Genomic DNA, 55893 nt, shown 5'->3' on the forward strand with positions numbered 1-55893 from the left:
GCCCCACAGCCAGCCGCCGGCCCCGCCCGCACCGCCCGCGCCGGCATTCCCGGTCGACGAGCTGCCGCCGGCCCCGCCGGCACCCCCGGCGCCCAACAGCCCGGCCGCGCCGCCGGCCCCGCCGTTTTGGCCCGTGCCGGGCGCGCCGGAACCACCGGCGCCGCCGTCGCCCAGCAACCATCCGCCGGGTGCGCCCGGCGCACCGCTCCCCGGGGTCCCGTTGGCGCCGTTGCCGATCAGCGGGCGCCCGGTGAAGGTCTGAAACGGCGCGTTGATCGCGTTGAGCAGTTGCTGCTCCACCGCCTGCAAGGGCGAGGCGTTGGCGGCCTCGGTGACGGCGTACTGGGCGGCGCTGCCGGTGAGGGCGCGCACGAATTGCTCGTGAAACGCCGCCGTCTGCGCGCTGATCGCCTGATAGACCTCGGCATGTCCGGAAAGCAGCACCGCGATCGCCGCGGACACCTCGTCCTCGGCGGCGGGCAGCAATGCCGTAGTGGGAAGTGCCGCAGTCACATTCGCCGCGTTGAGCCGCGAGCCGATCCCGGCCAGATCCGTTGCCGCCGCCGCCACGAATTCCGGTACCGCGTTCACAAACGACATCCGACACCTCCGACAGGCCCCGGCATCCCGGGCGGCTTCGATTTCGACGCGCGCGATAAAACGCTAGAAAGCTAAACATGTCGAGTTTTCGGGATCAAGACTTTTCAGGCGTTTCGGATTAATCGTTATAAAGATCGTTCGGCGTCCTTTTGATCGGCCCCATTCGGGCGATCCGGCCGCGTCAGGTCGTTGGCGGATTCATGACGAAAAGCGTTAGCCAGGGGGCGCCGGTAGGGACGCACAAGCGGACGCCGCTAGTCAGGGGGCCTGCGTACGCGGCTCCATCCGGGCGCCCCGCGACCCCGGCGTCGGAAGGCGTGATGCGGCCGCTCGATGAATTGCAATCAGGGTTTCGCTATGGGCGCGTCAATTATGAATACATTTTTGTTTGACCCGAAAGCATTAATCGAAGCCGCCACCCAATTCGGCCAGCACCAGCCGCAGCACAAGTACCGCACCGGCCTTGTCTAGTGGATCGTTGCCATTGCCGCATTTGGGGGATTGCACGCACGACGGGCATCCGCTCGGGCATTCGCACGCCTGGATCGCCGCGGCCGTCGCGCCCAGCCAGGTGCGGGCCCGGCGGAAGCCGCGCTCGGCGAATCCCGCCCCGCCCGGGTAGCCGTCGTACACGAAGACGGTCGGCAGCCCGTCGGGACCGATCGCGGTGGACAGGCCGCCGATGTCACCGCGGTCGCAGCTGGCCACCAGCGGCAGCAGGCCGATCGCCGCGTGCTCGGCGGCGTGCAGCGACCCGGGGACGCGAGGGGCATCAATGCCGTTGCGCAGCAAGGTATCCGGCGCGATCGTATACATGGCGGACGTGGTGGGCAGCACGTGCTCGGGCATGTCGAGCTCAATGAAGTCGATCACCTCCCCGGACAACCGGCGACGCAGGTAGCCGACCACCCGATGGGTGACCCGGACCGGCACCAAACCCAGGTTGACCGGCCCGAAGGTCGACCGCTCGCCGCTGCCGGTGACCACGATGTCGGTGAGTTCGCGCGCGAACGTCGCATACCCGGGATCCTCGGCGTGCACGAAGGCGATCGCGTCCTCGGTGTCCAGGGAGTCGACGACGTAGGTCTCGCCCTGATGCAGGTACACCGCCCCGGGATGCACCGTGGCCGGGGCCCGATCCACGCCGGTGCTACCCAGCAACCGCCCGGTGTCGGCATCGACGATGACGATCTGGCCGCCGGCCGAGCCGCGGATATCCACCGCCCCGTGTGGTTGTATCCCAGCGGCGGGGAAGTACTTTGCGTTGCGCCGCCGCAGCAGGCCGTCGTCGATCAGGCCCTGGGCCACCTCGATGGCACCGAAATCCCGGATCTCGGTTTCGTCCAGCGGCATTTCGGTTGCGGCGCAAAGGAGTTGGGGCCCCAGGATGTAGGGGTTGGCGGGATCGATGACGACCCGCTCGACCGGCTTGTCCAGCAGCGCGGCCGGGTGGTGGACCAGGTAGGTGTCCAGCGGGTCGTCGCGGGCGATCAGCACGACCAGCGCGCCCTGGCCCCGTCGGCCCGACCGCCCGGCCTGCTGCCAGAACGAGGCGACCGTCCCCGGAAATCCGGCGAGCACCACCGCGTCCAGTCCGGCGATGTCGACGCCGAGCTCCAGCGCGTTCGTGGTGGCCAGTCCGCGCAGCCGCCCCTCGGCCAGGGCGCGCTCCAGCGCGGTGCGATCCTCGGCGAGATAGCCGGCCCGATACGACGCGACCTTCGACGACAGGTCCGGGGCGACGTCCTCGAGCCGCGCCCGCGCGCCCAGCGCGGTCAATTCGGCGGCGCGGCGCGATCGGACGAACGTCAGCGTCTGCGCGCCCTCGGCGATCAGATCGGCCATCACCCGCGCCGCCTCGGCGCCGGCCGATCGGCGCACCGGCGCACCGTTCTCGCCGGTCAGGTCGGCCCGCAACGCGGGCTCCCACAACGCCACGGTCCGCGCGCCCTGCGGCGAACCGTCCTCGGTGACCTCCGCGACCGGGCGGCCGATGAGCTCGGCGGCCGTCGCGCCCGGCGAATCGGTGGTCGCGCTGGCGAACACCACGGTCGGGTTAGCGGAGTAGCGCTCGCACAGCCGCAACAGCCGGCGCAGGACCATCGCCACATTCGAACCGAAAACCCCGCGGTAGTAATGACATTCGTCGACAATCACGAAGCGGAGGCCGCGCAACAGCACGGCCCAGCGGGCATGGTTGCGCAGGATCGACAGATGGATCATGTCCGGGTTGGAAAACAGCCACCGCGAGCGTTCGCGCGCGAAGCGTCGCACCTCGGCGGGGCTGTCGCCGTCGTAGGCGGTGGGCGCGACGTCACGCAGCCGGGGAACGGCCGCGGTCAGCGCGTGCGCGGTGCGCAACTGGTCGTGGCCCAGCGCCTTGGTCGGCGACAGGTAGAGCACCCGGGCCCGCGGGTCCGTCGCCAGCGCGTTGAGGACGGGAAGCTGATAGGCCAACGACTTGCCCGACGCGGTGCCGGTGCTGATCACCACGTGGCGTCCGGCGTGGGCCAGTTCGGCGGCCTGGAACTGGTGCGACCACGGCGCCTCGACGCCCCGCTCGGCGAACGCGCGTACGACGTCGGGCTCGGCCCACTCCGGCCAGCCGTGCGGCCGGCCGGTGCGCGCGGGCAGCTCGGCGACGTGGCGCAGCGGACGCTCACCCGCCGCCGTTCCGGCGAGCGCGACGGCCAGCAGGTCGGCGCCGAAACTCGCCACGTGGCACCCTCCAAGGATCCGGCTGGGACTCCGACTAACGATCCGTCTGAGACGCAAGTCTGTCGCGGACGCGATGAACATGGTTGACTGATTGCGGTCGCAGCTTCTGTGTTCGTGTAAAACTTTCGCAGGAACAACGTTGCGACCGCGGTTCCTGCGAGGTTAATCGGTCGGGTGAAGTTCCGGCGACTACGCGAGGCATGGCGGTCGCAGCTGGCCCGGGGCATCGAAAGGCGGTGCCCCGCACCCATAAGAAAAGGAAAGATCGAGAGATGCCACAGGGAACTGTGAAGTGGTTCAACGCGGAGAAGGGCTTCGGGTTCATTGCGCCCGAAGACGGTTCCGCAGATGTTTTTGTCCACTACACGGAGATCCAGGGTTCGGGCTTCCGCACCCTTGAGGAAAACCAGAAGGTCGAGTTCGAGATCGGCCACAGCCCTAAGGGCCCCCAGGCCACCGGAGTCCGCTCCGTCTGAGACGAGCAGCTTCTCCGAGGAAACCCCCCGCGCAACTCCGCCCAGCGGAACTCGCCGGGGGGTTTTCGCTTTCCGTTTAGAGCGCCTGAAGGCGTGGACGGCCGACCTGGCCTACTGTCGTTGGCGTGAGCCAGCTTTCCTTCTTCACAGCGGAGTCGGTGCCGCCCGCGGTCGCCGATCTCTCGGGGGTGCTGGCGTGCTCCGGTCAGATCGTCGTGGTCGGCGCCCCGTCCAAAAGCGAGGTGCAGGGCGCGCGGCTCTCGGTCGTCGTGGACCAGCCGTGGCGGGCCAGTGCGCTGGCCGACATGATCCGCGAGGCGGGCCTGGCGCCCGAGATCGGCCGCACCGACGAGGACACCCCATTGGTGCGGACGGCCGTGACCCCCGCGTTGGTCACGCTGGCCGCCGAATGGACCCGCGGCGCGGTCAAGACGGTGCCCCCGCGGTGGCTGCCCGGGCCGCGGGAGCTGCGGGCCTGGACGCTGGCTGCCGGCAACCCGGAGGGCGAGCACTATCTGCTCGGGCTGGATCCGCACGCGCCGGACACCCATTCCCCGCTTGCGTCGGCGCTGATGCGCGTCGGGATCGCACCCACCCTGATCGGCACGCGCGGCGGCCGGCCGGCGCTGCGTATCAGCGGCCGTCGGCGGCTATCGCGCCTGGTAGAGAACGTGGGGGAACCGCCGGACACCGCCGAGGCGTTGCCGTTGTGGCCGCGGGTCTAGCCGGGCATTAGAAGCCGTTTTTGGGCAAGCCGGTTTGCGCAGGCCCGCCCGAGGGTGCGAAATTGTCAGGTGCCCTGCAAGCGAAGGAACGCTGGCGTCCCTGATTTCACCGGAATTTCGGACGTTGGCCTGTCATTCTTCCTGCAGGGCGGTCTCGCAAGGGGGGCCGAGATAAGAGATGGAGCGTAAGCGCAGTTGGCTGACCCGAAGCTAAAGGACCGCGTCAGCGGCGGAAATGGGATCCGTAGGCGGCTCGTCATCGTCGAGTCGCCGACGAAGGCGCGCAAACTGGCCGGCTACCTGGGTTCCAGCTACATCGTCGAATCCTCCCGAGGCCACATCCGCGACCTGCCCCGCGCGGCGGCCGACGTGCCGGCCAAGTTCAAGTCCGAGCCGTGGGCCAGGCTCGGAGTCAACGTCGACGCCGACTTCGAGCCGCTTTACATAATCAGCCCGGAGAAGAAGAGCACGGTCAGCGAGCTGAAGGGCCTGCTCAAGGACGTCGACGAGCTCTACCTGGCCACGGATGGTGACCGCGAGGGCGAGGCCATCGCCTGGCACCTGCTGGAAACCCTCAAGCCGAACATCCCGGTCAAGCGGATGGTCTTTCACGAGATCACCGAACCGGCGATCCTCGAGGCCGCCGAAAACCCCCGCGACCTGGACATCGATCTGGTCGACGCCCAGGAGACGCGCCGCATCCTGGACCGGCTGTATGGCTACGAGGTCAGCCCGGTGCTGTGGAAGAAGGTCGCGCCCAAGCTGTCGGCCGGCCGCGTGCAGTCGGTGGCCACCCGCATCATCGTGCAGCGCGAGCGCGACCGCATGGCGTTCCGCAGCGCGTCGTACTGGGACATCGTCGCCCAGCTGGACGCCAGCGTCTCCGACCCGCAGGCCCAGCCGCCGACCTTCACCGCGCGGCTATCCGGCGTGGACGGCCTGCGCGTCGCCACCGGCCGCGACTTCGACTCGCTGGGCCAGCTCCGCAAGGCCGATGAGGTCGTGATCCTGGACGAGGCCGCCGCGACGGAGCTGGCCACCGGGTTGCGGGGCGCGCAGCTGTCGGTGACCTCGGTCGAGGAGAAGCCCTACACGCGCCGCCCGTACGCGCCGTTCATGACGTCGACGCTGCAGCAGGAGGCCGGCCGCAAGTTGCGGTTCTCCTCGGAGCGCACGATGAGCATCGCGCAGCGCCTCTACGAGAACGGCTACATCACTTATATGCGCACCGACTCGACGACGCTGTCGCAGTCGGCGATCAACGCGGCGCGCAACCAGGCGCGTCAGCTCTACGGCGAGGAGTACGTCTCGCCGTCGCCGCGCCAGTACACCCGCAAGGTGAAGAACGCCCAGGAGGCGCACGAGGCGATCCGGCCCGCCGGGGAGACGTTCGCGACCCCCGACGCGGTGCGGCGCGAGCTCGACGGCGACGAGTTCCGCCTCTACGAGCTGATCTGGCAGCGCACGGTGGCCTCGCAGATGTCCGACGCGCGCGGCACCACGCTGAGCCTGCGGATCGGCGGCAGGTCCGGAGAACGTGACGTGATTTTCTCCGCGACCGGGCGCACCATCACGTTCGCCGGCTTCCTCAAGGCCTACGTGGAAACAGTGGACGAGCTGGCCGGCGGCGAGGCCGACGACGCCGAGCGGCGGCTGCCCCGCCTGACCGAGGGGCAGCGGCTGGAGGCTCTCGAGCTCACCCCGGACGGCCACGCCACCAACCCGCCCGCGCGCTACACCGAGGCCTCGCTGGTCAAGGCGCTCGAGGAGCTGGGCATCGGCCGGCCGTCGACGTACTCGTCGATCATCAAGACGATTCAGGACCGCGGCTACGTGTACAAGAAGGGCAGCGCCCTGGTGCCCTCGTGGGTCGCGTTCGCCGTGACCGGTCTGCTGGAGCAGCACTTCGGCCGGCTGGTCGACTACGGGTTCACCGCGGCGATGGAAGACGAGCTCGACGCGATCGCATCGGGCAACGAGCAGCGCACCACCTGGCTCAACAATTTCTACTTCGGCGGTGATCACGGTGTGCCGGAGTCGATAGCCCGCTCCGGTGGCCTGAAGAAGCTCGTCGGCGTCAACCTCGAGGGCATCGACGCGCGAGAGGTCAACTCCATCAAGGTCTTTGACGACGCGGAGGGCCGGCCCGTCTATGTCCGGGTGGGCAAGAACGGCCCCTACCTGGAACGCATCGTGACGGGCGAGGACGGCGAGCCCACCCCGCAGCGGGCCAACCTCAACGACTCGCTGACGCCCGACGAGCTGACGCTGGAGGTGGCCGAGGAGCTCTTCGCCACCCCGCAGGAGGGCCGTGTCCTGGGGATCGACCCGGAAACCGGTCACGAGATCGTCGCGAAGGACGGCCGCTATGGGCCGTATGTGACCGAGGTCCTGCCCCCGCAGCCCGACGAGGACGAGGGGGGTGCCCCCGCGAAGAAGGGCAAGAAACCCACCGGCCCGAAACCCCGCACCGGCTCGCTGCTGCGCAGCATGGACCTGCAGACCGTCACCCTCGAGGACGCGCTGAAGCTGCTGTCCCTGCCCCGGGTGGTCGGCACCGACCCGGAATCCGGCGAGCCGATCACCGCACAGAACGGCCGCTACGGCCCATACCTCAAGCGGGGCAACGACTCTCGCTCGCTGGCGACCGAGGACCAGATCTTCGACATCACCCTCGAGGAGGCGTTGAAGATCTACGCCGAACCCAAACGCCGTGGCAGGCAAGGTGCTTCGGCGCCGCCGCTGCGCGAGCTGGGCACCGACCCGGCGTCGGGCAAGCCGATGGTGATCAAGGACGGCCGCTTCGGGCCGTACGTCACCGACGGCGAGACCAACGCCAGCCTGCGCAAGGGCGACGACGTGCTGTCGATCACCGACGAGCGCGCCGCCGAACTACTGGCCGACCGGCGGGCCCGCGGCCCGGCCAAGCGCCCCGCGAAGAAATCCACCCGCAAGGCCCCGGCGAAGCGGGCGACCAAGCGCTAACCGCGCACGTCGCTCGAGACCTCTTCTTCCACAACGTCTTCCGGGGTGGCCAGCTTCACCGGACGGGCCAGCTGGGTCGGTGCCGCGCGGCCGCGCAACTCGACGACCTCGCCCACGTCCCAGCACAACGCTTCGGCGTCCAACGCGCCGCTGACCGCGATCGCCGACGCGAGCACGTGCCCGGCCTCCAGCTTGGCCAGCTCGGTGAGCCGCGCGGCCTCGTTGACCGGGTCGCCGATCACCGTGTACTCGAAGCGGGCCTGCGCGCCGATGTGGCCGGCGATGGCCCGTCCCGCCGACACCCCGATGCCGAACTCGGCGTAACCGATCACCGGGAGGAGTTCGTCGTGCAGCTCGCGAGCGGCGGCGAGCGCGCCGCCGGAGGAGTCGGGGTGTTCGATGGGCGCCCCGAAGATGGCCAGCGCCGCGTCGCCCTGGAACTTGTTGACGAACCCGCCGTGCTTGCCGACGGTGTCGACCACCACCCGGAAGAACTCGTTGAGCAGGTGGACGACTTCGGCGGGTGGCCGGGTGGCGGCCAGCTGGGTCGAGCCGACCAGGTCCACGAACAGCACCGCGACGTCGCGCTCCTGGCCGCCCAATTCGGTGCCGCGCTCCAAAGCCCGACGTGCCACGTCCTCGCCGACGTAGCGGCCGAACAGGTCGCGTAGCCGCTGCCGCTCGGACAGGTCACGCACCATGTCGTTGAAGCCGGCCTGCAGCAGGCCCAGCTCGCTGGCGTCGTAGATCTGCATGTGCGCGTTGTAGTTACCGCGCTGCACCTCCGACAACGCCCAGCGCAGCTGTCGCAGCGGGTCGGCGATCGACATGGCCACCAGCAGCGTGCTGACCAGCCCGATGCCCAGCGCTGCCAACGCCAACAACAGGATCGGGTTGAACAGCTTCTCGGGCGTCGCGTGCAGCAGCGAGGCCTTGTCGGCCACCACCGCCAGCACGATCGCCAGCAGCGGCACCGCGGTGGAGAGCATCCAGCTCAGCATCTGGCGCAGGATCACGCCGGGCGCCTTGACGTTTTCCGGCACGCCGCTGCGCAGGGCCGCGACCGCGACCGGCCGCAGCACCCGCTCGGACTGCAGGTACCCGATGATCGCCGTCGCGGCGGCGCCCAGCGCCGTGGCGACCGCGACGACGGGCGCGGTGTACTTGGCCACCGACCAGCTCGCGATGATGAACACCACGCCGCCAATGCACCAGGCGACCATGCTGGTGATCGTGCGGTAGAACGGCATCCGCAACGCGCGGCTGCGGGCCAGCTCGGTGGCGGCCGGGTCGGCCTCGGCCAGCAGGTTGTCGCGGCGTTGCCAGCGGAACACCGGCAGCATCAGCCGCAGGTTGAACACGATCCCGGCGAGGAAAAGGAAGATCACGACGCTGACGAAGACCGCGAGGTTGACCGGGGGCAGGTCCTGAAGCTGGATGCGGTCCTGGGGCGGCAGGCCGTAGCGCAGGAAGCCCAGCACGAACAGCCCGCCGATGATGTCGGCCTGCAACATGCTCAGCGCGAACAGTGGCCACGGCGTGCGCACCACCCACCGGGCGAACGCGCTGATTCGCCCGGGCAGTGCTGCCTCGGTTGCCACCAATCCACCGTATCGGGCAGGGCGGACTTGGCGGAAAACAATAAGGATCTCGGCAAGTCGCCGTACCTGCCGAAACGACCGGAAATGTCACGGATTCATCCCGATCCGGTGGCCGATCGGTATCGGTCGGTCGGTGTCACTACTGTTGCCGGTGATGTCCGGGGTGTTTACGCGGCTGGTAGGCCAGGAGGCCGTGGTGGCCACGCTGCTCGCGGCGGCCCGCGCGGCCCGCGGTGATCCGGCTCACAGCGATCCGGCCGACGGGACTATGACACATGCGTGGCTCATCACCGGCCCGCCGGGTTCCGGCCGCTCGGTGGCCGCGCTGTGCTTCGCGGCCGCGCTGCAATGCACGGCGTCCCCCGATGACGGCGGCCCCGGGTGCGGGCGCTGCCGGGCCTGCACGACGACCATGGCCGGCACCCACGCCGACGTGCGCCGGGTGATTCCCGAGGGCCTGTCCATCGGCGTCGATGAGATGCGCGCCATCGTGCAGATCGCGTCGCGGCGCCCGACGACCGGGCACCGGCAGATCGTGGTGATCGAGGACGCCGACCGGTTGACCGAGGGCGCCGCGAACGCGCTGTTGAAGGTGGTCGAGGAGCCCCCGCCGTCGACGGTGTTCCTGTTGTGCGCGCCGTCGGTGGACCCCGAGGACATCGCGGTCACGCTGCGCTCCCGGTGCCGCCACGTCGCGCTGGTGACCCCGCCGACCGAGGCGATCGCGCGGGTCCTCGTCGAGAGCGACGGCCTGGACGAAGAGACGGCCAACTGGGCCGCGTCGGTCAGCGGCGGGCATGTGGGGCGGGCGCGCCGGCTCGCCACCGACTCCGAGGCGCGGCAGCGACGGGAGCGGGCGCTCGGCCTGGTGCGCGACGCGGCGACCCCGTCGCGCGCCTACGCCGCCGCCGAGGAATTGGTGGCCGCGGCCGAGGCCGAGGCCGTGGTGCTGACGGCGGACCGCGCCGAGGCCGAGACCGAGGAGCTGCGGACGGCGCTCGGCGCCGGCGGCACGGGCAAGGGCACCGCGGGCGCGCTGCGGGGTGCCACCGGCGCGATCAGGGACCTTGAGCGACGGCAGAAGTCGCGCCAGACGCGGGCGTCGCGCGATGCGCTGGACAGGGCGCTGATCGACCTCGCCACGTACTTCCGTGATGCGCTCGTGGTGTCGGCGAATGCCGGCGGCGTGAAGGCGAACCACCCCGACATGGCCGATCGGGTTGCCGCCCTGGGCGCACACGCCTCGCCCGAGAAGCTGCTGCGCTGCATCGAGGCGGTGCTCGAATGCCGCGAGGCGCTGGCGATCAACGTCAAACCCAAGTTCGCGGTGGACGCGATGGTCGCCACGTTCGGCCAGGAACTGCGGGATTGACCTCCGGCGACTTGGGTGGGTCAGCCCGGCTGCCGTAGACTCGTGCCGCCCGCAGGGCACGCCACCTTAGCTCAGTCGGTAGAGCGGCTCACTCGTAATGAGCAGGTCAGGAGTTCGATTCTCCTAGGTGGCTCCAGTATTCGCCTCATCCGGTGCGCGATTTCGGACCGATTCAGCGAGCCTGCTGCGCAAGCCGACGCGCGGGCGCTTGCTCCCCGTCGCGCAGGTACCGGCGTTGCAACTGGTTGATGTGGCCTTGTGCTTCGTTGATGTCGCGTCGCAGCGCGTCCGCTTCGGGCCGGCAACCCCGGTGTTCTAGCCAAGCGAGCTGGCGGGTCATTTCGTCGATCAGTTCGCACAAGGCCCGGACCAACGCCACGGCCTGGGCGGCATCCCGTTCACCCATCCGGGAATCGTTGCACTAATGGCCTGATTCTGAAAGGGCGGTAGCGCATCCGAAACAAGCCGCTTAACGAACCGTAAAACCCGTCGCCGCTCCCCACGCTGGCGAGCGGATCGCCGTGAGCCTTCGTAGCGTGCTCCTATGACATTCAAGGTTGTGTGGGCCGATGGCAGCGAGAACACCTACGGAGACGAACTACATTTCGACACCGAGGGCGCGGTTCTCAAGATCGGTTACACCAAGGGCAGGTGGTCGTGGTATTTCGCGCCCCACCAATGGGCCCACATCGAGCACGACCCACGGGACGCGGTGCCGCCTCCATTCCCGCGGGTCGTCGCAGGGCTTCGCTCCCAGGCCGCTAACTCCGAGCGGACCAATCCCTAAGTGAGCGGGGCAATTCCGGCGCCTCTCGTGCGCCGAATGTGACGCTGGCGTCAGGCTCGACCGCGAATGTGACGCTGGCGTCACGCTCGGCGAGGCGACTCAGGCCGGCGCGACGAAACCGACCGGACCCGACGCCAGGCACAACGACAGCGCGGTGGTGTTGGCGCGGACGGTGATGGCGTTTCCGGCGCCCGGCAGCCGGACAAACACGCGGTTCAAACCCGGATGCACCGGCACCTTGACGGCTGGCCCCTCGGATAGCGACAGGGTCATCGAACCCTCGCTGTTGGCAAGGTAATTCAGTTCGACGGTCCAATCGGCTGGCAGCAACGGCCCGTCGAGCATCAGCCGCGCCGGCCTGTCCGGCTGGGCGAAGTACCCGCACTGCGGCATGGGTCCCGGCACGATGGTGCGGATCCAGCTGACCCGCGCCTTGATCAGCCGGCCCGAGCTGTCGAACATGCGCAATTGGCTTGTCGCCAAGGCGAATTCGGGCCGATCGCGCAGCAGGGCGAACATGTGGCTGGCCAGGTTCTCCGGGGCGGCCACCCGCTGCAACACCAGCGGGTCGACCTCCTGGTCCAGCAGCGGCGCGTCCGAGGACGCGCGCGCGGCGGCGAGCGCGGCCCGCGCGTTCTGCAGGTAGGGCTGGGCCGGGTTGTCGCGCCAGCTGGTCAGGAAAGTGGCCGTCGAGTACAGGCTGCTGGCCACGAACGCCGCCGCCAAAACCGCCGTCGCCGTAGTGCGTTTCGGTGCGGCGTCCAGCCATCGCGCGGCGGCCGGCCGGTTGGGCGCGCACAACGCGACGGCGGCCAGCAGCGCCAACACCACGACCAGATCCGGCAGATAGCGCAGGGTCTGGGCGAGTTCCAGCGCGGTCTGCTTCGACGACCGCATCAGGTAGATCGGCACCTGACAGGCGACGGTGTAGCCCGCCGCGGTCAGCCACACCGGCCAAATGCGTTGCTTGCGGAACAGCGACGCGGCGACGGCCAAGGCCAGCACAAGCCAACCGAGCGCCATCGCCACCGGCGGGGGAGTGGCCCACGGCGAAGCCGGAGCCCAGCGGTCCCAGTGCCAGGGCCCGCCGGCCAGCCCGGGCACGATGCCGTGGGTGATCGATCGCCACAGCAGGTCGCCGGTCATCGACAGGTCGGAACTCCACCGCTTCTGGTTGACCACGGCCAGGTACAGCGCAATCCACGCGGCGGTCAGCGCCAGCGACGCGACCCACAGCCGCCGGCCCGCGCGCCACACCGTGCGGACCGCCGACCCGTCACCGCGCACGTGGCAGAGCAGCGCGGCCACCGCGAAGGCGACGAACGGAATCACGGCGGCCTTCTCGAAGAACAGCAGCCCGCCGAGGTAGGCCAGCACCCCGGTCAACGCGTAGCGCCGGTTGCCGGTGCGGACCAGCAGGATCGCCTCGGCGCACACCCAGGTCAGCGCCGCCAGCATGGGCAGCGAGTTCAGCGCCGCGGCCCACCAGGCGAACCCCGGCACGGCCAGCGGCGTGAACAGCGCGAATGTCAACGGCACCAGCAGCACCCACCGCCAGCCGAGGATGACGTACAGCGCCCGCAGCAGCGCCAGCGAAGCCAGCAGCGACAGCACCAGCAGACCGATCGCCGGGCCGGTCCAGTCCAGCGGCGCCAACCGGATGAGCGCGCCGGCGACCAGGAACGCGGCCGGCATCACGTGGCCGTCGTGGTCGTCGAACAGGTAGGACGGCGACAGCAGGCCCTGCGTGCCGGCCTTGCCGATGAGAATCAGGTCGTCCCAGTAGAAATAGCCGCGAAAGGCGAGCACCGCGCGGATCCCCAGCTGCGCGACGATCAGCGCGGCCGCGGCCAGGGCGACTCGAGGCACGCGGGTTGTAAGCGCGGCCCGCTTGTATGGTGGGCCGGTGCGCGCACTGGTCACCGGGGGAGCCGGATTCATCGGGTCGACGCTAGTCGACCGTCTGCTGGCCGACGGCCACACGGTAGTGGGCCTCGACAATTTCGCCACGGGCCGCGCGACCAACCTCGAGCACCTGGCTGACAACCCGGCGCACGTCTTCGTCGAAGTGGACATCGTGACGGCCGACCTGCACGCAATCCTCGACGAGCACCGGCCGGAGGTGGTGTTTCACCTGGCCGCCCAGATCGACGTGCGGCACTCGGTGGCCAACCCCCAGTTCGACGCGTCGGTCAACGTCATCGGCACCATCCGCCTGGCCGAGGCGGCGCGCCAGACCGGCGTGCGCAAGATCGTGCACACCTCGTCGGGGGGATCCATCTACGGCACCCCACCGGTGTACCCGACCAGTGAGGACACCCCGACTGATCCTTCTTCGCCATATGCCGCCGGAAAGGTGGCCGGCGAGATCTACCTGAACACGTTTCGCAATCTGTACGGGCTGGACTGCTCGCACATCGCGCCCGCCAACGTGTACGGCCCCCGGCAGGACCCGCACGGCGAGGCCGGCGTGGTGGCGATTTTCGCCCAGGCGCTGCTGGCCGGCAAGCCCACCAAGGTCTTCGGCGACGGCGGCAAAACCCGCGACTACGTGTACGTCGACGACGTGGTCGACGCGTTCGTCAAGGCCGCCGGTCCCGCGGGCGGCGGGCAGCGGTTCAACGTCGGCACCGGCATCGAAACCTCGGACCGCCAACTGCATTCGGCGGTGGCCGCCGCCGTCGGCGGGCCCGACGACCCGGAGTTCCATCCGGACCGCTTGGGCGATCTGAGGCGCTCGTGCCTCGACATCGGTTTGGCCGAAAGGGTTTTGGGCTGGCGCCCGCAGGTGCAGCTGGAAGACGGCGTGCGTCGCACGGTCGAGTACTTCCGTCGGGCGCACACTCTTTGAACCCCTGCGCCGAGCGTGCACTGACTGCGAAATTCGGCCGGGTTTTCGCAGCGGCTACACGTTCGACGGCTTGGTGGACGAGGGCAGCCAGCCGCTGGGCCGTCCGTTGCGGCTTGAATGTGCAGTCAGGGCTTTCAATGTGAGCCCAGGGCGGGGGATTTGCCGAGATCCCGCCGTGGGTTCACACGCAAAGCCCTCAGTGCACACGCGGCGACTTACACGTTCGACGACGGCTCGGGCTCCTGCGCGCCCTCCAGCGCCACCGCCCGCGCCAGTCGCGCGTAGCGCAACTCCAGGTCCTTGAACCGCATGTAGGTGCTCAGGGTGGTGAAGCTGAACGCGATGATTAGCGCGTAGAGCATCAGGTCGGTGCCGCGGCGCACGCCGAACCAGTGCGCGACCACCGTCGTGTCGTCGGGCCGCAACACGGCGTAGATGCCGCCGAACACGAACAGCACGTATCCGACTTTGACCCACGCCTTGGACCGCGAGCTGCGGCGCGACCGCAACAGATAGACCAGCAGCGCGATGATCGCCCCGATCAGCAGCACCTGGATCCAGTTCATCTCGGAATCCTCCCTCGCAGAAACCCGTCGAAGATGATGTTGACGCCGTTGAGCAGGGGCTGCCCCTTCGACTTCGAGTATTCGGTGTAGAGCACCTCGACCGGCTGTTCGGCTACGCGCCAATGGTTTTCGGCGATCAGCATGACGAACTCGTTGGCGTGGCTCATGCCGCTCATGGTGATGTCCAGCCCGTCGGCGACTTTCTTGTTGAACACCCGCAGCCCATTGTTGGTGTCGGTCAAGCCAAGTCGGCGACCGCGCCGGCTCAGCCGTGCGGCGGTGCGCAGCACGATCCGCTTGAAAAGCGGTGGCCGGCTGCCCTCCTGGGCGCCGAACCGGGTCCCGATGACGACGTCGACGTCACCCACCCCGAGCCGTTCGACCATCGCGGCCACGTCTTTGACGCGGTGCTGGCCGTCGGCGTCGAACGTGGCGAACACCTGCGCCCCGGGCTGGCGGCGCGCGTACTCGATGCCGGTCTGGATGGCCGCGCCCTGGCCCAGGTTGACCGGATGGCGCACCAGGTGCGCCCCGGCCCGCAGGGCGATCTCGCCGGTGCCGTCGCTGCTGCCGTCGTCCACGCACACGACGTGGTCGAAGGCCGAGCGGACGTCGGCGATCACGTCGCCGATCACTGCGGCTTCGTTGAAGGCGGGAATGACGATCCAGACGCCTTGGGATTCAGTAGCCATCTAAGTGCACCAGGGTAGCCAGGATCAGCCGGTTAAGCGTCCGGCGCGCGCGAGGGCGGCCAGATGGACGCCGATTCCGACCATCGGTCCGCACAGCAGGCCGACTACGGTGCGCGTCTGCAGTGCCAGCGGCAGCATCAGCAACAGCCCCGACGCCACGGTCGCGCCGACCCAGCCGAGCGCGTAGGCCCGGTGCAGCGCCGCGGCGACCGTCGCGGCACCGGTCAGCGTCAGGATCGCGATCGCCACGGCCGCCGCCGTCAGCCACGCCAGAAGCGCGCTGCTGGCCTGGTACTGTGCCCCGAACGCGACCCGCAGCAGCCAGGGCCCGATGACACCGGCCGCCAGCACCCCGACCGCGCCGACGCCGCCGATGATCGCGGCCGGCGCGAGCAGCGCCCGAAGCCGGTCGCCGCGCTCGTCGACGAAGTGGGCGATGAGGTTGCCCTGCATGGCGGTCAGGGGGACCAGCAGCGGCGCGCGGGTCAGCGTCACGGCCAGGATGATTACGCCGCCCTGGGCGCCCAACTCGGCGCTGGTCAGCTTCAGCAGCACCGGGAATCCCATCACCAGGATGGCGCTGGCGCCGGCCGCGGTGATGGAATGCGCGGCGCCGCGCAGGAAGGTCGAGGTGCTGCCGGGCGTCAGCAGCCGGGCCGCGGCGCGGGCCGTGGGCGACGCCGCCAGGATGATCAGCCAGGCCGTCGCGCCCGCCACCGTCGCCCACAGGAATCCGGCCAGCCCCCATCCGAGGACGAACGTGGCAGCGGCGACCGTCACCCGGATGACCGCGTCGGTCACCATCAGCGCCCCGTACGACGTCCAGTGGTTGGTGCCGGCCAGCATGCCCAGCAGGGTGGCGTGCAGGCAGAACCCGGCCAGCCCGACGGAAAGCAGCGCCACCGACAGCCAGCGCTCCTCGACGAACACCCGCCCGCTCCACAGCGGCGAGCTGCCGGCGATCACGACGGCCGCGGTCACGCCGATCATCGCGGCAAGGCGCAACGGATGGGTGCGGCCGACCGGGGCCGCCCCGATGTCGTGCAGGTAGCGCTGCGACCGGACCTCGCGGGTGGTTTCCTGCAGCAGGCCGAACGCGGCCCCGGTGACCAGACCGAACGCGCCCCAGAACACCCCGAAGATCGAAAAGCCGCGCGGCGCCAGGTCGCGCGCGGCCAAATAAATCACCGCGTACCCGCACAGCGCGGTGAGCGCGGTGGCGGTGGCGACCCGGGCCACGCTGCCGCGCGCGACCGGGCCGGCCCCGGTGGAGGCTTGGGTACCGCCGGCTTCGGGCATCGCCACAATTTGAAAATAGTAAGTGCGCCGGCGTCGGTGGCCCGCGCCGGCGAGGTCGTCGCTATTGTGGGCGGCTGTTGGGAAGGATCCATGGCCGCGTTCCGCATCTTCGGGATCTCGCTGTTCGTCACCGCCGCGGCCCTCGCGATCGGATATCTGCACGGCGGGCCCAACGCCCTGTTTCTGCTGCTGGTGCTGGCCGTTCTCGAGATATCCCTGTCGTTCGACAACGCGATCATCAACGCCGCGATCCTCAAGCGGATGAGCCCGCTTTGGCGGCAGATGTTCCTGACGCTGGGCATCCTCATCGCCGTCTTCGGCATGCGGTTGTTTTTTCCGCTGCTCATTGTCTGGGCCACCGCGGGCCTCGAACCGGTCCGAGCGTTCGAGTTGGCGCTCAACCCGCCGCCGCATGGCGCGCTGGAATTCCCGGACGGCTCGCCCAGCTACGAGAAGCTGATCGCCGCCGCCCACCCACGGATCGCGGCGTTCGGCGGAACCTTCCTGTTGATGCTGTTTCTGGATTTCGTGTTTCACGACCGAGACATCAAGTGGCTCAAGTGGATTGAGATTCCCTTCGCCCGCATCGGACGGCTCGGTCAGGTGTCGGTGGTGGTGGCCGGCGTCGCGCTGGTCCTGGTGTCGACGGAGCTGACGCACTCCGACGACGAGCGTGCGACGGTGCTGACCTCCGGGGTGCTGGGACTGATCTCGTATCTGGTCGTCAACGGTTTGAGCCGGGCGTTTCGGCCCCAGGACCTCGACACGGTGGCCGACGGCAAGGCGGCCGGCAGCGCGGTCGGCAAGGCCGGGCTGACGCTGTTCATCTACCTTGAGGTGCTCGACGCCGCCTTCTCCTTCGACGGGGTCACCGGCGCCTTCGCGATCACCTCCGACCCGATCGTCATCGCGCTGGGTCTCGGGCTGGTGGGCTCGATGTTCGTCCGGTCGATCACCATCTACCTGGTCCAGCAGGACGCGCTGGACCGCTTCGTGTACTTGGAGCACGGCGCGCACTGGGCGATCGGCGCGCTGTCCGTGATCATGCTGGTCTCCATCGAGCCGCGGTGGCAGGTGCCTGAGGCGGTCACCGCCTCGGTCGGCGTGGTCTTCATCGGGGCGGCCCTGGGCTGGAGCGTGTTGCGCAATCGGCGCAAGGCCGCAGCGTCGTCGGGCTAAGCCTCGATCTGGCCCGCGATCCGCGATTCGATCGCGGCCCGCGCCGGCGCCGGCAGCACGATGAGCCCGTCGAGCTCCTTGCTGGCCCGCAGGTAGGCGTTCTGTCGTTCCTCGCGCGTGGCCGCCTCGTCCTGCGCCAGGTGCAGCAGGTGCTGCGCGCGCGCCAGCCGCTGCTGGTCGTCCTCGGAGAAGTCGCTGCGGCGGCGGCGAATCGCCTCAGCCTCGGCGATCTCGAACGCGCTGATGTACTCGTGGACGGCGTCGCGGTACTCCACCTGGGCGGCGCGATCACCGGCGAGGGTCTCCACGTCCGCTTCCCGTTCCGGGCGCAGCAGGTCCGCGCGCCGCTTCGCCTTGTGAAACGCGATGGTCAGCGGGGCGCGCATGTCCGTCATCATCGGGAAGTCCAGCAACTTGGCGAGGTCGAGTTCGTAATCGAACCACCGCGCGTCGGTACGGTCATGCGCCGCAATAATTTTGGTGAGCTCCCGGCGCGAGCCTTCCCTGTTGTCCCGGTTGCGCCCGGCCGCCTCGGCCGCCGCGATCTTGGCCTGCTGCTTGAGCCGGTAGCGCTCCAGCCGCCGGTCGGCCCGACGCTCGTTGGCGGCGACCACCGCCCGCACACCGGCGCCGATCGAGCCGCCCAGCGGGAAGATCAGCCACCAGAAGTTGGAGGCGAAATGCCACATCGGGGTCACATCGCCAGGATGCCACCGGGTGGCGCGCAGCGGTTACGCCCAGAGCGTTAGCCGCGTCGGTGCGGTTGTGCCTTGAAACGCTCGATCGAACGCTGCACTTCGGCCTCGGCTTCGGCGCGGTCAACCCAGTCTGCGGTCTTCACGTACTTGCCCGGCTCCAGGGCCTTGTATTGGGAGAAGAAGTGCTTGATGACGTCGAGCTCGAAGGGCGGCACATCCCCGATGTCCTGGATCTGATCCCACCGGCTGTCGCCGGCCGGCACACACAACACCTTGTCGTCGCCGCCGGCCTCGTCGACCATCCGGAACATTGCCACCGGGCGCGCCTCCACGATCACGCCGGGGAACACGGATTGCGGCAGCAGCACCAGCGCGTCCAGCGGGTCGCCGTCCTCGCCGAGGGTGTCCTCGATGAAGCCGTAGTCGGTGGGGTAGGCCATCGAGGTGTAGAGGTAGCGGTCCAGCCGCACCCGGCCCGTCTCGTGGTCGACCTCGTACTTGTTGCGTTGACCTTTCGGGATTTCGATCGTGACGTCGAATTGCACCGCGCGGGCTCCTTCACGAGGGGTGGACCTGGGTCGGTCGGTTGGGTCGGGCATCACCCTAGTCGAGGGCATCGCGGCCGATTCGGCAGAATGGGTTCAAACAGTCAGGAGAGTGATGGGTCCTACTCGCTGGCGGAAATCCACCCAGGTGTTCATCGGATTGGCCGTGCTGGCGTTCGTCGCCGCGGTGGTGGCTGCGGCAACGTTTTTCACCATGGGGGGTCACGGCGCCGGCGCCGCGCATGTGCCGGTGCCGCCGCCGCGCCCGCCGACGGTCAAGCCGGGCATGGTCCCGGTCGCCGACACCGCCGAGACGCCCACCCCCGCCGGGGTGACCGCCGCGCTGGCGCCGACGGCCGCCGATCCCAACCTGGGCCGGCTGGGTGGCCGGATCACCGACGCCATCACCGGCAAGGAACTCTGGCGGGTGGCCGACGACCTGCCGCTGGTGCCGGCGTCGACCAACAAGGTCCTGACCGCGGCGGCGGCATTGCTGACGCTGGACCGTCAGGCCCGGATCAGCACCCGGGTGGTCGCGGGCAGCCAGAACGCCCAGGGGCCCGTCGTGCTGGTCGGCGCGGGTGATCCGGTGCTGTCGGCCGCGCCGCCGGGTGTGGACACCTGGTACCGCGGTGCGGCGCGCATCAGCGACCTCGCCGAGCAGGTGCGCCGCAGCGGGGTCACCCCGACCGCGGTGCAGGTGGACATCTCCGCGTTCAGCGGTCCGACGATGGCGCAGGGCTGGGACCCGGCCGACGTCGACAACGGCGACATCGCGCCGATCGAGTCGGTGATGATCGACGCCGGCCGCATCCAGCCGACCACGGTCAACTCGCGGCGGTCGAAAACGCCGGCGCTGGACGCCGGCCGGGAGCTGGCCAAGGCCCTCGGCCTGGACCCGGGCGCGGTGACGATCGCCACAGCGCCCTCCGGCGCGCGGCAGCTGGCCGTCGTGCAGTCCGCGCCGCTGGTCCAGCGGCTGTCCGAGATGATGGACCACTCCGACAACGTGCTGGCCGAGTGCATCGCCCGCGAGGTCGCCGCCGCGATCAACCGGCCGCAGAGCTTCGCCGGGGCCGTCGACGCGGTGACCAACCGGTTGAGCACCGCGCACGTCGACACCGCCGGAGCCAGGCTGGTCGATTCCAGCGGGCTTTCGGTCGACGACCGGCTGACCGCCAAGACGCTCGACGGAGTGGTGCAGGCGGCTGCGGGCCCGGACCAGCCGGCGCTGCGGGCGCTGCTGGACCTGCTGCCGATCGCCGGCGGCAGCGGGACGCTGGGCGACCGGTTCCTCGACGCCGCCACCGACCGCGGTCCCGCAGGCTGGCTGCGCGCCAAAACGGGCTCGTTGACCGCGGTCAATTCGCTGGTCGGCGTGTTGACCGACCACAGCGGGAGGGTGCTCACGTTCGCGTTCCTGTCCAACGACGCGGGCCCGAACGGCCGCAATGCGATGGACGCCCTGGCCACCAAGCTGTGGTTCTGCGGGTGCGCATGACCGCCTCGTCCGGCCTGACCCTCGGGACCGCCGTCGACTGGCAGTTCGCGGCGACGGTCGGCCAGCGCCTGGCCCGGCCCGGCCCGGCGGCCAGTGACTACACCCGCCGCCAGGTGATCGACGAGCTGACCAGCGCGGCCGCCAAAGCCGAACCGCCCGTGCGCGAAGTCACCGGCCTGATCACCGACGGCTTTAACAAGGGAGACGTGCCGCCGGCCCGAATCGTCGACCGCCTGCAGTGGATCGGCGCGGCCGCCGAGTCGATGCGAGTGATGACCAACGGAACCGACAAGCCGCGCGGGTTTTTCACCGGCCGCATCACCGGCGCGCAGACGGGCGCCGTGCTGGCGTTCGTGTCGTCGGGGATCCTCGGCCAGTACGACCCGTTCGCGGCCGCGAAACAGGGCAGCCTGCTGCTGGTCTATCCCAACGTCATCGCCGTCGAGCGCCAGCTTCGCGTCGATCCGTCCGACTTCCGGCTCTGGGTCTGCCTGCACGAGGTGACCCACCGGGTCCAGTTCACCGCCAACCCGTGGTTGTCCGACTACATGTCCACGGCGCTGGGACTGCTGACGCAGGACGCGGGCGAGGACATGCGGGAGGTGGCGACCCGGCTGGCCGAATTCGTCCGCAACCGCGGCAACGGTGCGGACGGGTCTGCGGCGTCGGACGGCACCTCCTCGGGGATCCTCGGCCTGGTGCGCGCCGTGCAGTCCGAGCCGCAACGCGAGGCCCTGGATCAGCTGCTGGTGCTCGGGACGCTGCTGGAGGGCCACGCCGATCACGTGATGGATGCCGTCGGGCCGGTCGTGGTGCCGTCGGTGGCCACCATCCGCCGCCGATTCGACGAGCGCCGCCACCGCAAGCAGCCGCCGCTGCAGCGGCTGCTGCGCGCGCTCCTCGGGCTCGACGCGAAGCTCAGCCAGTACACCCGCGGCAAGGCGTTCGTCGACCACGTCGTGGGCAAGGTCGGGATGCAGCGGTTCAACACCATCTGGTCGGGCCCCGAAACGCTGCCGCTGCCCGCCGAAATCGAAGACCCCCAGCGATGGATCGACAGGGTGCTGTAGGGCAGCTGCGCACGGCTGTCGAGGCTTTCGCCAACACCTATCTCGCCACCTGCAAGCGGTGGCGCGTGGCGCTGTCCGGCGGTCCCGACTCGCTGGCGCTCACCGCGGTCGCCGCCCCGCTCCACCCCACCACCGCCGTGATCGTCGACCACGGCCTGCAACGCGGGTCGGCCGCCGTCGCCGAGACCGCGCGGCAGCAGGCGCTCGCGCTGGGATGTGTTGACGCCCAAGTGCTTTGCGTGGAGGTGGGCAAGGACGGCGGCCCGGAGGCGGCAGCCCGCGCGGCCCGCTATGCCGCACTGAGCGCCACCGGCGACGGCCCGGTGCTGTTGGCGCACACGCTCGACGATCAGGCGGAGACGGTGCTGCTGGGTCTGGGCCGCGGCTCCGGGGGCCGCTCGATCGCCGGCATGCGGCCGCACGATCCGCCGTGGTGCCGGCCGCTGCTGGGGGTGCGGCGATCCGCGACCCACGCCGCGTGCGCGGAACTGGGGTTGACCGCCTGGCAGGATCCGCACAACACCGACCGCCGCTTCACCCGGACCCGGCTGCGCCTCGAGGTGCTGCCCCTGCTGGAGGACGTGCTGGGCGGCGGCGTGGCCGAGGCGTTGGCGCGCACCGCGACCGCGTTGCGCGAGGACACCGAGCTGATCGATGCGCTGGCCGCGCAGGCGCTGCCCGGGGTGCGGGCGGGGGCGGGCCTTCAGGCCGGGGAGCTGGCCGCGCTGCCGGACCCGGTTCGACGGCGGGTGATCCGCGGCTGGCTGCTGTCCGGGGGCGCGACCGGCTTGACCGACAAGCAGATTCGCGGCGTCGACACGCTCGTCACGGCGTGGCGCGGGCAGGGCGGGGTCGCGGTGGGCTCCGCGCTGCGCGGCGAGCGATTGATCGCCGGGCGGCGCGACGGCGTGCTGACGATGTGGCGCGAGCCTGTGTAAACGGGGGCGGTCATTGGTTATTCGGCCGTTGGCGTGGCACTCTGTGGGCGTGGCCCAGATCTCCCCGGCTGTCACCCCCGCGCAGCCTGTGGAGCTGTACCCGGGGGATATCAAGTCGGTGCTGCTCACCGCGGAGCAGATTCAGGCGCGCATCGCCGAACTCGGCGAGGAGATCGGCAACCACTACCGCGAGCTTGCCGCCCAGACCGGCGAGGATCTGTTGCTGATCACCGTGCTCAAGGGCGCGGTGATTTTCGTCACCGACCTGGCCCGCGCCATCCCGGTGCCCACCCAGTTCGAATTCATGGCCGTCAGCTCCTACGGCTCCTCGACGTCCTCGTCGGGCGTGGTGCGCATCATGAAGGACCTGGACCGCGACATTCACGATCGCGACGTGCTGATCGTCGAGGACGTCGTCGACTCGGGGCTGACCCTGTCGTGGTTGCTGCGCAACCTCAAGAGCCGGCATCCGCGTTCGTTGCGGGTGTGCACCCTGCTGCGCAAGCCAGACGCGATGCGCGCCAAAGTCGAGATCGCTTACGTGGGCTTCGACATTCCCAACGACTTCGTGGTCGGCTACGGCCTGGATTACGACGAGCGCTACCGGGACCTGTCCTACATCGGCACCCTGGATCCCCGGGTCTACGAGCAGTAGTTAGCGGTTGGTCGGCGTGTCCGATAAGTATTCCGGACAGCGAGATCGACGCTGGCGTGCAAGTCACTCGAACTTTTCCGCGCCACCGTCGATCTCGACGAAAGACCCTTAGTCCAGCTCCCACACCGCGGTCACCGAGAAACTCACGGTCTGCTGGCCGGGTTCGAGCGGGACCGCGGCCGTGCTCCGGGGCGGCGCCGGTGGCCCACCTGGCATGGGCTGGCTGCCGGACACCTCCGAAATCGACAGCACCCGGCCCAGCCGAAGGCCGGACAGCTGGGCGTATTGGTCGGCGCGGGCCTTGGCGTCGTCGAATGCCCGCGCACGGGCGTCCTTGACCAGCTGCGAGTCGTCGGCGATGGAGTAGCTGACCGAGCTGATCCGGGTGGCGTCGCCGCCGGTGGTGACGATGAGGGCCAGCATCCGCGACGCGGCGTCGGTCGGGTGGATCTTGACCCGGATCGCGTTGGTCGCGCGGTAGCCGGTGATCGTCGCGGTGCCGCTGCCGTATTGGGGTTCCAGGGTGACCGCGGTGGTGCTGATGTCCTTGCGGTCCAGGCCCGCGCCGACGAGCGCGTTGATCACCGCCTGCTGACGATCGTTGGTCTGGTTCATCGCGGCGGTGACGTCGGGTGCGGTGAATTCGATGCCGGCATCGGCGGTCAACGTGTCCGGGACGCCCTGGACCTGTCCCGAGCCGACGACGGTCACCTGACGCGGGTTAGCCCCGGGCGCCGGTGCGGCAGTGTGCTTGTCGCACGCCGACAATGCGGCGACGGTCAAGCCGGCGGCGGCCAAAGCGATCGATTTGCGGACCATGTGTGGACCCTACGCCCGGCCGCGCATTTATCGTCGGCAAAGCCTACCGCGTGTCGTGGCAATCCGACCGAAGTTCATGTCGAACTCTAATCATATTGGTTTGCAACGTCTTTCATTCAGTCTCCATAAGTCGCAGCACACTGGCGCAGTTAAGTGAACAGTTCCCTACCCGCCAATGAATACGGTCCAGGGGGGTTGCGGTGACCGGCTGGGTCGGGCCTAACCTCTGAGCTGCTTCGGTGCCGCCCTCGGTGACCGAAATCCTTTGATCGAATTAAGTTTTGGGAGGACACATGTCGATCGTGATCACGCAGCCCGCCACGCTCGCGGCCGCCGCGGACGAAATGCATGCGCTGAATGCGTTGGTGCGGGCGGGAAATGCCGCCGCTGCCGCCCCGACGACCGGGGTCGTCCCCGCCGCGGCGGACCTGGTGTCGATGCTGACCGCGGCGCAGTTCGCTTCGCATGCAAGGATTTTCCAAGAGGTCAGTGCTCAAGCCGCCGCAATGCGGGAGCTGCTGGCGACCACGCTCGGCGTCAGCGCCGGCTCGTACGAGGCCACCGAAGCCGCCAACACCAACGCGGTCGGCTAGGCGAGAGGCAGCCATGCTGGATTTCGCGCAGCTACCGCCGGAGATCAACTCCGCGCTGATGTACTCGGGTCCCGGCTCGACGCCCATGCTCAATGCCGCGACCGCCTGGGAAGCGCTGGCCACCGAGCTGCACACGATGGCGTCGGGCTACCGGTCGCTGATCACGGGCCTGACCGATGGGCCATGGCAGGGGCCGGCTGCGGCGGCGATGGCGACCGCGGCCGGTTCCCAGGTCGGATGGCTGAGCGGCACCGCCGCGCAGGCCGAGGAGGCCGCGACCCAAGCCGCGGCCGCGGCCGGTGCGTATGAGGCGGCGTTTGCGGCCACCGTGCCACCGCCGGTGATCGCGGCCAACCGCGCGCTGTTGGTGTCCTTGTTGGCGACGAACTTCTTGGGTCAGAACACCGCGGCGATCGCGGCCACCGAGGCGCAGTACGCCGAGATGTGGGCACAGGACGCGGCCGCGATGTATGGCTACGCCGGTTCGTCGGCGGCGGCCTCGGCGTTGACGCCGTTCGGCCCGGCGGCCCCCGCCACCGATCCGTCGGGCCTGGGCGCGCAGGCCGCCGCGGTCGCCCAAGCCGCCGCGGCGGCCACCGGCGGGCAGGGCATCTACGGGATTCCCAACGTGCTGCTGGGTCTGGCCGGTCTGACGAATTCGCCGCCCTGGCTGGTCAACCCCGCCGCCGCGCTCGGCCTGACCGGGCACGCCTGGAACAGCAACGGCGACGGCATCATCGTGGCCGGAGCGCTGGGGGACCTGGTCGAGGGCCTGACCGGTTCGGCAACCGTCGATGCCAGCTCGGGCTTCGACGCCTTCATCCGATTGATCTCTCCCACAAGGCTTTTCACCACGGCATTCAAGGACATCCAGGGCCTGGCTCAGGCGGCGATGCCGCAGGCCGCCAAGGCCGCCGAGGGCGCCGCCAAGGCCGTCGAGTCGGTGCCACGCGCCGTTTCCGGCGCCGTGGGCGGCACCGCCGGAACCATCGGCAGGGCGACTGCGGTTGGGGGACTGTCGGTCCCGGCGTCCTGGGCCGGTGTGACTCCCCCGGCCAGCCCGGCCGTCGTCACGCTCAACGGCCTCGGGGCCGCCGCTGCCGCCGAGCCCGCCACCAGCGCCCTTGGCGGTGTGCCGCTGATGGGTAGTGGGGGCGGCCGCGGCGTCGCCCACTTCGCCGCTCCCCGGTACGGATTCAAACCGACGGTGGTGCCTGCACCGTCGGTCGGGGGATGACGCCGGAGCGGAGTATCAGCCGTCGAGGTGCGTCGGTGGGTCGGCGAAGCCGAAACCCCCGGGATTCTGACCGGGTCCCATCAGATCGCAGCGCCTTTCGGGCACCAGGAAGGAACTGGCGCCGCTGGGTATCAGATGGGTGAAGGTGACACAACGTTGCCAGGTGCCGTCGGGCTGGATGGGGTCGTCGCACTTGCTGATGACGGGTCCCCCGTACACGCAGCCGGCGCCGGCCGGCGGCGCCGACCCGATCAGCCCCCCGGCCATCAGCACCACGGCCAGGCCGCCGACGATGCAGTGCTTCATGGTTCCCTCCCGTCACATCACGCCGGGTGCTCGGCATGCCAGTAACTCGACAGCCCAACCAGTGACAATGACGCTACCGCTTAGCTAGTCGCGCGGCGGCTCCGCCGGTGGATTCGGGACCTGCAGCACGCGCTGACGGGTGGTGACCTGGAACGGGTCCAGGGACCTCGACTCGTCCAGGGCCCCGCGCACGTCGTCGAGCGTGATGAGGCCGAGTTCGACCTGCAGCCACGTGGCGCTCAGCCCGAAGGCATGTGCCGCGCGCCGGGCCTCCTCGGCGTCCGGAAAGTCGTCGGCGTTCGCCCGCCCGACGCCGCCGTACCACCGGCCCTTCGTGACGCCACAGGCGTCGCGCAACTGCTCGATGGTGATGTCGCGATTCAGCGTCGCCTCGAGCAGGCGCTTCAACCCCCATCCGGCGGCGTTGGTTCTCGGCATGCCTCCCAGAGTAACCGGATGCCAAAACACGGTCAAAGCGTCCTGAACTGCGAGTTATTGACTTGTTTCAAGAATTATCCGCATAAGACTAGACAGCGATTCATAATTTATGACACAGTGTCCCCACAACGTCAGCCAGTGCCGGACTTCGGCACCGCGGTTCGCATCAGGAGGAACACCACATGTCGTTTGTCGTCACCGTGCCGGAGCTGCTGGAAGCGGCGGCCGGCCGGCTGCACGTTATCGGCTCCGCCGTCAGCGCGGCCAACGTGGCCGCCGCATTCCCGATCACGGGCGTCATCCCGGCCGCGGCCGACGAGGTCTCGGCGGCGACGGCGGCGGCCTTCTCCGGTTACGGCCAGCTCTACCAGACGATCAGCGCCGAGGCGGCCTTGATCCACGAAGAGTTCGTCCACGCGCTGGGCCTCGCCGCCAACTCGTATGCCGCCACCGAGGCGGCGAACGCCGGGCAGGCCGGAGGTGTCCGGGTGGCGCACGTCGCGCCCCCGCGCATGGCGCCGACCGCGCCCGCCCGCATGACGCACGTCGCGCCCCCTCGGCCCGCCCCCACGCCGCCGGCCACCCCGGTCTATGGCGCGGCACCCGCGGGTCGGGCGTCGTATGGCGGCGGTTACGGCGGTTACGCCGGCGGCTACGGCGGCGCTCACCAAGCTATGCATGGTGGCGGTTACGCCCGCGGCAACTACGGCGGCGGTCGCGTGGATCCCTATGCGCGCTTCAGCTACGGCGCCCATGCGGCGCCCGCTGCGCCGGCCCACCCCGCTCCCGCCCATCCAGCGCCCGCCGCGCCCGTCCGCCCGGCACCGACTCAGCATGCTCCCGCCACGCCCCTCAGCCCGGCGACCGCGCCGGCGATGCCCGCTCAACCGGTGACCGTTCAGCCCACTCCGAATTACCCGGGGACCGTTCACCCCGAGCACTACGTGCCCGCGCACCCGTCACCCGCCGGCCCCACCCAGGCCCTGGCGCGCGCCTAGCAACAACCACTCAAAGAAGGGATTTACCAATGGACTTCGCCGCGTTGCCTCCAGAGATCAACTCCGCGCTGATGTATGCGGGCCCCGGCTCTGCGCCGATGCTGGCCGCGTCGGCGGCCTGGGACGGGTTGGCCGCCGAGTTGCGTTTGGCCGCAACAAGTTACGGGTCGGTGATCTTGGAGCTTGCTGACGCCGGTTGGCAGGGCCCGTCATCGGTCGCGATGGCCGGCGCGGCCGCGCCATATGTGGCGTGGATGCACAGCACCGCCGCGCAGGCCGAGCAGGCCGGGATGCAGGCAGCCGCCGCGGCCGCCGCGCACGAAGCGGCCTTTGCCGCCACCGTCCCGCCGCCGCTGATCGCCGCCAACCGCGCCACGCTGATGACCCTGGTTGCGACCAACTTCATGGGCATCCACACCCCGGCGATCGCCGCCACCGAGGCGCAGTACGCCGAGATGTGGGCCCAAGACGCCGCGGCGATGTACGCCTACGCCGCGTCGTCGACGACGGCGTCCGCGCTGGCCCCGATGGCGACGGCACCGGTCACCACGAACCTGGTGGGCCTGGCCGGCCGCGCCATCGGAACGGCCGTCAGCAATCTGGAGGGTGCCGCGCAGGGCCTGGCCAGCCAAGCGCTCATGGGGCTGTCGGCGATTCCGTCGGAACTCAACGCGGCCGGACCATCGCTGATAAGTGGCTTGCAGTCCGGCATAGGCGAATTCGCGCAGCTGCTCAGCGCGCCGCTCGGCCAGGGCGCGGGCACGCCGGGAGCGACGACGCCGAACCCGGGCGTTATGGCGCCGACGGTCGCGCCCGCCCCGACCGTGCGGCCGGCGTTCATGCCCGCGACGCCCGCCGTGCCGACGATGCGCGTGATGCCGGAGATGCAGGTTCCCGCCCACCTGGCGCCGGCGGCGGCGATGGGCCAGGCCAGTTCGGTCGGCGGTCTGTCGGTGCCCTCGGGCTGGACGCCGGCGTCGGCTCCGGCCGCCGAGGCGCCGGCCGTGTCACCGATAGCGGGCGCCCCCGCGGCGTCGCCGATGATGGCCCGCGGCCTTCCCGCCACCACGGTCGCCGGCATGGAGATGCGTGCATCCGGTGCCGCCGAAATGCCACGCGTCAGCGTGCTCCCTCGCGTGGTCGGATGACCGAAGGGAGGGGGCGGTTCCACAGTTCACCGATAACCAATTTGCAGACATCACAACTCTTTCCGAAGGAGACATGACATGACCACACGATTCATGACCGATCCGCACGCAATGCGGGACATGGCTGGCCGCTTCGAGGTCCACGCCCAGACCGTCGAGGACGAGGCCCGCAAGATGTGGGCGTCCTCGCAGAACATCTCCGGCGTGGGCTGGAGCGGCCAGGCGCAGGCGACCTCGCTGGACACCATGGGCCAGATGAATCAGGCCTTCCGCAACATCGTCACCATGCTGCACGGGGTGCGCGACGGCCTGGTCCGCGACGCCAACAACTACGAGCAGCAAGAACAGGCATCCCAGCAGGCGCTGGGCAGCTAGCCAACCGATCAAGAGCAGGAGAGACTCGCATGACCATCAACTATCAATTCGGTGATGTCGACGCGCACGGCGCCACCATCCGCGCGCAGGCCGCGTCACTGGAAGCCGAACACCAGGCCATCGTTCGCGATGTGCTTGCCGCCGGGGACTTCTGGGGCGGCGCCGGCTCGACGGCCTGCCAGCAGTTCGTCACCGAGCTGGGCCGCAACTTCCAGGTGATCTACGAACAGGCCAACGCCCACGGCCAGAAGGTGCAGGCGGCCGGAAGCAACATGGCCAGCACCGACAGCACTGTCGGATCCAGCTGGGGCTAGTGGCGATCGCAAGCGCGGCGAAGCCGGGCGCGGCGGGTCGCCACCATCGGGCTAAGGCGTCACGAGAATCTTGCAGTGCCGCTCGGGGTCGGCCAGGTCGTCGAAGGCCTGGCCGACGCCGTCGAGCCCGACCTCCCCGGTGATCACCGGCGTGACGTCGATCTCGCCCTCGGCCAGCGCGCGCAACGAGTCGCCGAACTCCTCCGGGTTGTAGGCGAGGACGAACTGCACGCTGATCTCCTTGGCGATCGCGAAGAAGGGATGCACGGTGTCGGCCTGCATGCACACCCCCGCGACAACCAGGCGGGTGCCGGGCCGCGCGCGGCGCAGCACGTCATCGATGATTCCCGGGACGCCGATCGCCTCGAACACGACCGCGGCCTTGACGGAGTCGAAGGGTGAGCCCTGGGCCGCGTCCAACGTCCGGTGCGCGCCCATCGCGGTGGCCAGCTCGCGCCGCTTCGGGGAAAAGTCGGATGCCACAATGGTTTCCACGCCGCGCGCTCGAAGGGCGGCGATGATCGCGATCCCGATCGGACCGCAACCGAGCACCAGGGCGGTCTCGCCCGGCGTGATGTTGGACTTGTTGACGGCGTGCAATCCCACCGCCATGGGTTCGGTCAACGCGGCATGCTTGTAGTCGAGGCCGTTGGGGATGGGCAACAGCAGCGGCGCCGAGAGCAGCATCCGTTCGGCGTAGCCGCCGATCGTGCTGTTGCTGTAGACGATCGGCTCGACGCCCTTGGGAGACAACAGAACCGGAATCGAGGTCACCATGGTTCCCGGCGGATGGGTGTCCGTATCCGGTCCGGCTTCGAGCACCTCGGCGCTGAACTCGTGACCCATGTAGACGTCGCTGTTCAGGTCGACGCCCATGCCACCGGCGTCGGCGGCCACCTGGGCCGTCATCTCCATCACCTCGTCGCCGTGGGCGGCGAAATGCAAGTCGGAGCCGCAAATTCCGCACGCCCGCACGCCGACCAGCACCTGACCCGGGCCCGGCACCGGTTCGGGCACGTCGTCGCGGTAGACCATCCGTCCGTCTCGTAACACCGCAGCGCGCATCAGCTTTCCACGCCTTTCTGTTCGTCGACGTGCTCGGTGATGGCCTTGACGATGGCATCGCCGGCGCGCCCGATCAATTGGTCGCGCATGCCCCTGGCCCAGTCGTGTGACGACCGCGAGGCCTCGAGCTGTCCCTTGAAGTAGGGAATCACCTTGCGGGCCATCAGGTCATAGCAGTGGTACGTCGCTTCCGGTGAGGCCCAGTCGTGTCCGAGCATCAGCAGTGTCCCGAAGCCGCCCGACCGTTCGAGCAGGTCTTCGATGTGCGCGATCGCGTCGTCCGGCGTGCCGATGCAGCAATTTCCCTTGGCCGCATAGTCCGCCACGAACTCATACGGCGTCTGCGCCTCGCCGTCGACCTCGTTGGACAGCGGCACGAAGCCCGCCGCGCCGAAGTAGTTCGCGAAATCCTGTAGCCCGTACGTGCAATCCTCGATGGCCTGCTCACGGCTGTCGGCAATGTGCATGATGCTCAAGACGCGCCACGAAGTCCGGTCTGGCTCGTCGCGGCCGACCTTGGCGGCCTGCTCGCGCACCACCTCCCAGGTGTTCTCCAGCGCGGCGTAACCGCCCGGCACGGACATCGACAGCGAGAGCAGCGACGTGCCCAACGCGCCGGCCAGCCGCGGGCCGGACGGGGAAATCATTGCCGCCGTAGATATCTCCGGGTAAGGCCAGGTGAAAGGGCGGATGTGCAACTGGGCGTCGCGCAGCGTGAACCAGTCGGTGTGCCGGTCGACCCGTTCGGACGGACCCGCGCGAAACAGCGCCAGGATCGCCTCGAGGGATTCCTGCATCATGTGTCGCTGATCGACCGGGTCGATGCCCATCATGTACGCGTCCGACGGCAGCGCGCCGGGCCCGGTGCCGAACATGACCCGGCCGCGGGTCAGGTGGTCCAGCAGCACCCAGCGGTCGGCCACCATCAGCGGGTGGTGGTAGGGCAGCGACACCACTCCGGTGCCCAGCCGGATGTGCTTCGTGCGCTCCGCCGCGGCGGCGATGAACACTTCCGGGCAGGCGATCAGCTCGTAGCCACCCGAGTGGTGCTCGCCGAACCAGGCTTCGTCGAAGCCGAGGCGGTCCAGCGCGACGACGCGCTCCATGTCGTATTCCAAAGCGACCGTGGGGGATTGGCCGGTCGGATGAAAAGGCGTGATGAAGACGCCGAAACGCAGCGGGACACCCATTACCATTCCACTCCTTTGAGGAACTCGAGCAGTGCCGCGTTGACTTCGTCGGGCCGTTCTTGCTGCAGCCAATGTCCGGCCCCTTCGATCAGCACCTCGCGGTATGGGCCGGAGATCACCTCCGAAACGCGGTCGCGACTGGTGAAGGACAGCACCGGGTCGCCGGTTCCGGCGATAAAGAGGCACGGCACGCCAATCTTCGCGCCGTCGAGATCGGCCGTGGTCTCCCAGTTGCGGTCGAAATTTCGGTACCAGTTCAGGCCGCCGGTGAATCCCGTACGGGAGAACTCCGCGATGTAATGGTCGAGCTCGTCCTGGCTGATCCAATCCGGCAGCCCGTCCGGCTCGGGAAGCCGATCGATGAAGCCTTCGGGCCCGGGGGCGGCCATCCGCAGCAGCGCGTCCGCGCCGCCGGAACCGTTGAGGCCGCCCATCATCCGTCGCATGGTGCGGGCGGGGTCGCCCCCGAGTTCGGCGTCGGCGACGCCGGGCTCCTGGAAGTAGAGAATGTAGAAGAAGTTTTCACCGAAGAGCTTGCGCCACGCCCGCGTCGGCGCCACCTGCGAGCGGGGCAGCGCCGGAACGCTGAGCGCGGCGACCGCCGCGACCCGGGCGGGGTGCAACAGCGGCGCATGCCACGCGACGGGCGCGCCCCAGTCGTGTCCGATCCAGACGGCGCGCTCGGCGCCGACGTCGTCGAGCAATCCGACCAGGTCGGCGGTCAACTCGTGAATGTCGTACGCCTCGATCGGGTCCGGACGCGACGATCCACCGTAGCCGCGCTGATCGGGTGCCAGAACGTGATAGCCGGCCTCGGCGAGGACCGGTATCTGGTGTCGCCATGAATAGGCCAACTCGGGAAAGCCATGGGCCAGGATCACCACGGGCGCGCCGCGATCTCCCGCCTCGGTCACCCGCAATTGCACGCCATTTGTGTCTACTAACCGCTGGGTTGACGAAAGCACGGTTTCACCAAATCACAAGGACACCGGGCAGAGAAGGCCTTTCTTTATCGCCTGTGTAATCCGCCCCATAATTTGGGCATGCGATTGGACCACGTGGTTCTTTGGACGAGGGACGCGCGCGCGGCGGTGGATTTCTACACGAGAGTGGTCGGGCTGACGCCGGAACGTTTCGCGGAGTTCGAGGCCGGCGAGGCGCCGTTCCCGAGCGTGCGGGTGTGCGACGACTCCATCATCGATCTGATGCCGGTTGAGATGGCCTCGTCCGCGGTGGCCGAGGGAAGTGCCGGCCACCCCGTCAACCACGTCTGCCTCGCGCTGTCGAAAGCCGAATACGACGCGTTGGATGAGCGCCTGCAAGCCGCCGGCGTGGACACCGGCGCACGGCTCACCCACAGCTTCGGGGCCCGAGGGTGGTCACCGCAGACGTACTACTTCGCCGACCCGGACGGCAACGTCGTCGAGGCCCGCTACTACGAGTGACGGCTCGGGTGGGTGTGCCGAGCGTCACGCCAGCGCGACTGTGGCCGTTCAAAGCCACGCTGGCGTGACATTCGGGAACTGCCGCTCGTTGATTCGTGAAGACGGTGGCGTGCCGCTGCCTCCCGGCTCTGCCGGGGCTGGCAGCAGCCGCTAGCGGTAGCCTGGACATTTGCAGCTTCGTGTATCGGGGAAGGACCTGGCCGACGAGGCCGATGATTGATGAACCGGAAAAACGTGATTCGCACCCTCACGGCGATCGCCGTTGTGGTGCTGCTGGGTTGGTCGTTTTTTTACTTTAGCGACGACACCCGCGGTTACAAGCCCGTCGACACCTCGGTGGCGATGGCCCAGATCAGCGGCGACAACGTCAAGAGCGCGCAGATCGACGATCGCGAGCAGCAGCTGCGGTTGACCTTGAAGAAGGGCAACAAGGACACCGACAACTCCGACAAGGTCATCACCAAATACCCGAGCGGATACGCGGTCGACCTGTTCAACGCGCTCAACACCAAGAACGCGAAGGTCAGCACCGTCGTGAACGAGGGCAGCATCCTGGGCGAGTTGCTCGTCTACGTGCTGCCGCTGCTGTTGCTGGTGGGCCTGTTCGTGATGTTCTCCCGCATGCAGGGCGGCGCCCGGATGGGCTTCGGATTCGGCAAGTCCCGGGCGAAGATGCTCAACAAGGACATGCCCAAGACCACCTTCGCCGACGTCGCGGGCGTCGACGAGGCGGTCGAGGAGCTCTACGAGATCAAGGACTTCCTGCAGAACCCCAGCAGGTACCAGGCACTGGGCGCCAAGATCCCCAAGGGCGTGCTGCTCTACGGCCCGCCCGGAACCGGCAAGACGCTGCTGGCCCGCGCCGTCGCCGGCGAGGCCGGGGTGCCGTTCTTCACGATCTCCGGCTCCGACTTCGTCGAGATGTTCGTGGGTGTCGGCGCGTCGCGCGTGAGAGACCTGTTCGAGCAGGCCAAGCAGAACAGCCCGTGCATCATCTTCGTCGACGAGATCGACGCGGTCGGCCGCCAGCGCGGCGCCGGGCTGGGCGGCGGCCACGACGAGCGCGAGCAGACGCTCAACCAGTTGCTGGTCGAGATGGACGGTTTCGGCGACCGCGCCGGCGTCATCCTGATCGCGGCCACCAACCGCCCCGACATCCTCGACCCGGCGCTGCTGCGGCCCGGCCGCTTCGACCGCCAGATCCCCGTCTCCAACCCCGACCTGGCCGGCCGCCGGGCCGTCTTAAGGGTGCACTCCAAGGGCAAGCCGATCGCCCCGGACGCCGACCTGGACGGGCTGGCCAAGCGGACCGTCGGCATGACCGGCGCCGACCTGGCCAACGTCATCAACGAGGCGGCGCTGCTGACCGCGCGCGAAAACGGCACCGTCATCACCGGCCCCGCACTGGAAGAGGCGGTGGACCGGGTGATCGGCGGCCCGCGCCGCAAGGGCCGGATCATCAGCGAGCAGGAGAAGAAGATCACCGCCTATCACGAGGGCGGGCACACGCTGGCGGCCTGGGCGATGCCGGACATCGACCCGGTCTACAAGGTGACGATCCTGGCCCGCGGACGCACGGGCGGGCACGCGGTGGCGGTGCCCGAGGAAGACAAGGGCCTGCGGACCCGCTCGGAGATGATCGCCCAGCTGGTGTTCGCGATGGGCGGGCGCGCCGCCGAGGAACTGGTGTTCCGCGAGCCCACCACGGGCGCCGTGTCCGACATCGAGCAGGCCACCAAGATCGCGCGCTCGATGGTCACCGAATTCGGGATGAGCTCCAAACTGGGCGCCGTCAAGTACGGCACCGAGCACGGCGACCCGTTCCTGGGTCGCACCATGGGAACGCAGGCCGACTACTCCCACGAGGTCGCCCGCGACATCGACGACGAGGTGCGCAAGCTGATCGAGGCCGCGCACACCGAGGCCTGGGAAATCCTCACCGAATACCGCGACGTGCTCGACACGCTGGCCGGTGAACTGCTGGAGAAGGAAACCTTGCACCGGCCCGAGCTGGAGGGCATCTTCTCCGGCGTCGAAAAGCGCCCGCGGCTAACCATGTTCGACGACTTCGGGGGCCGCATCCCCTCGGACAAGCCGCCGATCAAGACGCCCGGCGAGCTGGCCATGGAGCGTGGCGAGCCGTGGCCGCCACCGGTCGCCGAGCCGGCCTTCAAGGCGGCCATCGCCGCGGCCAGCGAGGCCGCCGAGGCCGCCCGCGCGGAGGCCGACAGAAACGCCAACGGCCCCAACGGTTCTCACGGCGGCCAGCCCGGAGGCAATCGAGAGCCCGCTCCGCACGGTCCGACCCAGCCGGACTACGGTGCGCCGGCGGGCTGGTATGCGCCGGGATGGCCGCCGCCCCAACAGCAGCAACACCAGCCCAACTACTGGTATCCGCCCGCGCAGCCCCCGCAGCAGCCGTATTGGCCGCAGCCGGTGCCGAGCTATCCGGGCCAGCCGGGCCCGCCGGCCCATCCGCCCTACCCGCCGTACCCGCCCTATCCGCCGCCCGGTCAATCCCATCCGGATGCCGGAAAGTCTCCGGAGAAAGAGGATGACGACGTGAGCCGGTCCAACCCGCCGGCGCACGGCTGACGAACGGAGGATTCGATGGCTCTCCCGGATTTGGAGCCCGATTTAGGGCCGGGTACCCACCAGGCGACTCCGCGCATCCGGGCGTTCGACCAGCAACGCGCCGAGGCGGCGGTCCGCGAGCTGCTTTATGCGATCGGGGAAGACCCCGATCGAAATGGCTTGCAAGACACCCCCGCCCGCGTCGCGCGCGCATATCGGGAGATGTTCGCCGGGCTTTACACGGACCCCGACAGCGTCCTGAACACCATGTTCGACGAGGACCATGACGAGATGGTGATCGTCAAGGAAATTCCGCTGTACTCGACCTGCGAGCATCACCTGGTCTCGTTTCACGGGGTGGCCCACGTCGGCTACATCCCCGGCCGCGACGGCAGGGTGACCGGCCTGTCCAAGATCGCCCGACTGGTGGACCTGTACGCCAAGCGGCCCCAGGTTCAGGAGCGGCTCACCAGCCAGATCGCCGACGCCCTGGTGAAGAAGCTCGATCCGCGCGGGGCGATCGTCGTCGTCGAGGCGGAGCACCTGTGCATGGCGATGCGCGGCGTCCGCAAGCCCGGCGCCGTCACCACCACCTCGGCGGTCCGTGGCATCTTCAAGACCAGTCCCGCCTCCCGGGCCGAAGCGCTCGATCTCATCTTGCGCAAGTGAGCCCTTTGAGGCCGATGCCCGTGCAGGTGATGGGAGTCCTCAACGTCACCGACGATTCGTTCTCGGACGGCGGGCGCTACCTCGATGCCGACGACGCCGTCGCCCATGGCCTGGCGATGGTCGCCGAGGGCGCGGGCATCGTCGACGTCGGAGGCGAGTCGACCCGGCCCGGGGCCGTCCGCATCGACCCGCGGGTCGAGGCGTCGCGAGTGGTGCCCGTCGTCAAAGAACTTGCCGCGCAAGGCATTACCGTCAGCATTGACACCATGCACGCCGACGTCGCGCGGGCCGCGCTGCAGAGCGGCGCGCGGATCGTCAACGACGTGTCAGGTGGTCGCGCCGACCCGGCGATGGCCCCGCTGCTCGCCGAGGCCGGCGTGCCGTGGGTGCTGATGCACTGGCGGCCGGTGTCGCCCGAGCGCCCGCACGAGGCCCCGCACTACCGCGACGTGGTGGCCGAGGTGCGCGGTGAGCTGCTCGCCACCGTGGACGACGCGGTGGCCGCCGGTGTCGATCCCGACAAGCTGGTGATCGACCCCGGCCTGGGATTCGCCAAGACGGGGCAACACAATTGGGCGCTGCTGCACGCGCTGCCGCAGCTGGTGGCCACCGGGATTCCGGTCCTGTTGGGCGCGTCCCGCAAGCGGTTTCTCGGCACCTTGCTGGCCGGACCCGACGGGTCGCCGCGACCGCCCGACGGGCGCGAGACGGCGACCGCGGTGATCTCCGCGCTGGCCGCCCTGCACGGGGCATGGGGCGTGCGGGTGCACGACGTGCGCGCCTCCGTCGATGCCCTCAAGGTTGTCGAGGCCTGGACTCAGAATGGCTGATCGAATCGAGTTGCGCGGCTTGGCCGTTCGCGGCCGGCACGGGGTCTTCGAACACGAGCGCGCCACCGGCCAGGATTTCGTCGTCGACATCACCGTGTGGATCGACCTGGCCGACGCCGCCGCGAGCGACGACCTGTCCGACACGTACGACTACGGCGCGCTGGCGCAGCTGGCCGCCGACATCGTCGGCGGGCCGGCGCGCAAGCTGATCGAAACGGTCGGGGCCGAGATCGCCGACCGGGTGATGGACGACGGGCGCGTGCACGCCGTCGAGGTGGTCGTGCACAAGCCGCAGGCCCCCATCCCGCAGCAGTTCGCCGACGTGGCCGTCGTGGTGCGGCGGTCGCGGCGCGGCGGTCGCGGTTCGGTGATCCCGGCCGGTGGGGCAGTGTGACGCGCGTCGTGCTGTCCATCGGGTCCAACCTGGGCGACCGGTTGGCCCGGCTGCAGTCGGTCGTCGACGGGCTCCAGAAAGGGGGGGCCGCCGTCGTCGCGGTGTCTCCCATCTACGAGACCGATCCCTGGGGCCGGGTGGATCAGGCCCCGTTTCTCAACGCGGTGCTCGTCGCCGACGACCCCGCGTGCGACGGGCAGGCCTGGCTGAGCCGGGCGCAGGAATTCGAGCGGGCGGCGGGACGGATCCGCGGCGAGCGCTGGGGCCCGCGCTCCCTCGACGTCGACCTGGTTGCCTGTTACGCCGACGGCGACACGGAAGTGATCACCCGCGAGCCCAACCTGACGCTGCCGCACCCGCTGGCCCACCTGCGCGCCTTCGTGATGGTGCCGTGGCTGGCCATCGAGCCGGACGCGCGCCTGACGGTGGCCGAGGGGCGCCGCCCCGTCGCGCAGCTGCTTGCCGAGCTCGACCCGGCCGACCGGGCCGGCGTTCGGCTGTCCAACCTGACGCTCGAGCTCGGCAGAAACCCGGAATCGGACGCCTGATGGGCCCGACCCGCAAGCGTGACCTGACGGCCGCGGTGGTCGGCGCTGCGGTGTTGGGCTACCTGCTGGTCGTCTCGCTGTATCGCTGGTTCCCGCCCATCACGGTGTTGACCGGGCTGCCGCTGCTCGGTGTGGCCATCGCCGAGGCGCTCTGGGCGCGTTATGTGCGGGTCAAGATCAACGACGGCGAAATCGGCGCCGGGCCCGGCTGGCTTCACCCGCTGGCGGTGGCGCGCAGCGTGGTGGTGGCCAAGGCGTCCGCCTGGGTGGGCGCGCTGGTGCTGGGCTGGTGGGCCGGGGTGCTGGTGTACTTCCTGCCGCGGCGGTCGTGGCTGCGGGCGGCTGAGCACGACACCCCCGGCACGGTGGTGGCCGCCGTCAGCGCGCTGGCGTTGGTCGTCGCCGCGCTGTGGCTGCAGCATTGCTGCAAGTCTCCGCAGGATCCGACCGAGCACGGTGAGGGTGCGGAAACCTGACGCTCCCGGCGGCCCGGCGCTCAACGGGGTTGGGAATCGCCGGTGCCGCGCGACACGCGGAGTGACCTCGCGCAGGTACTCTCAGGCCATGACCGTTCTGTCCCGCGGCGCCCGGGTTCGGCGCGGCGGCCGCAGGCCGGGGTGGGTGCTCTTGACGGCGTTGCTGGTCCTCGCGATGGGAGCCAGTTCCGCACTGGTTTTCACCAATCGGGTGGAACTGCTCAAGCTCGCTGTAATCCTGGCGCTGTGGGCCGCAGTCGCCGGCGCCTTCGTTTCGGTGCTCTACCGCCGCCAAAGCGATGCGGACCAGTCCCGCGTCCGGGACCTGAAGCTGGTCTACGACCTGCAGCTGGACCGGGAAATCTCGGCCCGCCGCGAATACGAGCTGACCGTGGAGTCGCAGCTGCGCCGCGAGCTGGCATCCGAGCTGCGCGCCCAGGCCGAGGACGACCTGGCGGCGCTGCGCGCCGAACTGAGCGCCCTGCGCACCAGCCTCGAGATCCTGTTCGACACCGACTTACAGCAGCGCCCCGCGATCGAGACCCACGAGACCGAGGCGCCCCGCGGCCGGGCATACAGCGAGTGGGAACGCAACGGCGAGAGCAACCCGGATTGGGTGCCCAGCGATCGCGTCGCGTCGGTCGCCCGGGACAACCCGCCCGGCCACCCGGACGAAGCCGCGATCATCGACGTGCCCGAGGAGCCGCTGCTACCGCCCCGGCAGCCGCCACCCCTGCGCGAGCGGTTCGGTTACGACGTCCGCCAAGACGCGCGGTACGTCGTCTCCCAGGAGCCGCCGTACATGACGCCGCCGCCGGCGCCGGAGCAGCCGAGATACGAGCAACGCCAGCCGCCGCCCCCGCCCCGACCAGAGCCGCAGCCGCAGCCGCAGATGCAGGACTGGCAGCCCACCGCCGCGGGTGCCGAATCGCCGGGCGGGCGGCGCGCCCGTCATTACGGCGCCGAGGAAACCCTGGATGGCTCGCCCTTCGAGCACCCGCAGGCACCGCCCTATGGCGAGACCGGCCGGCGGGCGCGGTCGCGCCACTCGGCGGAATATCGCGACTACGGCGTGCGCAACTTTCCCCCGCAAGCGGGCGGTACCCCCACGGCGACGAACGAGCCCGCGCCGCCGCCCCCGCCGCAACCGGGACCGCCGCCGCCCGCCGCGCCGCCGCCACCACCGCAGATGGCCCCTCCGCCACACGCCGAGGCCGCGCCCCGGCATCGCGGCACCGACCCCCTGGCCCGGGGCTCGGATGGAGCGGACGACAGCCCGCCCAGCGGCGGCCAGTCCGTGGCCGAACTGCTGGCGCGGCTGCAGGTCGAGCCCTCCGGCGGCGGTCGCCGCCGTCGCCGCGACGGCTGAGCTGGGAGCTTCCTCACATTGGGCCTGCACTGAGAATCGACTAAAGTCTTAGTGACCGTCCGGTACCCGCGCATGGGACTGGAACGAACCAAGAAAGCTATGAGGTCGTCTGCGATGGAGCAGTTCGACGGACTGCGCCCGGCCCGGCTCAAGGTGGGAATCATCTCCGCCGGGCGCGTGGGCTCCGCGCTCGGTGTCGCGCTGGAGCGCGCCGACCACGTCGTCGTGGCGTGCAGCGCGGTCTCGCACGCATCGCGCCAGCGGGCGCAACACAGGTTGCCCGATACGCCGGTGGCATCGCCGCCGGACGTGGCCGCCAACGCCGAGCTGCTGCTGTTGGCGGTTCCCGACAGCGAACTCGCCGGCCTGGTGTCCGGGCTGGCGGCGACCGCGGCCGTGCGCCCCGGCACGATCGTCGCGCACACCTCCGGAGCCAACGGGGTCGGGATACTGGCGCCGCTGAGCCACGACGGCTGCATCCCATTGGCCATTCACCCCGCCATGACGTTCACCGGCTCCGACGAGGACATCAGCCGGCTGCCCGACACCTGCTTCGGGATCACCGCGGCCGACGAGGTCGGGTACGCGATCGCGCAGTCGCTGGTCCTCGAGATGGGCGGGGAGCCGTTCTGCGTCCCCGAGCAAGCCCGAGTGCTCTATCACGCCGCGCTGGCGCACGCGGGCAACCACATCGTGACGGTGCTCGCCGACGCGATCGAGGCGTTGCGGGCCGCGCTGCGCGGCAGCGAACTGCTCGGCCAACAGAGCGTCGACGACCAGCCGGGCGGCCTCGCCGAGCGCATCGTCGGACCGCTGGCCCGGGCGGCGCTGGAGAACACCCTGCGTCGCGGGCAGGGCGCCCTCACCGGGCCGGTCGCCCGCGGTGACGCCGCCGCCGTCGCCGAGCACCTGGCCGCGCTGGCCGACGTCGACCCCGACCTGGCCCAGGCGTACCGGGTCAACGCGTTGCGGACGGCTCAGCGCGCGCACGCACCCGCCGACGTCCTCGAGGTGCTGGCGCGATGACGCCCACCTTCAAGCCCGGCGAACTCAACGTCTACTCGGCGCCGCGCGACGTCGCCGACGTCAGCCGCGCGCTGCGCCACACCGGCCGGCGCGTGATGCTGGTGCCCACCATGGGCGCCCTGCACGACGGGCACCTCGCCCTGGTGCGGGCCGCCAAGCGGGTCCCCGGCTCGGTGGTCGTGGTCTCGATTTTCGTCAACCCGCTGCAGTTCGGGGCCGGGGAAGACCTGGACGCCTACCCCCGGACCCTCGATGAGGACGTCGCGTTGCTGCGCGGCGAGGACGTCGAGATCGTGTTCGCGCCCACCGCGGCGGCGATGTACCCCGACGGCCTGCGCACCACCGTGCACCCCGGCCCGCTGGCCGCCGAACTCGAGGGCGGCGCGCGGCCGACCCATTTCGCCGGCGTGCTGACCGTAGTGTGCAAGCTGCTGCAGATCGTGCACCCGGACCGGATTTTCTTCGGCGAGAAGGATTACCAGCAGCTGGTCCTAATCCGCCAGATGGTGACCGACCTCAACATCGACGTGGCGGTGGTCGGCGTGCCCACCGTGCGCGAATACGACGGCCTGGCGATGTCGTCGCGCAACCGCTACCTGGACCCGGCGCAACGCGAGCTGGCCGGCACCCTTTCGGCGGCGCTGACGGCGGCGGCGCACGCCGCGCCCACGGGCGCGCAGGCGGCGCTGAACGCCGCTAACGCCGTGCTGGACGCCGTGCCGGCGATCAGCGTCGACTACCTGGAACTGCGCGACGCGAACCTGGGCCCGCTGCGGCCCGGCGCGCCCGGCCGGCTGCTGATCGCCGCCCGCCTGGGCAGCACCCGACTGCTGGACAACATCGCCATCGAAATAGGAGCAACACCGCCGGCACCCTCGGGGCCGGACGCTTATCGGGAGACCCTCGAATCTCATTGGAGGAATTGATGTTACGGACCATGCTGAAGTCGAAGATCCACCGCGCCACGGTGACGCAGGCCGACCTGCACTACGTCGGCTCGGTGACCATCGACGCCGACCTGATGGACGCCGCGGACCTGCTCGAGGGCGAGCAGGTGACCATCGTGGACATCGACAACGGCGCCCGCCTGGTCACCTACGCGATCACCGGCGAACGCGGCAGCGGCGTGATCGGAATCAACGGCGCCGCAGCGCATCTGGTGCACCCGGGCGACCTGGTGATCCTGATCGCCTACGGGACGATGGAAGACGCGGAGGCGCGCGCCTACCGGCCGCGGATCGTGTTCGTCGACGCGGACAACAAGCCGATCGACCTCGGCGACGACCCGGCCTTCGTGCCCGCTGATGCGGCGGAGCTGCTCGACCCCCGGATAGTCGCGAGTTAGCCGTGCTGCTGGCCATCGACGTCCGCAACACGCACACCGTCGTCGGACTGCTGTCGGGATCCAAAGAGCACGCAAAGGTCGTGCAGCAGTGGCGCATTCGCACCGAGTCCGAGGTCACCGCGGACGAGCTCGCGCTGACCATCGACGGCCTGATCGGTGACGATTCCGAGCGCCTCACCGGTGCCGCCGCACTGTCGACCGTCCCGTCGGTGCTGCACGAGGTGCGGGTCATGCTCGACCAGTACTGGCCGTCGGTGCCCAGCGTGCTCATCGAGCCGGGGGTGCGCACCGGGATCCCGCTGCTGGTCGACAATCCGAAAGAGGTGGGCGCGGACCGGATCGTCAACTGCCTGGCGGCATTTCACAAGTACCGCAAGGCGGCCATCGTCGTCGATTTCGGGTCGTCGATCTGTGTGGACGTGGTGTCGGCCAAGGGCGAGTTTCTCGGCGGCGCCATCGCCCCGGGTGTGCAGGTTTCGTCCGATGCCGCCGCCGCCCGCTCCGCGGCGCTGCGCCGCGTCGAGCTGACCCGGCCCCGATCGGTGGTCGGCAAGAACACCGTCGAATGCATGCAGGCCGGTGCCGTTTTCGGCTTCGCCGGTCTGGTCGACGGTTTGGTCCGGCGCATCCGCGACGACGTGGACGGCTTCGCCGGCGATGACGTGGCCGTCGTGGCGACCGGCCACACCGCGCCGCTGCTGCTGCCCGAACTGCACACCGTCAACCACTACGACCAGCACCTGACATTGCACGGCCTGCAGCTGGTCTTCGAACGCAACCGCGACGCCGAGCGCGGCCGGCTGAAGACGGCGCGCTAAGTCGCAGTAGCCGGCGGTCAGTGTGAATCCACGGCGTTGGGTGTGAAACGTCGCAGCGATTGCGCCGAATTTTCCGCCCAGGTGCAACACGCAAAGCCCTGAATGCACACGCAGTGCCTGCTGATGCCTGCTGATGCCTTCTGATGCCTTCTGAGGCCCGCTGGAGCGTCCTTTAAGCTGGCACGTCGTGAGTGACGCCGCCCCCGACCTTCCCGAGCAGTTCCGGATCCGCCGGGACAAGCGCGCTCGGCTGCTGGCCGAGGGATCCGACCCCTACCCCGTCGCGATCGAGCGCACCCACACCCTGGCCGAGGTCCGCGCCGCCCACCCAGACCTGCCCACCGACACCGCCACCGAAGACATCGTCGGCGTCGCGGGCCGGGTCATCTTCGCGCGCAACTCGGGAAAACTGTGCTTTGCGACACTCCAGGACGGCGACGGCACCACGCTGCAGGTGATGGTCAGCCTCGACAAGGTCGGCCGCGAGTCGCTCGACGCGTGGAAGGCAGACGTCGACCTCGGCGACATCGTCTACGTGCACGGCAACGTGATCAGCTCACGGCGCGGCGAATTGTCCGTGCTGGCCGACTCGTGGCGGATGGCGGCCAAGTCGCTGCGGCCGCTGCCCGTTGCGCACAAGGAGATGAGCGAGGAGTCGCGAGTACGGCAGCGCTACGTCGACCTGATCGTCCGCCCGCAGGCCCGCACCGTGGCCCGGCAGCGAATCGCCGTGATCCGGGCGATCCGCAATGCGCTGGAACGGCGCGGCTTTCTCGAAGTCGAAACCCCTATCTTGCAGACGCTGGCCGGCGGCGCCGCGGCCCGGCCGTTCATCACGCATTCCAATGCGCTCGACATCGATCTCTACCTGCGGATCGCGCCGGAACTGTTCCTCAAGCGCTGCATCGTCGGCGGTTTCGACAAGGTCTTTGAGCTAAATCGGGTGTTCCGAAACGAGGGGGCCGATTCGACGCATTCTCCGGAATTCTCCATGCTCGAGACATACCAAACGTACGGAACCTACGACGATTCGGCGATCGTCACGCGCGAGCTTATTCAAGAGGTGGCCGACGAGGCGATCGGAACCCGACAACTGCCGTTCCCGGACGGCAGCGTGTACGACATCGACGGAGAATGGGCGACTATACAAATGTACCCGTCGCTGTCGGCGGCACTCGGTGAGGAGATCACGCCCGAGACGACGGTCGAGCGGCTGTGGGCGATCGCCGATCGGCTTGGTGTGGAGATCCCCGCCGACCGCGACCCCTCTTTCTATGGGCACGGCAAACTCGTCGAGGAGCTGTGGGAGCACACGGTGGGCAATTCCCTGACCGCGCCCACCTTCGTCAAGGATTTCCCAGTGGAGACAACACCTTTGACGCGACAGCACCGCAGCATTCCGGGCGTGACCGAGAAGTGGGACCTCTACCTTCGCGGGATTGAACTGGCCACCGGGTACTCCGAGTTGAACGATCCCGTCGTGCAACGGGAGCGGTTCGCCGCGCAGGCGCGCGCCGCTGCCGCCGGCGACGACGAGGCGATGGCGCTGGACGAAGATTTTCTCGCCGCGCTCGAGTATGGGATGCCGCCGTGCACCGGAACCGGAATGGGTATCGATCGGTTGTTGATGTCTTTGACCGGCCTGTCAATTCGAGAGACAGTTTTGTTCCCGATTGTTCGGCCGCACTCCTGAGTTACCCGTTGCGTCCGGATTGAGTATCCTGCGTTGTTATGGCAGATTGGTGACTTGGGGAGTGAATCCAAACTGCTCAGCAACTGCTCAGGACGAAACGCGAGGGTAAGCTAATGGCGAAAAAAGTGACCGTCACCTTGGTCGATGATTTCGACGGTGCGGGCGCGGCCGACGAAACGGTTGAATTCGGGCTTGACGGGGTGACCTACGAGATTGACCTTTCGTCCAAGAATGCTGCGAAACTGCGCAACGATTTGAAGCAATGGGTCGCGGCGGGCCGCCGCGTCGGCGGTCGCCGGCGCGGGCGTTCCGGCTCGGGACGTGGTCGCGGCGCCATCGACCGCGAGCAAAGCGCCGCGATCCGCGAATGGGCCCGCCGCAACGGGCACAACGTGTCGACGCGCGGCCGCATCCCGGCGGACGTCATCGACGCGTTCCACGCGGCGACCTAAGCGAAGCGCTTACCGGCGCCCGGGTCCGCAAGGCCCGGGCGCCGGTTGTTTTCAATTTCGCTGGCGGCGCAACGCTCGCCGGCCCGCGCGGGAAACGCTTTGGTGTTTTTCCTCGTTTACCTGGTACGGCTGTGCGCCCACGGGGGTATGCGGCCGGGACGGCCAGCAACCGCAACGTTAGGAACCCCGGCGGGCCGACCATTACAGTGGAGAGCAGGTACGCGGTTCCGGCCCCCAGGGGCCGGCAATTGGCCATCAAGAGGTCTGTACCGATGTGAGGGAGAGCAGGTAAGCACCGATGTTCGAAAGATTTACCGACCGTGCCCGCAGGGTCGTCGTCCTGGCGCAAGAAGAGGCCCGGATGCTCAACCACAACTACATCGGCACCGAGCACATCCTGTTGGGTTTGATTCACGAGGGCGAGGGCGTCGCGGCGAAGTCGCTGGAGTCCCTGGGCATCTCGCTCGAGGGCGTTCGCAGCCAGGTCGAGGAGATCATCGGCCAGGGCCAGCAGGCGCCGTCGGGGCACATCCCGTTCACGCCGCGCGCCAAGAAGGTTCTCGAGCTGAGCCTGCGCGAGGCGCTGCAGCTGGGCCACAACTACATCGGCACCGAGCACATTCTGCTCGGCCTGATCCGCGAGGGTGAGGGCGTGGCCGCCCAGGTGCTGGTCAAGCTGGGCGCGGAGCTGACGCGGGTGCGCCAGCAGGTGATCCAGCTGCTGAGCGGCTACCAGGGCAAGGAAGCCGCGGAAGCCGGAACCGGCGGCCGCGGCGGCGAGTCCGGCAGCCCGTCCACGTCGCTGGTGCTCGACCAGTTCGGCCGCAACCTGACGGCCGCCGCGATGGAAGGCAAGCTGGACCCGGTCATCGGCCGCGAGAAGGAAATTGAGCGGGTGATGCAGGTGTTGAGCCGGCGCACCAAAAACAACCCGGTGCTGATCGGCGAGCCCGGCGTCGGCAAGACCGCCGTCGTCGAGGGCCTGGCGCAGGCCATCGTGCACGGCCAGGTTCCGGAGACGCTGAAGGACAAGCAGCTCTACACGCTGGACCTGGGTTCGCTGGTGGCGGGCAGCCGCTACCGCGGTGACTTCGAGGAACGCCTCAAGAAGGTGCTCAAGGAGATCAACACCCGCGGCGACATCATCCTGTTCATCGACGAGCTGCACACGCTGGTGGGCGCCGGTGCCGCCGAGGGCGCGATCGACGCGGCGAGCATCCTCAAGCCCAAGCTGGCCCGCGGCGAACTCCAGACGATCGGCGCCACCACCCTCGACGAGTACCGCAAGTACATCGAGAAGGACGCCGCCCTGGAGCGCCGCTTCCAGCCCGTGCAGGTCGGGGAGCCGACGGTGGCCCACACCATCGAGATCCTCAAGGGCCTGCGCGACCGCTACGAGGCCCACCACAGGGTGTCCATCAGCGACAGTGCGATCGTGGCCGCGGCCACCCTGGCCGACCGCTACATCAACGACCGGTTCCTGCCGGACAAGGCCATCGACCTGATCGACGAGGCGGGCGCCCGGATGCGGATCCGCCGGATGACCGCGCCGCCAGACCTGCGCGACTTCGACGAGAAAATCGCCGACGCGCGCCGCGAGAAGGAATCGGCGATCGACGCCCAGGACTTCGAGAAGGCCGCGAGCCTGCGGGACCGGGAGAAGCAACTGGTCGCCCAGCGGGCCGAGCGCGAAAAGCAGTGGCGCTCAGGCGACATGGACGTTGTCGCCGAGGTGGACGACAACGAGATCGCCGAGGTGCTGGGAAACTGGACCGGTATCCCGGTGTTCAAGCTCACCGAGGCCGAAACCACCCGGCTGCTGCGCATGGAGGACGAGCTGCACAAGCGGATCATCGGCCAGGTCGATGCCGTCAAGGCCGTCTCCAAGGCGATCCGCCGCACCCGCGCCGGGCTGAAGGACCCCAAGCGGCCCTCGGGCTCGTTCATCTTCGCCGGCCCATCCGGTGTCGGTAAGACCGAGCTGTCCAAGGCGCTGGCCAACTTCCTGTTCGGCGACGACGACGCGCTCATTCAGATCGACATGGGGGAGTTCCACGACCGCTTCACCGCGTCGCGGCTGTTCGGTGCCCCGCCGGGATACGTCGGCTACGAGGAGGGCGGCCAGCTCACCGAGAAGGTGCGCCGCAAGCCGTTTTCCGTGGTGCTGTTCGACGAGATCGAGAAGGCGCACCAGGAGATCTACAACAGCCTGTTGCAGGTCCTCGAGGACGGCCGGCTCACCGACGGCCAGGGGCGCACGGTGGACTTCAAGAACACCGTGCTGATCTTCACGTCCAACCTGGGCACCTCCGACATCTCCAAGCCGGTGGGCCTGGGCTTCACCCAGGGCGGCGGCGACAACAACTACGAGCGGATGAAGCAGAAGGTCAACGACGAGCTGAAGAAGCACTTCCGCCCTGAGTTCCTCAACCGCATCGACGACATCATCGTCTTCCACCAGCTGACGCGCGACGAGATCATCCAGATGGTCGACCTGATGATCGAACGGGTCGGCAAGCAGCTCAAGGCCAAAGACATGTCGATGGAGCTGACCGACAAGGCCAAGGCGCTGCTGGCCAAGCGTGGCTTCGACCCGGTGCTGGGCGCGCGCCCGTTGCGGCGCACCATCCAGCGCGAGATCGAGGACCAGCTCTCGGAGAAGATCCTCTTCGAGGAGGTCGGACCCGGACAGATCGTCACCGTCGACGTGGACAACTGGGACGGCGAAGGCGCCGGCGAGGAGGCGGTGTTCACGTTCACCGGGACCCGCAAGCCGCCGGCCGAGCCGGATCTGGCCAAGGCGGGAGCGCACGCGGCTCCCGAAACGCAGTAGCACGACAGCAAACGGGCGGTTAATCTCTGACGGGATTAACCGCCCGTTTCGCATCTAAGGGGCCGCTTGTGCTGATCGTGACAACCAATGACCTTCCGGGCTGGGAGATCCAGCGCGTGTGCGGCGAAGTGTTCGGGCTGACCGTCCGCTCGCGAAATGCGTTCTCCCAGATGGGTGCCGGCTTCAAGGCGATGTTCGGCGGCGAGCTGCAGGGGATGACCAAGAATCTCTCCGACAGCCGCAACGAGGCCCCCTAACTTGCAAGGGACGGCTGATCGCCGAGGCGCGCAACCGCGGTGGCAACGCGATCGTCGCGATGCGCTTCGACACCACCGAGATCGGCGACGTGTGGACCGAGATCTGCGCCTACGGCACGGCGGTCCAGGCGGTCCCGGTCACCGAAGGCGGCAAGTACACCGCCGGCCAGCTCGGCTACGGCGCCGCGGCTCCCCAGCATTGACGCCCGGTCTACACTGACAGCTGTCCTGACGGGACACGGAATCTGGTGAAATTCCAGAACGGTCGCGCCACTGTCGAAAGTCAGACCCGTAGCCCGTCATCCGCAGCGGGGACGCGCAATCCCCGGAAGGAGAACCCGTGGCAAATCTCGAGAAAGCCGGTGCCCGTACTCGGGCGGTCGATCTGTCGGCGGCAAGTGCCGCGCTCTGGTTGGCGGCGACCGCCTTCCTGGCGCTCTTGGCGCTGTACTTCGTCGGGGTCGATCAGGGCGCGGTGTCGCTGTTCGGCAGCGACTCCCACGTGCACGAGTTCGTCCACGACGCGCGCCATCTGCTCGGCTTCCCCTGCCACTGAACCGGGAAAGACCCGGCAGGGTGGAGAAGCGGCTGATTGCACGCGGTCTCCTGGCGGGGGCCGTCGGCGCGGTGCTGGCCTTCCTGTTCGCCCGCGTGTGCGCCGAGCCGGTCATCGCCCGCGCGATCGCTTTTGAGGACGGGCGAAGCGACGCCCTGGACGCTCATGGCGTGCACGAGCACGGCGCCGAGTTGTTCACCCGCGGTGTCCAGGCCAACGCCGGACTGGGTTTCGGCGTGCTGATTTTCGGCCTCGCGATGGGCGCGCTGTTCGCCGTGGCGTTCTGCGTGGTCTCCGTGCGCGCGAGAACCCTTGGGCCGCGGCCGCTTTCGGCTCTGCTGGCGGCGGGCGCGTTCGTAGCGGTATACCTCGTGCCGTTCCTGAAGTACCCCCCGAATCCGCCCGCCGTCGGTCAGGCGGACACGATCGGGGCCCGCACCGGCTGGTATCTGGTGATGGTGGCGGCCTCGGTGGCGCTGACGATCGCCGCGGTGTGGCTGGCCCGGCGGCTCGCCGCTGGGCTCGGCGCGTGGAACGCGGGCCTGGTCGCGGCGCTGGCCTATGTGCTGGCAATCGCGATGCTGGCGGTGCTGCTTCCTGTCGTCGACGAGACGCCGGCGCCGTTGCGCGACGCCTCGGGCGCGATCATCTATCCCGGCTTTCCGGCCGATGTGCTCTATGAATTCAGGCTGCTTTCGCTGGGGGCGCAATTGGTGTTGTGGGCGGCCATCGGCGTGGTCTTCGCGACGCTGGCCGGCCGGCTGCTGGGGGAGCGCGCCGACAGCGGACGGGAACCGAGCGCCGCGACATGACCGACGTCGTCCGCCTGACCCTGGTGTCGCACGCGCTGACCGACGCCATGGCCGACGGGCGCTTTCCCGCGGACGAGCCCCTCAACGGCCTCGGCCTTCGGCAGGCCAAAAAGGCTGGGCGCCTTGAGGTGGATGCGACCACACGCCAGCTCACGGGACCCGAGCGGCGCGCCCGCCAAACCGCCCAGCTGCTGGGCCTGCACGCCACGGTCGAGCCGCGGCTTGCCGACCTCGATTGCGGCGGGTGGTGCGGGCAGACCCTGCGGGCCGTCGGCCCCGCCGATCTCGAGACGTGGCTGACGGATCCGGCGGGCGCGCCGCACGGCGGCGAGTCGATCGTCGCCCTGATGGACCGGGTGGCCGGTTGGTTGGAGTCCCTGACCGGCGACGCATCGCCCGCGGTGGCGGTGACGCACCCCGCGGTGATCCGCGCCGCCATCCTGCGCGGCCTGGATGCACCGCCGAAGTCGTTCTGGCGCATCGATATTGCGCCGGCCAGTCGCACCGTGCTGCATTTCCGAAGCGGCCGTTGGACGCTGCGTTTGTAACCTGATAGCGCATGCGCTATCCAGTTCGTGAGTCACTCGGGGCGCGGCATCGGTGCCAATCGCCAATTCGGCGGCTCGCGCAGCCACGCCGTGGAGACCGTTGACCACTCCCCGACGCCGACATAGCAGCCGAACCGGGTCGTCGCGATGTTGGGATGGGCCAGCAGCAGTCCCGCCGCTGACAGATGTACGGCATCGCAGGTCTCCGCGATCGCCGGCCAGTCCGGATACTTGCGGCCGCCCGCCGTGACGGTGTTCGCGTCGATCAAGTCGGCCCAGTCACGGGCCGAATCGATCCGCGCCACGCGAGCACGGGAGACATCGAAATGCACCTCCCAGCGCGGCATTTCGCGTCTCAGGTTCTCGCCGCAGAGGGTCCACGAGTCCTCGTCCTCCGTGATCGGCGTCGAGGTCCAGAACGCGCCGGCTGGCAACACGCTCAACGGTTCTCGATTGCCGATGCGGGGTGCGCGCAATTCGCCGATCGTTCCCTGATGGATCTGCGGCGAGCCGAACGTCGCCAACCCCGTGAGGGCCGCGAGGCCGGCGACGTCGTAGCTGCGCAGCTCCGGATCGTCGACGTCGAGATTCGCCACCTCTAGATAGCGATCGGAGTAGAGATAACCGCTGACGGCCCGGGTCGCGGCCCGGATCAGCCTCACGGGTACGGCGAGGCCGCCCCTGGACCGCATGTCCTCGATGAACAGCCGCCCCGGAAAGGTATCCAGCAGCGACTCGCCAACACTCACCCGGCTACTTGGGCCCGATCAGCGCGAAGGCCTGCCTGGCGACCTGTAGCATCCAGCCGGTCACCCGGGGGCCGTGATCGCGCGGCCAGTTGAGCTGAAAGCTGACCACCCACGGCTGCTGGTTCTTGTCGACGGCGTACCAGCTGAACGTCAGATCACCGGGCAGCCCACCGGCTTTCGCGCCGATATACGGCCAGATGTTGCGGTCCAACTGGATGCCAGCCACCGCGGAAAGGATTTGCCTGACCGGTGCGGCCGGGCCGACCGCGTCGGCTTGCAGCGCCACGTGCACCCGGCAGATGTCCTCGGCGCTGCCGTACCACTCCGCGCCGTAGGCCGACGCCGGGGTGTGAGCATGGGCCGGATCCGGTTGGTAGGGAGTCGAATCCGCCTGCGCCAGCAGCTGGGCGCGCACCTGCTTGGAGCCCTGCTTCCACTGGTCGCGCAGATCGGGTTTGCCCCAGCCGACGGAGAACAGCTCATACATCGTGGGGAACGGCGTCATGCTGCCCGGGTCGTGATGCCCCGCGGTGGCGAGCGCCTCCTCGATGGCGTGCGTTCCCAGTCTTCCGATCAGCAGGTCGGTGGCCATGTTGTCGCTGGTGGCGATCATCTTCTCGGCGGCCGTGCGCACCGAAACCTGTGCCCCCACAGGCAACTCCAACCCCGACGAGCCGACCGCCCGGCCCTTCTCGGTGACGGTGAGCTGATCATCCCACGACACGGTGCCGTTTCGGACGGCGCTCGCGACCGCGTGCAGCACGTACAACTTGAAAATCGATGCCAGCGGTAGTGATTCGGCGGTGTTGGTGCCGGCGACGGGGTCACAGTGACCGTTGTTGACCTTGGCGGCCTGGTAGGAGTAGCGCGCGCCCGTCTTGCTCAGCACGGCGTCGACGTCGCGCCAGGAGTTGATCTTCGGCGGCTGGGTGTCGACGTCGAACCGGTCGACCCGGCCCTCGTCGTCGGTGTGTATCCGAATGTCTTGCCGCGCGCCGTACGACGTCACCAGGTGCAGGGTGGCGACGCTGGCGCCGAGGTCAACGGCGTCGAGGGTGAAGGGGCGATCCCACCACAGCCCCTCCATGGTGGTCTCTACCGACTCGACCTTCTCGGGCGCGGCCAGGGTGCCCACCCCGACCGGGCCGATCGGCCAGTCCGAGTTCAGCATGTCCAACGTCTGCTGCGCGCGGATGCCGGGAGGCGTCCGGGTGTCGATCTGCCGGCCCGGGTTCGCCGCGTTCGCCTGCGGGGAGGGGGAGGGGGCGCAACCCGGCGCCAGGGTGACCACCAGCGCCGCCGCGGCGCCCAACGCCGCCGCGCGGCGCCGAGCCGATCGGTCGCTAATTACCCTGCTTGCTGCCGGCAACGTCCATCACGACCTCGAATTCCAGCAAAGATGCCCCGGTCGCCACCGGGTTGGCCCGCTCTCCGGCATGAGCCTCGATGGCGGGCCCCTTCGCCCAGGCCTGGAAGGCGTCTTCGGACTCCCAATGCGTAACCACGAAGTAGCGGTTCTCGCCCTTGATCGGGCGCAGCAACTGAAAGCCGAGGAAACCGGGCTGGTTGTCCACCGCGTGCGCGCGGTGGGCGAACCGCTTCTCCAGCTCGGGGCCGGCATCTGCGGGCACCTCGATTGCATTGATCTTCACCACTTGCGGCATTCCGCTAGGCTACCGCGCCGCCCGCCTTAACCGACTTCCGGGCGGGCCACGCAAGATGGTGATATGCCCAGCGACCTGTTGACCTGCCGCGGCGGCCGGGGTGAGCCATTGGTGCTGGTGCACGGGCTGATGGGCCGCGGCACCACCTGGTCGCGCCAGCTGCCGTGGCTGGCGCGGTTGGGCACCGTCTACACCTACGACGCCCCCTGGCACCGGGGCCGTGACGTCGACGACCCACACCCGATCAGCACCGAACGCTTCGTCGCCGATCTGGCCGACGCGGTCGGCTCCCTGGGAACGGCGGCCAGGATGGTCGGGCATTCGATGGGGGCCCTGCACTCGTGGTGCCTCGCCGCGGAGCGCCCGGATCTGGTCTCGGCGCTGGTGATCGAGGACATGGCGCCGGACTTCCGCGGCCGCACCACCGGGCCGTGGGAGCCCTGGCTGCACGCCCTTCCGGTCGAATTCGACTCTGCCGAGCAGGTATTCGACGAGTTCGGGCCCGTTGCCGGGCAATATTTCCTGGACGCCTTCGACCGCACCGAACGCGGGTGGCGCCTGCACGGGCACACCCCGCGCTGGATCGAGATCGCGGCCGAATGGGGGACCCGGGACTACTGGGCACAGTGGGCGGCCGTGCGGGCCCCAGCGCTGCTGATCGAGGCCGGCAACTCCGTAACCCCGCCGGGCCAGATGCGCGCGATGGCCGAAACATCCTCCCCGACAACATATCTGCACGTACCGCAGGCCGGTCACCTGATCCACGACGAGGCTCCGCAGGTGTACCGCGAGGCCGTGGAGTCGTTTCTGGCGGTCAGCGCCGGCCGGTGATCCCGCGCGCGGTGCGCAGCGCCACCGCCATGAGCGTGTTGGTCGGGTTCTGGCAACCGGACGTGACGAACACGCTGCCGTCGGCGACAAAAACGTTGTCCATCTGGTGCATTCGCCCGTTGGGGTCGACGACGCTGGTCGCCGGGGACACGCCCATCTGCATCCCGCCCATCACGTGCTTGGTGTTCGGCGGCGTGCCGCCGCCCAGCTTTCGCTCCAGGCCGTCCGGGACGGCGGCAAACAGCTGCGCGCCGGCCGCCGCCATCATCGCGGTGATGGGCACCAGGTAGAACGTCTGTGCCACCGCCTCGTGCCTGCCCGGCGCCCAGGTCACGCGAGCCACCGGCTGGCCGTTAAGGTCCGTGACCGTCGGGTCGAGGGTGACGTTGTTGGTCAGGTACGGCAAGTCGGTACCGATGAAGTTCACGCCGGCGAGCCGGTCGCGCAGCAGCGAGGCGCGCATCAGGTCCTTGAACGGGCTGCCGAACAGCTGCACCCCGGGCAGGAATCCGAGGATCTCCTGGTAGAACTTGCCCTCGGTGATCGGGTCCTGGCTGCCGCCCAGCTCGCATAGGCCGCCGCGGATGTAGGGCAGCCCGGCCAGCTTCGCCGCGAGCCGGGCCCCGGGGAAGTTGGGGTCGCAGAAATCCTCCATGCACTGCGTGATCGAGCGGCCGCGGTAGGCGTGCACTCGCTGGTCGAGGTAGATGCCGAACCCGTCGACGAAGTTGTGGAACATCAGCCGCGCGCCGATCCGCCCGCTGGCGTCGGGCAGGCCGGACAGCAGCGCCAGGCGCGCGGTCTCGATCGCCGACGCGGCCAGCACCACCAGGTCCGCGCTCTCCCCGCCGGGACTGCCCCGCGGGTCGAGATAGGAGACGCCGGTGGCCCGCCGGCCGGCGAAGTTGACCTTGGTGACGGTCGTTTCGGGACGTAACTGTGCCCGCCCGGTCCGCAGCGCCAGCCGCAGCGGGGCGAGCGCGCCCACCCGGGCCGAGATCGGGCAACCGTAGTTGCTGCAGAAACCGCAATTGTTGCACGCCGGGCGGCCGTCGTATTCGACCGAATTGATCGCGGTCGGGAACGGATACGGATGCAGCCCGATTCGCTTGGCCCCCTTGGCGATCAGCGTCGACGAGCGCTGCTGCGGCCCGGGTGGCATCGGGTATTGCCGCGAGCGCGGCGCGTGCTTCAACGAGAGCGCGGGAATCGTCCCGACGTCGCCCTGCGTCCCGAGCAGCACCTCGATGATGTCGTAATACGGTGCGATCTCACTGTATTCGAACGGCCAGTCCTGCACGTCCGCGCCCGGTTGCGGGCCGAGCATCGACAGCCCCTTGAAGTCGATGTCCCAGAACCGCGGCACCTTGGCGTCCCAGTGCACGGTTCCGCCGCCGACGGTCACCGGAAGCTCGTTGACCGGGCCGACGTAGCCGGCGGCCTGGGAGGCGTTGTGCCGATAGGTGCGCGGGTAGGCGAGCGGGTCCGGCTGCTCGAAGTAGCGGTACAGCGACTTGAGTTCGTCGTTGGCGAATGTCGTCCCGAGCGGACCGGTGCCCTCCAGGTTGGTGAAGTAGTTCGATCCCTTCTCGAATATCACGACATCCCAACCGTTTTCGGCGAGTTCCATCGCCACCGTCGACCCGCCGGCGCCGGAGCCGACGATGACCGCCTTAGGCACTCACGCCGCCCCTTCCGCCCAGTTTGCCGATGACCTGTTCCCAACCCCCGCGGCGCAGGCGGTTGATGATGTCGCTGAGGACGACCACGTCCCACTGAACCGCCTCCACCTCGGCGGGGGTGTACCCGCGCGGCTGGGAGTCCCCGGGGTACTTGATGTCCTTCCAGCCCACCAGGTTCGCGTTGCCGCCGTACTCCGGGACGCTGTACATCGCCTCGATGGTGTGACCGAACAGCACGCCGGCGAACGTCGCCGCCGGACCGTGGGCCAGGATGAGGTCCTGCTTCACCCCCGGAATCGCGGTGAAGTCGCCGCCGGCCTGTTGGTCGAGTAACGCGATGCCGCTGCTGTATTGGTCGCGCAGCTGCGTCAGGCGCTGCTGCCACGCGTAGGCCTGGGCGCGGTTGAGCGGCACGAAGGTGGCCATGTAGTCCTGCGAGCCGCCGGCGCGATTGCTCCACGGCCCGCCGGCGTGCACGTCGGCGGGAGTGACGCCGAAGACCGACAACATCCGGTCCAGGTAGTTGACGACGTTCGCCTCGTGCGCCCCGGGGCCGAACTCGACCGGGCAGTCCTGCGGCC

57 protein-coding genes, 1 tRNA gene and 1 pseudogene (1 of these 59 only partly in view) are annotated in these 55893 nt (G+C 69.2%); 38 read left to right on the plus strand and 21 right to left on the minus strand.

Going from position 1 to position 55893, the window contains the following annotated elements; genetic code table 11:
• Both AWB92_RS27815 and AWB92_RS27820 read right to left on the minus strand, forming a co-directional pair.
• Nucleotides 1-600, minus strand: a 600-nt coding sequence (locus AWB92_RS27815) for a PE family protein (RefSeq protein ID WP_142282352.1), incomplete at its 3' end; no start/stop codon positions are given.
• Between the two features lie 402 nt (nt 601-1002).
• Nucleotides 1003-3318 carry a DEAD/DEAH box helicase gene (locus tag AWB92_RS27820; protein WP_085191448.1) on the minus strand — a complete coding sequence of 772 codons (2316 nt, stop codon included), beginning with the start codon at nt 3316-3318 and terminating at the stop codon, nt 1003-1005.
• Between the two features lie 272 nt (nt 3319-3590).
• Between AWB92_RS27820 and cspA the strand changes: the two genes are divergently transcribed.
• From cspA to topA, 3 genes are all read left to right on the plus strand, one after another.
• On the plus strand, nt 3591-3794 hold the full coding sequence (gene cspA / locus AWB92_RS27825; protein ID WP_007166602.1) for a cold shock protein CspA: 204 nt from the start codon (nt 3591-3593) through the stop codon (nt 3792-3794).
• A gap of 125 nt (nt 3795-3919) precedes the next feature.
• Nucleotides 3920-4519: a hypothetical protein gene (locus AWB92_RS27830; RefSeq protein ID WP_085191450.1), complete on the plus strand. Its 600-nt coding sequence runs from the start codon at nt 3920-3922 to the stop codon at nt 4517-4519.
• Nucleotides 4520-4714: 195 nt separating this feature from the next.
• A complete protein-coding gene (gene topA, locus AWB92_RS27835) occupies nt 4715-7504 on the plus strand; it encodes a type I DNA topoisomerase (RefSeq protein ID WP_085191452.1) in 2790 nt (929 codons plus the stop codon).
• Here the strand turns inward: topA and AWB92_RS27840 are convergent.
• On the minus strand, nt 7501-9153 hold the full coding sequence (locus AWB92_RS27840; RefSeq protein ID WP_142282353.1) for an adenylate/guanylate cyclase domain-containing protein: 1653 nt from the start codon (nt 9151-9153) through the stop codon (nt 7501-7503). The two genes, topA and AWB92_RS27840, sit on opposite strands and share 4 nt — an antisense overlap.
• Nucleotides 9154-9259: 106 nt before the next feature.
• Here AWB92_RS27840 and AWB92_RS27845 point away from each other — a divergent pair, with 106 nt between their 5' ends.
• The gene (locus tag AWB92_RS27845) at nt 9260-10477 is read left to right on the plus strand and encodes a DNA polymerase III subunit delta' (RefSeq protein ID WP_085191454.1); all 1218 of its coding nucleotides are present in this window, start codon (nt 9260-9262) and stop codon (nt 10475-10477) included.
• A 60-nt stretch (nt 10478-10537) separates the two neighbouring features.
• Nucleotides 10538-10613: transfer RNA gene (locus tag AWB92_RS27850), tRNA-Thr, on the plus strand.
• Nucleotides 10614-10649: 36 nt separating this feature from the next.
• Here AWB92_RS27850 and AWB92_RS27855 read toward each other — a convergent pair.
• The gene (locus AWB92_RS27855) at nt 10650-10883 is read right to left on the minus strand and encodes a hypothetical protein (RefSeq protein ID WP_085191456.1); all 234 of its coding nucleotides are present in this window, start codon (nt 10881-10883) and stop codon (nt 10650-10652) included.
• Between the two features lie 138 nt (nt 10884-11021).
• Here AWB92_RS27855 and AWB92_RS27860 point away from each other — a divergent pair, with 138 nt between their 5' ends.
• Entirely contained in the window at nt 11022-11264 is a 243-nt protein-coding gene (locus AWB92_RS27860) for a hypothetical protein (RefSeq protein ID WP_085191458.1), read from the plus strand.
• Nucleotides 11265-11363: 99 nt separating this feature from the next.
• Here the strand turns inward: AWB92_RS27860 and AWB92_RS27865 are convergent, their stop codons facing one another.
• Nucleotides 11364-13205 carry a hypothetical protein gene (locus AWB92_RS27865; protein WP_241523626.1) on the minus strand — a complete coding sequence of 614 codons (1842 nt, stop codon included), beginning with the start codon at nt 13203-13205 and terminating at the stop codon, nt 11364-11366.
• Between AWB92_RS27865 and AWB92_RS27870 the strand changes: the two genes are divergently transcribed.
• Nucleotides 13171-14115, plus strand: a complete 945-nt coding sequence (locus tag AWB92_RS27870; protein WP_085191460.1) for an NAD-dependent epimerase/dehydratase family protein — start codon at nt 13171-13173, stop codon at nt 14113-14115. The two genes, AWB92_RS27865 and AWB92_RS27870, sit on opposite strands and share 35 nt — an antisense overlap.
• 215 nt (nt 14116-14330) lie before the next feature.
• Here the strand turns inward: AWB92_RS27870 and AWB92_RS27875 are convergent, their stop codons facing one another.
• Genes AWB92_RS27875 through AWB92_RS27885 form a run of 3 tightly spaced genes read right to left on the minus strand, consistent with a single transcriptional unit; the run spans nt 14331 to nt 16672 of the window.
• Nucleotides 14331-14681: a DUF2304 domain-containing protein gene (locus AWB92_RS27875; RefSeq protein ID WP_068108560.1), complete on the minus strand. Its 351-nt coding sequence runs from the start codon at nt 14679-14681 to the stop codon at nt 14331-14333.
• Nucleotides 14678-15373, minus strand: coding sequence for a glycosyltransferase family 2 protein (locus tag AWB92_RS27880; RefSeq protein ID WP_085191462.1), 696 nt, complete (start codon nt 15371-15373; stop codon nt 14678-14680). Before AWB92_RS27880 ends, AWB92_RS27875 begins: the two co-directional genes overlap by 4 nt.
• A gap of 24 nt (nt 15374-15397) precedes the next feature.
• Entirely contained in the window at nt 15398-16672 is a 1275-nt protein-coding gene (locus AWB92_RS27885) for a hypothetical protein (protein WP_085191464.1), read from the minus strand.
• Between the two features lie 90 nt (nt 16673-16762).
• Between AWB92_RS27885 and AWB92_RS27890 the strand changes: the two genes are divergently transcribed.
• Nucleotides 16763-17851: a DUF475 domain-containing protein gene (locus AWB92_RS27890; protein ID WP_085191466.1), complete on the plus strand. Its 1089-nt coding sequence runs from the start codon at nt 16763-16765 to the stop codon at nt 17849-17851.
• Here the strand turns inward: AWB92_RS27890 and AWB92_RS27895 are convergent.
• Both AWB92_RS27895 and AWB92_RS27900 read right to left on the minus strand, forming a co-directional pair.
• Nucleotides 17848-18540: a hypothetical protein gene (locus tag AWB92_RS27895; RefSeq protein WP_085191468.1), complete on the minus strand. Its 693-nt coding sequence runs from the start codon at nt 18538-18540 to the stop codon at nt 17848-17850. The genes AWB92_RS27890 and AWB92_RS27895 overlap by 4 nt on opposite strands.
• Before the next feature lie 56 nt (nt 18541-18596).
• Nucleotides 18597-19094: an inorganic diphosphatase gene (locus tag AWB92_RS27900; protein WP_068108544.1), complete on the minus strand. Its 498-nt coding sequence runs from the start codon at nt 19092-19094 to the stop codon at nt 18597-18599.
• 115 nt (nt 19095-19209) lie between these two features.
• On the opposite strand from AWB92_RS27900, the gene dacB reads away from it, so the two are divergent.
• The 4 genes from dacB to hpt are packed head-to-tail and all read left to right on the plus strand — an operon-like array spanning nt 19210 to nt 23258.
• Entirely contained in the window at nt 19210-20595 is a 1386-nt protein-coding gene (dacB, locus tag AWB92_RS27905) for a D-alanyl-D-alanine carboxypeptidase/D-alanyl-D-alanine-endopeptidase (RefSeq protein WP_142282355.1), read from the plus strand.
• Nucleotides 20592-21665 carry a zinc-dependent metalloprotease gene (locus tag AWB92_RS27910; RefSeq protein ID WP_085191676.1) on the plus strand — a complete coding sequence of 358 codons (1074 nt, stop codon included), beginning with the start codon at nt 20592-20594 and terminating at the stop codon, nt 21663-21665. The genes dacB and AWB92_RS27910 overlap by 4 nt, the downstream gene beginning before the upstream one ends.
• Nucleotides 21644-22603 carry a tRNA lysidine(34) synthetase TilS gene (tilS, locus tag AWB92_RS27915; RefSeq protein WP_085191472.1) on the plus strand — a complete coding sequence of 320 codons (960 nt, stop codon included), beginning with the start codon at nt 21644-21646 and terminating at the stop codon, nt 22601-22603. The genes AWB92_RS27910 and tilS overlap by 22 nt, the downstream gene beginning before the upstream one ends.
• Nucleotides 22604-22646: 43 nt before the next feature.
• Entirely contained in the window at nt 22647-23258 is a 612-nt protein-coding gene (gene hpt / locus AWB92_RS27920; RefSeq protein ID WP_068189422.1) for a hypoxanthine phosphoribosyltransferase, read from the plus strand.
• A 108-nt stretch (nt 23259-23366) separates the two neighbouring features.
• On the opposite strand, the gene AWB92_RS27925 is transcribed toward hpt, so the two are convergent.
• On the minus strand, nt 23367-24077 hold the full coding sequence (locus AWB92_RS27925) for an SIMPL domain-containing protein (RefSeq protein ID WP_085191474.1): 711 nt from the start codon (nt 24075-24077) through the stop codon (nt 23367-23369).
• Nucleotides 24078-24370: 293 nt separating this feature from the next.
• Between AWB92_RS27925 and AWB92_RS27930 the strand changes: the two genes are divergently transcribed.
• Both AWB92_RS27930 and AWB92_RS27935 read left to right on the plus strand, forming a co-directional pair.
• Complete coding sequence (locus tag AWB92_RS27930) at nt 24371-24670, plus strand: PE family protein (protein ID WP_085191476.1); 300 nt, start codon at nt 24371-24373, stop codon at nt 24668-24670.
• Between the two features lie 13 nt (nt 24671-24683).
• Nucleotides 24684-25907 (plus strand): PPE family protein, encoded by a 1224-nt coding sequence (locus AWB92_RS27935; RefSeq protein ID WP_085191478.1) that lies wholly within the window; start codon nt 24684-24686, stop codon nt 25905-25907.
• Nucleotides 25908-25922: 15 nt separating this feature from the next.
• Here the strand turns inward: AWB92_RS27935 and AWB92_RS27940 are convergent, their stop codons facing one another.
• Nucleotides 25923-26213 (minus strand): hypothetical protein, encoded by a 291-nt coding sequence (locus tag AWB92_RS27940; protein ID WP_085191480.1) that lies wholly within the window; start codon nt 26211-26213, stop codon nt 25923-25925.
• Between the two features lie 84 nt (nt 26214-26297).
• Nucleotides 26298-26651, minus strand: a complete 354-nt coding sequence (locus AWB92_RS27945; RefSeq protein ID WP_085191482.1) for a hypothetical protein — start codon at nt 26649-26651, stop codon at nt 26298-26300.
• A gap of 182 nt (nt 26652-26833) precedes the next feature.
• Here AWB92_RS27945 and AWB92_RS31255 point away from each other — a divergent pair, with 182 nt between their 5' ends.
• From AWB92_RS31255 to AWB92_RS27965, 4 genes are all read left to right on the plus strand, one after another.
• A complete protein-coding gene (locus AWB92_RS31255; RefSeq protein ID WP_085191485.1) occupies nt 26834-27649 on the plus strand; it encodes a PE family protein in 816 nt (271 codons plus the stop codon).
• A gap of 29 nt (nt 27650-27678) precedes the next feature.
• Nucleotides 27679-28797, plus strand: a complete 1119-nt coding sequence (locus AWB92_RS27955; RefSeq protein ID WP_085191487.1) for a PPE family protein — start codon at nt 27679-27681, stop codon at nt 28795-28797.
• A 78-nt stretch (nt 28798-28875) separates the two neighbouring features.
• Nucleotides 28876-29172: a WXG100 family type VII secretion target gene (locus AWB92_RS27960; protein ID WP_085191489.1), complete on the plus strand. Its 297-nt coding sequence runs from the start codon at nt 28876-28878 to the stop codon at nt 29170-29172.
• Nucleotides 29173-29201: 29 nt separating this feature from the next.
• Nucleotides 29202-29486, plus strand: a complete 285-nt coding sequence (locus AWB92_RS27965) for a WXG100 family type VII secretion target (RefSeq protein ID WP_085191491.1) — start codon at nt 29202-29204, stop codon at nt 29484-29486.
• A gap of 51 nt (nt 29487-29537) precedes the next feature.
• Here the strand turns inward: AWB92_RS27965 and AWB92_RS27970 are convergent, their stop codons facing one another.
• From AWB92_RS27970 to AWB92_RS27980, 3 genes are read right to left on the minus strand one after another with little or no spacing between them, the layout of a single operon-like run.
• Nucleotides 29538-30551 (minus strand): zinc-binding dehydrogenase, encoded by a 1014-nt coding sequence (locus tag AWB92_RS27970; protein WP_085191493.1) that lies wholly within the window; start codon nt 30549-30551, stop codon nt 29538-29540.
• Nucleotides 30551-31741 carry an LLM class flavin-dependent oxidoreductase gene (locus AWB92_RS27975; RefSeq protein WP_068104141.1) on the minus strand — a complete coding sequence of 397 codons (1191 nt, stop codon included), beginning with the start codon at nt 31739-31741 and terminating at the stop codon, nt 30551-30553. The genes AWB92_RS27970 and AWB92_RS27975 overlap by 1 nt, the downstream gene beginning before the upstream one ends.
• Complete coding sequence (locus AWB92_RS27980) at nt 31741-32706, minus strand: alpha/beta hydrolase (RefSeq protein ID WP_142282356.1); 966 nt, start codon at nt 32704-32706, stop codon at nt 31741-31743. The genes AWB92_RS27975 and AWB92_RS27980 overlap by 1 nt, the downstream gene beginning before the upstream one ends.
• Nucleotides 32707-32784: 78 nt before the next feature.
• On the opposite strand from AWB92_RS27980, the gene AWB92_RS27985 reads away from it, so the two are divergent.
• From AWB92_RS27985 to AWB92_RS28075, 19 genes and pseudogenes are all read left to right on the plus strand, one after another.
• Nucleotides 32785-33186, plus strand: a complete 402-nt coding sequence (locus tag AWB92_RS27985) for a VOC family protein (protein WP_085191497.1) — start codon at nt 32785-32787, stop codon at nt 33184-33186.
• 219 nt (nt 33187-33405) lie between these two features.
• Nucleotides 33406-35781 (plus strand): ATP-dependent zinc metalloprotease FtsH, encoded by a 2376-nt coding sequence (ftsH, locus tag AWB92_RS27990; RefSeq protein ID WP_085191499.1) that lies wholly within the window; start codon nt 33406-33408, stop codon nt 35779-35781.
• A gap of 15 nt (nt 35782-35796) precedes the next feature.
• Nucleotides 35797-36429, plus strand: a complete 633-nt coding sequence (gene folE / locus AWB92_RS27995) for a GTP cyclohydrolase I FolE (RefSeq protein WP_085191501.1) — start codon at nt 35797-35799, stop codon at nt 36427-36429.
• Between the two features lie 5 nt (nt 36430-36434).
• On the plus strand, nt 36435-37259 hold the full coding sequence (gene folP, locus AWB92_RS28000; RefSeq protein ID WP_142282360.1) for a dihydropteroate synthase: 825 nt from the start codon (nt 36435-36437) through the stop codon (nt 37257-37259).
• Nucleotides 37252-37653, plus strand: coding sequence for a dihydroneopterin aldolase (gene folB, locus AWB92_RS28005; RefSeq protein WP_068185551.1), 402 nt, complete (start codon nt 37252-37254; stop codon nt 37651-37653). The genes folP and folB overlap by 8 nt, the downstream gene beginning before the upstream one ends.
• Nucleotides 37650-38201, plus strand: coding sequence for a 2-amino-4-hydroxy-6-hydroxymethyldihydropteridine diphosphokinase (gene folK, locus AWB92_RS28010; protein WP_085191503.1), 552 nt, complete (start codon nt 37650-37652; stop codon nt 38199-38201). Before folB ends, folK begins: the two co-directional genes overlap by 4 nt.
• Nucleotides 38201-38677, plus strand: coding sequence for a DUF3180 domain-containing protein (locus AWB92_RS28015; RefSeq protein ID WP_068128779.1), 477 nt, complete (start codon nt 38201-38203; stop codon nt 38675-38677). The genes folK and AWB92_RS28015 overlap by 1 nt, the downstream gene beginning before the upstream one ends.
• An 88-nt stretch (nt 38678-38765) precedes the next feature.
• Complete coding sequence (locus AWB92_RS28020; protein WP_085191505.1) at nt 38766-40046, plus strand: DUF6779 domain-containing protein; 1281 nt, start codon at nt 38766-38768, stop codon at nt 40044-40046.
• A gap of 114 nt (nt 40047-40160) precedes the next feature.
• Nucleotides 40161-41072 carry a DUF2520 domain-containing protein gene (locus AWB92_RS28025; RefSeq protein WP_085191507.1) on the plus strand — a complete coding sequence of 304 codons (912 nt, stop codon included), beginning with the start codon at nt 40161-40163 and terminating at the stop codon, nt 41070-41072.
• Nucleotides 41069-41998, plus strand: coding sequence for a pantoate--beta-alanine ligase (gene panC / locus AWB92_RS28030; RefSeq protein ID WP_085191509.1), 930 nt, complete (start codon nt 41069-41071; stop codon nt 41996-41998). The genes AWB92_RS28025 and panC overlap by 4 nt, the downstream gene beginning before the upstream one ends.
• Complete coding sequence (gene panD, locus AWB92_RS28035) at nt 41998-42417, plus strand: aspartate 1-decarboxylase (protein WP_068185538.1); 420 nt, start codon at nt 41998-42000, stop codon at nt 42415-42417. Before panC ends, panD begins: the two co-directional genes overlap by 1 nt.
• Before the next feature lie 2 nt (nt 42418-42419).
• The gene (locus AWB92_RS28040) at nt 42420-43235 is read left to right on the plus strand and encodes a type III pantothenate kinase (protein ID WP_085191511.1); all 816 of its coding nucleotides are present in this window, start codon (nt 42420-42422) and stop codon (nt 43233-43235) included.
• 187 nt (nt 43236-43422) lie between these two features.
• On the plus strand, nt 43423-44928 hold the full coding sequence (gene lysS, locus AWB92_RS28045) for a lysine--tRNA ligase (RefSeq protein WP_085191513.1): 1506 nt from the start codon (nt 43423-43425) through the stop codon (nt 44926-44928).
• A gap of 113 nt (nt 44929-45041) precedes the next feature.
• Nucleotides 45042-45380 (plus strand): histone-like nucleoid-structuring protein Lsr2, encoded by a 339-nt coding sequence (gene lsr2, locus AWB92_RS28050; RefSeq protein ID WP_036363110.1) that lies wholly within the window; start codon nt 45042-45044, stop codon nt 45378-45380.
• A gap of 298 nt (nt 45381-45678) precedes the next feature.
• Entirely contained in the window at nt 45679-48213 is a 2535-nt protein-coding gene (clpC1, locus tag AWB92_RS28055; protein ID WP_085191515.1) for an ATP-dependent protease ATP-binding subunit ClpC, read from the plus strand.
• 68 nt (nt 48214-48281) lie between these two features.
• Nucleotides 48282-48673 (plus strand): annotated as a pseudogene (locus AWB92_RS28060) (YbjQ family protein).
• Nucleotides 48674-48810: 137 nt separating this feature from the next.
• Entirely contained in the window at nt 48811-49026 is a 216-nt protein-coding gene (locus AWB92_RS28065) for a CbtB-domain containing protein (RefSeq protein WP_068100037.1), read from the plus strand.
• A gap of 20 nt (nt 49027-49046) precedes the next feature.
• Nucleotides 49047-49838: a CbtA family protein gene (locus AWB92_RS28070; protein WP_085191517.1), complete on the plus strand. Its 792-nt coding sequence runs from the start codon at nt 49047-49049 to the stop codon at nt 49836-49838.
• The gene (locus tag AWB92_RS28075; RefSeq protein WP_085191519.1) at nt 49835-50386 is read left to right on the plus strand and encodes a histidine phosphatase family protein; all 552 of its coding nucleotides are present in this window, start codon (nt 49835-49837) and stop codon (nt 50384-50386) included. The genes AWB92_RS28070 and AWB92_RS28075 overlap by 4 nt, the downstream gene beginning before the upstream one ends.
• Before the next feature lie 32 nt (nt 50387-50418).
• Here the strand turns inward: AWB92_RS28075 and AWB92_RS28080 are convergent, their stop codons facing one another.
• Genes AWB92_RS28080 through mhuD form a run of 3 tightly spaced genes read right to left on the minus strand, consistent with a single transcriptional unit; the run spans nt 50419 to nt 52799 of the window.
• On the minus strand, nt 50419-51135 hold the full coding sequence (locus tag AWB92_RS28080; RefSeq protein WP_085191521.1) for a hypothetical protein: 717 nt from the start codon (nt 51133-51135) through the stop codon (nt 50419-50421).
• Nucleotides 51136-51139: 4 nt separating this feature from the next.
• Nucleotides 51140-52504 carry a serine hydrolase gene (locus AWB92_RS28085; protein WP_085191523.1) on the minus strand — a complete coding sequence of 455 codons (1365 nt, stop codon included), beginning with the start codon at nt 52502-52504 and terminating at the stop codon, nt 51140-51142.
• Nucleotides 52479-52799: a mycobilin-forming heme oxygenase MhuD gene (mhuD, locus tag AWB92_RS28090; protein WP_067153222.1), complete on the minus strand. Its 321-nt coding sequence runs from the start codon at nt 52797-52799 to the stop codon at nt 52479-52481. Before mhuD ends, AWB92_RS28085 begins: the two co-directional genes overlap by 26 nt.
• Nucleotides 52800-52862: 63 nt before the next feature.
• Between mhuD and AWB92_RS28095 the strand changes: the two genes are divergently transcribed.
• A complete protein-coding gene (locus AWB92_RS28095; RefSeq protein ID WP_085191525.1) occupies nt 52863-53630 on the plus strand; it encodes an alpha/beta hydrolase in 768 nt (255 codons plus the stop codon).
• Here the strand turns inward: AWB92_RS28095 and AWB92_RS28100 are convergent.
• A complete protein-coding gene (locus AWB92_RS28100) occupies nt 53614-55311 on the minus strand; it encodes a GMC family oxidoreductase (protein ID WP_085191527.1) in 1698 nt (565 codons plus the stop codon). The genes AWB92_RS28095 and AWB92_RS28100 overlap by 17 nt on opposite strands.
• Nucleotides 55304-55893: the 3' portion of a gluconate 2-dehydrogenase subunit 3 family protein gene (locus tag AWB92_RS28105; RefSeq protein WP_085191529.1), read on the minus strand. It continues 199 nt past the right edge of the window; 590 of the gene's 789 nt are visible here — the last part of the coding sequence; its start codon lies beyond the right edge, outside the window — the gene reads right to left on this strand; it ends in the stop codon at nt 55304-55306. The genes AWB92_RS28100 and AWB92_RS28105 overlap by 8 nt, the downstream gene beginning before the upstream one ends.

Source organism: Mycobacterium sp. IEC1808 (assembly GCF_002101935.1).
In the GTDB taxonomy this organism is placed as follows: Bacteria; Actinomycetota; Actinomycetes; order Mycobacteriales; family Mycobacteriaceae; genus Mycobacterium.

Coding starts and splice junctions, on each gene's coding strand:
- folE (WP_085191501.1), top strand. CDS start 35,797: ATGGCTCTCCCGGATTTGGAGCCCGATTTAGGGCCGGGTACCCACCAG.
- AWB92_RS28015 (WP_068128779.1), top strand. CDS start 38,201: ATGGGCCCGACCCGCAAGCGTGACCTGACGGCCGCGGTGGTCGGCGCT.
- AWB92_RS27945 (WP_085191482.1), bottom strand. CDS start 26,651: ATGCCGAGAACCAACGCCGCCGGATGGGGGTTGAAGCGCCTGCTCGAG.
- AWB92_RS27855 (WP_085191456.1), bottom strand. CDS start 10,883: ATGGGTGAACGGGATGCCGCCCAGGCCGTGGCGTTGGTCCGGGCCTTG.
- AWB92_RS27890 (WP_085191466.1), top strand. CDS start 16,763: ATGGCCGCGTTCCGCATCTTCGGGATCTCGCTGTTCGTCACCGCCGCG.
- AWB92_RS27965 (WP_085191491.1), top strand. CDS start 29,202: ATGACCATCAACTATCAATTCGGTGATGTCGACGCGCACGGCGCCACC.
- lsr2 (WP_036363110.1), top strand. CDS start 45,042: ATGGCGAAAAAAGTGACCGTCACCTTGGTCGATGATTTCGACGGTGCG.
- cspA (WP_007166602.1), top strand. CDS start 3,591: ATGCCACAGGGAACTGTGAAGTGGTTCAACGCGGAGAAGGGCTTCGGG.
- dacB (WP_142282355.1), top strand. CDS start 19,210: ATGGGTCCTACTCGCTGGCGGAAATCCACCCAGGTGTTCATCGGATTG.
- panD (WP_068185538.1), top strand. CDS start 41,998: ATGTTACGGACCATGCTGAAGTCGAAGATCCACCGCGCCACGGTGACG.
- AWB92_RS27935 (WP_085191478.1), top strand. CDS start 24,684: ATGCTGGATTTCGCGCAGCTACCGCCGGAGATCAACTCCGCGCTGATG.
- AWB92_RS27940 (WP_085191480.1), bottom strand. CDS start 26,213: ATGAAGCACTGCATCGTCGGCGGCCTGGCCGTGGTGCTGATGGCCGGG.
- AWB92_RS27875 (WP_068108560.1), bottom strand. CDS start 14,681: ATGAACTGGATCCAGGTGCTGCTGATCGGGGCGATCATCGCGCTGCTG.
- AWB92_RS27865 (WP_241523626.1), bottom strand. CDS start 13,205: ATGAATCCGGCTCCCCCGGTGACCAGTGCGCGCACCGGCCCACCATAC.
- clpC1 (WP_085191515.1), top strand. CDS start 45,679: ATGTTCGAAAGATTTACCGACCGTGCCCGCAGGGTCGTCGTCCTGGCG.
- AWB92_RS27885 (WP_085191464.1), bottom strand. CDS start 16,672: ATGCCCGAAGCCGGCGGTACCCAAGCCTCCACCGGGGCCGGCCCGGTC.
- AWB92_RS31255 (WP_085191485.1), top strand. CDS start 26,834: ATGTCGTTTGTCGTCACCGTGCCGGAGCTGCTGGAAGCGGCGGCCGGC.
- AWB92_RS27880 (WP_085191462.1), bottom strand. CDS start 15,373: ATGGCTACTGAATCCCAAGGCGTCTGGATCGTCATTCCCGCCTTCAAC.
- AWB92_RS28020 (WP_085191505.1), top strand. CDS start 38,766: ATGACCGTTCTGTCCCGCGGCGCCCGGGTTCGGCGCGGCGGCCGCAGG.
- ftsH (WP_085191499.1), top strand. CDS start 33,406: ATGAACCGGAAAAACGTGATTCGCACCCTCACGGCGATCGCCGTTGTG.
- folB (WP_068185551.1), top strand. CDS start 37,252: ATGGCTGATCGAATCGAGTTGCGCGGCTTGGCCGTTCGCGGCCGGCAC.
- AWB92_RS27970 (WP_085191493.1), bottom strand. CDS start 30,551: ATGCGCGCTGCGGTGTTACGAGACGGACGGATGGTCTACCGCGACGAC.
- AWB92_RS27910 (WP_085191676.1), top strand. CDS start 20,592: ATGACCGCCTCGTCCGGCCTGACCCTCGGGACCGCCGTCGACTGGCAG.
- AWB92_RS27930 (WP_085191476.1), top strand. CDS start 24,371: ATGTCGATCGTGATCACGCAGCCCGCCACGCTCGCGGCCGCCGCGGAC.
- AWB92_RS27925 (WP_085191474.1), bottom strand. CDS start 24,077: ATGGTCCGCAAATCGATCGCTTTGGCCGCCGCCGGCTTGACCGTCGCC.
- AWB92_RS27960 (WP_085191489.1), top strand. CDS start 28,876: ATGACCACACGATTCATGACCGATCCGCACGCAATGCGGGACATGGCT.
- AWB92_RS27845 (WP_085191454.1), top strand. CDS start 9,260: ATGTCCGGGGTGTTTACGCGGCTGGTAGGCCAGGAGGCCGTGGTGGCC.
- mhuD (WP_067153222.1), bottom strand. CDS start 52,799: ATGCCGCAAGTGGTGAAGATCAATGCAATCGAGGTGCCCGCAGATGCC.
- AWB92_RS27860 (WP_085191458.1), top strand. CDS start 11,022: ATGACATTCAAGGTTGTGTGGGCCGATGGCAGCGAGAACACCTACGGA.
- AWB92_RS27975 (WP_068104141.1), bottom strand. CDS start 31,741: ATGGGTGTCCCGCTGCGTTTCGGCGTCTTCATCACGCCTTTTCATCCG.
- AWB92_RS28095 (WP_085191525.1), top strand. CDS start 52,863: ATGCCCAGCGACCTGTTGACCTGCCGCGGCGGCCGGGGTGAGCCATTG.
- AWB92_RS28025 (WP_085191507.1), top strand. CDS start 40,161: ATGGAGCAGTTCGACGGACTGCGCCCGGCCCGGCTCAAGGTGGGAATC.
- AWB92_RS27985 (WP_085191497.1), top strand. CDS start 32,785: ATGCGATTGGACCACGTGGTTCTTTGGACGAGGGACGCGCGCGCGGCG.
- AWB92_RS28075 (WP_085191519.1), top strand. CDS start 49,835: ATGACCGACGTCGTCCGCCTGACCCTGGTGTCGCACGCGCTGACCGAC.
- AWB92_RS27955 (WP_085191487.1), top strand. CDS start 27,679: ATGGACTTCGCCGCGTTGCCTCCAGAGATCAACTCCGCGCTGATGTAT.
- tilS (WP_085191472.1), top strand. CDS start 21,644: ATGGATCGACAGGGTGCTGTAGGGCAGCTGCGCACGGCTGTCGAGGCT.
- panC (WP_085191509.1), top strand. CDS start 41,069: ATGACGCCCACCTTCAAGCCCGGCGAACTCAACGTCTACTCGGCGCCG.
- AWB92_RS27895 (WP_085191468.1), bottom strand. CDS start 18,540: ATGTGGCATTTCGCCTCCAACTTCTGGTGGCTGATCTTCCCGCTGGGC.